The organism is Mesorhizobium sp. B4-1-3, assembly GCF_006439355.1.
Classification (GTDB): domain Bacteria; phylum Pseudomonadota; class Alphaproteobacteria; order Rhizobiales; family Rhizobiaceae; genus Mesorhizobium.
On record NZ_VFTG01000031.1, the window covers coordinates 1 to 55,413 of the forward strand.

Genomic DNA, 55,413 nt, shown 5'->3' on the forward strand with positions numbered 1-55,413 from the left:
TCCACCTCCATGATCTCCAGCGGCTTTCCGGCACCAACAGCTACGGCGGCACGCGTTTTCATGAGGCACTCCTCCCAGGGCAGTCGAAAAACTTCACATTCCAGCGGAACTTTAAGTCCGCCGGACAACAAAAATACCGTTTCCAAGCCGCAGTGAGGTCGCAATAATCGAACGGTCTCCCTCATAAGTCTATTCTACCAAGGTCCCCCCACCCTCCGCCTCCCTCAATGTGGCCGCCCGATAGGCGTGTTGCTTGGCCTTGAGGATCATCGGGAACTTTCCGCGCAGTCCATGGCGGCCGTGATCCGCTTGATCGCCGGCTACATCGCACCGGCAAATAGGACTAAAGCAGAAGCGACATGCCGGCTTACGAGGTTTGATAAATCCAACACCTCCGCTAAGTTCTCCGCGGGCACCTTGGCTTGGTCCGACACGACTGGACGCGGCGCGAGAGTGGGTAATGTTGTCGATGGCGAGCGCGGTGCCGAGCACTCTCAGGTCTTTTTTGTGCTTTCTTTTCCTGACCGCCAGTTTGTCCGGCGCGGCGGCCCAGGAAGCACCGAGCAAGCAACCGGCTGCAACGGCCAAGCCGGAACAGAGGATCACCGAAATCAAGATAGGGTATTTGCGGGCATATGCGCCGCAACTGACCCTTTCCTTGCTCGACCAGCCGCCGAGGGACGAGGGTGTTGCCGGCGCCAAGGTGGCGATCGGCGACAACAACACGACGGGAGCGTTCCTCGGCCAGAAGTTCAGCCTCGACATCACCGAAATAAAGCCCGACTCCGATGCGGTCCAGGCATTCGACGACTTGATCGCAAAAGGCGACCGCTATGTGGTCGCCGACCTCTCGGCCAAGCAGTTGCTGTCCATTGCCGACATCGCCCGCGACAAGGGCGTGCTGATCTTCAACATCGGCGCCACCGACGACAGGCTGCGCGAGGAGGACTGCCGCATAAACGTCTTCCATATCGCGCCGACGCGCAGCATGCTGGCCGACGCGCTGGCGCAGTATCTCATGGTGAAGAAGTGGCCGAATTGGGTGCTGCTCTATGGTTCGCATGAACAGGACCATCTCTACGCCGACGCGTTGCGCCGCGCGGCTGCCCGTTTCGGCGGCCAGATCGTGGCGGAGAAGGAGTTCAAGGACACCGGCACCGCCAGGCGCACCGACACGGGCGCCACGCAGACCCAGCAGCAGATTTCCGTGTTCACGCAGGACCTGCCGGAGCACGACGTGGTGCTGGTCGCCGACGAGAGCGAGGTATTCGGAACCTATGTGCCCTACCGCACCTGGACGCCGCGGCCGGTCGCGGGCACGGCCGGACTTGTCGCCTCGTCATGGCACCCCTCGAGTGAACAGTGGGGCGGCATCCAGATGCAGAGCCGCTTCCTGAGGACGACAGGCCGGCGAATGTTGTCCAAGGACATGTCGGCCTGGACGGCCGTGCGGGCCGTCGGCGAAGCCACCACGCGGACCAATGGCGACGATCCGAAAAAGATCAGCGACTACATCCGTTCGGACGATTTCTCGGTCGCCGCCTTCAAGGGCCAGAAGCTGACCTTCCGCAAATGGAACCTTCAGCTGCGCCAGCCGATCCTGCTCAGCGACGCCAAATCGGTCGTCTCGACCTCGCCGCAGGAGGGCTATCTCCACCAGGTTTCCGAGCTCGACACGCTCGGCGTCGATCAACCGGAGACCAAATGCGCCCTTAAGTAGCAAGCAATCGGGAGGAGTTTCGGTGCAAGGACGAGCTTGTGCACTCGCCTTTCTCGCGGCCGGTCTGATGACCGGTCCGGCATCGGCCTATACGGCCTATGTCTCCAACGAGAAGGACAACACCATGACCGTCGTCGACACGGCGACGATGAAAGTGATCAAGACCGTCGATGTCGGGCAAAGGCCGCGCGGCATCACGATTTCGCCCGACGGCAAGTTCGTCTATCTGTGCGCCAGCGACGACGACACGGTGCAGATCATCGATACGTCGAGCCTTGACGTCGTTGGCGCTCTGCCCTCGGGACCAGATCCTGAATTGTTCGTGCTCTCGCCTGACGGCAAGACGCTTTATATCGCCAACGAGGACGACAATCTGGTCACCGTCGTCGATGTCGCGAGCAAGGCGGTGCTTTCGGAGATCCCGGTCGGCGTCGAGCCGGAAGGGATGGGCGTCAGCCCCGACGGCAAGACCATGGTCAACACATCCGAAACCACCAGCATGGCGCATTTCATCGACACTCAAAGCCATGAGGTGACCGATAACGTGCTGGTCGATACACGCCCGCGCTTCGCCGAATTCAAGCCCGACGGCTCTCAGGTCTGGGTCAGCGCGGAGGTCGGCGGCACGGTAAGCGTCATCGACAACGCCAAGCGCCAGGTCGTGAAGAAGATCCAGTTCGCGATCAATGGATTGCGGGCTGAAACCATCCAACCTGTGGGCATCGCCATAACCGCCGACGGCAAGAAGGCCTATGTCGCGCTCGGTCCGGCGAACCATGTCGCGGTGATCAACACCGAAACCTACGAAGTGGAGAAATACATCCTCGTCGGCCAGCGCGTCTGGCACCTGGCCTTCACCCCGGACCAGAAGACGCTGATCACCACGAACGGCAACTCGAACGACATCACCTTCATCGATACGGCGACCGATGAACCGGTCCAGTCGCTCACCGTCGGCCAACAGCCGTGGGGCGTGGCCATATCGCCCAACTAGCGATGTCCAAGCAGATCGGGAGGTTCATTCCATGACGATCAACCGAACGATTGCCTTCGCCGTTCTGGCCGGACTGACGGTTGCTCCGCTCACAGTCAGTGCCGACGACGATGCACCGAAGGTGACGCGATCCAGCAAGACCCTCCCCGAGTTGGTCCTGGGCTCGGACAAATCCAGCTACGACCTCAACCGGACGGATTTCGAGCTGGTCGCCGGCCAGGGCTATCGCTGGAAGATCACGTCTCACGGCGGCTTCGAATACAAATTCATGACCGATCTCTGGCGAAACGTCTGGATCGACCAGATCGTGATAAACGATCTCGAAGTGCACATGGCCGGCGCGCCGGCCTGGCTCGAATTCGACGACGCGGGAACCATATTGGTTCAGTTCCACACCGTGCGCCCCGGCGAGTACAGCTGGTCCGTCCCCGATCTTGCCGACAAGGGTCTCAAGGGAAAGATCACGATCAAATGAGACCTGGCAAATGGGACCTGGCAAACGAGAGCGGGCGAATGAGAACGGCGCGCATATGAGGACAGGGTGATCGGCGTGCAGCATGTAAGGACAGGCGGACCTGGAAACGAGGTGGCGGCGCTCGACGTCGCCGGCGTCAGCTATTCCTACGGTCCCAAACGGGCGCTGAGCAACGTGTCCTTCTCGATCGCGCCGGCGACTTTCACCGTCCTGCTCGGCCTCAACGGCGCCGGCAAGACAACCTTGTTTTCGCTGATCAGCCATCTTTACGACACGCGCCACGGATCGATCCGCATCTTCGGCCACGACATCCGCCGCGCTTCCGGCGAAGCGCTCAGATGTGTCGGCATCGTGTTCCAGGCACGCACCCTCGACCTTGACCTCAGCGTGCACCAGAACCTCTCCTACCACGCATCGCTGCATGGTATCGGCGGACGCGAGGCCCGGCAGCGCATCGCCGCTCTGCTCGAAACGGTCGACATGCAGGGCCGCGAGCATGACAAGGCCCGCTCCCTCTCCGGTGGCCAGATGCGACGGATCGAAATCGCCAGGGCGCTGCTCCACCGCCCCGCCCTGCTGCTGCTCGACGAGGCGACCGTCGGCCTCGACATCCAGTCGCGCGCCGGCATCCTCGCCACCATCCGCAGGCTCGTCGAAACCGAAGGCATCGGCGTTTTGTGGGCCACGCACCTGATTGACGAGGTCGACGACGGCGACCATGCCGTCATGCTGCGACAGGGCAACCTCGTCGCTAGCGGCACGGTCTCCGATCTCATCCAGGCCAGCGGCGCCAATTCGATCCGCGACGCCTTCTCTAAGCTCAACCGCGCGGAGCCAGCCGGCATTGCGGGGATTTCGCCATGAGCACGTCCGCGATGCCGCAGAAGGTCGGCTCCATCGCACCGGTGCGGTCCGGCGCGTTCGGCCTCCGTCACTATCTCATCTGCCTCAAGGGCGTCGTCCTGCGCGAGTGCCTGCGTTTCCTGCATCAACGCGAGCGCTTCGTCTCTTCGCTGGTCAGGCCGCTCGTCTGGCTGTTCATCTTCGCCGCCGGCTTTCGCCAGGTGCTCGGCGTCTCGATCATCCCGCCCTACAAAACCTACGTGCTCTACGAGGTCTACATCACGCCCGGCCTGTGCGGCATGATCCTTTTGTTCTCTGGCATGCAGTCTTCGCTGTCGATGGTCTACGACCGCGAGATGGGCAATATGCGCATCCTGCTCGTCAGCCCGTTTCCGCGCTGGTTCCTGTTGGTGTCGAAGATGCTCGCCGGCGTCGCCGTATCGATCGCGCAGGTCTACGCGTTTCTGATCGTGGCGTGGTTCTGGGGCGTCAAGGCGCCGCCCCTCGGCTACCTGTTCGTGCTGCCGGCGCTGTTCTTGTCGGGCATGATGCTTTGCGCGCTCGGCATGCTTTTGTCCTCGATGATCAAGCAGCTCGAAAACTTCGCCGGCATCATGAACTTCGTCATATTCCCCGGCTATTTCGCCTCACCCGCCTTATATCCGTTGTGGCGCATCCAGGAAGCCAGCCCTCTCCTCTACAAGATCTGTCTCGTCAATCCATTCACCTATGCCGTCGAGCTGATCCGTTTCGCGTTTTACGGGCAGGTCGATTGGGTGTCGCTGGGCGTCGTCGCCGGATGCACGCTGCTGTTTCTGGCCGGAGCCATCATCGCCTACGACCCCTCGCGCGGCCTGATGACCCGCAAGCAGGACACGGGAGGAAATGCCTGATGGGGAGAACAGCCTTTGTTCGCAGCCTGTTTGTGGTCGCCCTGCTCGCGCGAGCCACAAACGCCGGCGCGGCGACCGCCGATCCGGACTGGCCCTGTGTCCAGCGCAAGGTGCCGCAATTGTCGCTCGGCCAGGTCTGGAATGGGCCGGACCTTCCGCCCTCCGCCAAGAACTGGTCAGACGACGCATCGGTCTCCGCCCTTGTCGAAGACGTCGCGGCACGACGGCTGCCGCTCGCCGACGCTCAGAAGAAGATCAGGGATTTTGCGGCGTCCCTGCCGGTCGAGCAGCTTGCGCCGAAAATGGCGATGGTCGTGCAAGGCATGTTCGACCACATGGACGCCGAGCGCTCTCACGTGATTGCCGGCATTTCCCGTTATGCCCACAGGCAGCTCGAAATGGCCGCCGACTTGCGCAAGCAAGCGTCCGATGTCGATGCGTTGCGCGCAAAGCCCGACGTGGATCCGGACGAGGTCGAGCGCCGGACCGAGCAGTTGAATTTCGCGACGCGGATCTTCACCGAGCGCGCGCAATCGCTGACTTACGTCTGCGACGTGCCGACCATCATCGAGCAGCGGCTTTATCAACTGGCCAAGACCGTCTCGGAGACGCTTGCCGCGAAGAAATAACGCACGTCGCCCGAAACCGCCGATCTCGAAAAACGCGTCAACTGCTGCGGCCGGGCAGCACGCGCCAGCGCTGCACGAAGTAGCCGGGATGCGTCTCCAGCCAATGCGCGACCAGCGGCTGCGCCTGCATGAAGGCCACTCCGGGATTCATGGCTAAGCCGTCCGCCATTTCCTCGCGTTGCTCGCATGTCTGCGGCACGGCTGACATGCAGACCATCATCACGATTGTATAAAGCATTGCCCCTTCCCCTTCGAAATCCCGAACCCCACGCCGGGACGCATGGCGATTTGCCTGCAGGGTTTGGCTGCTCTTCCGTCTTACCGCGAGTGTGAAGCGACTGCCCCTGCCCTTCCCGCGTCGCAGCATAGCATGCGAGCTTGGGAGCCACCATCGGCGGCGACCCGGTTGTCCACCCCCTTCCGGACCTTTTCGCACGATCTCGACGGCGGATATGTAAGGTGCTTCACCCGCGCCGCGTTCCGGGTGCCCTCGCCTGTTGCGTCCGTGCCGCTTCATCCGCTTCGGCGTGTGGATATAGTTTGCCGAACAAGGGAAGATATGTTGCGCCCTTGCGCATGAGGAAATCGTTGAAGGTCGCCATGGCCGGCGATATCACGTGATCGCTGCGCATCACCGAAAACCATTGCCGGCGGATCGGCATGCCGGCCACGTCGAGGATGACGAGTCGGCCGGCTTCCGTTTCCGCTGCGATCGTGTGGGCGGAGATGAAGGCGATGCCGAGACCCGCCATCACGGCTTGCTTGATCGTCTCGTTCGAACCCATCTCGACGCCGAGGTCGTCGATCCGGCCGGGCACGTCGCTCAGGAATATCTCGAGGGAGATGCGCGTGCCCGAGCCCGGTTCGCGGATAAGGAAATGCTCCTCGGCGATCCTCTCCTTGGAGATGTCGCGTGCCGAAACCAGCGGGTGCTCCGGCGGCGCGATGATGACCAGCGGGTGGTCGCCGAAGACGGAAGCGCGGACCGAAACTTCCTTGGGCGGACGGCCCATCAACGCGATGTCGATGTCATGGTTCTTCAGCCTGTCGATCGTTTCGGCGCGATTGCCGATGGCAAGCCGCATATCGATATCGGGATGCTCCTTCATGAAGCCGGCCATGAGCCGCGGCGCGAAATATTTTGCGGTGGAAACGACGCCGAGCCTCAGGCTGCCGATGCGCACGCCCTTGATGGCGTCCATCTCGTCTTCGAGCAACCGCAGCCGCTCCTCGATCGCCTGCGCCGCCTCGACGAAGGCCAGCCCTGCGGCGGTCGGACGCATGCCGTCCGACGTCCGGTCGAACAAGGCCAGTTGGAACTCCTCCTCCACCTGTCGCAACTGGATCGTGACCGCCGGAGGAGAAAGGCCTAACACCTTGGCTGCGCTCACGATTTTCCCGTGGCTGACGATAGCCTGCACGGTCTTGAATTGCTTGAGCGTGAGATTCCTCATAGTGCATACTAAATTATTTTTAGTGATCAGGTAAAGTTATTGAATTTTACTTAGCCTGCATCGTTTGATTTCATCGCCCAATCCGGCCTCGAGGGATACGGCCGGACCGGGAGGTTACGATGCCAGCGGCAACGCTCGACGCCTTTCTGAACTCCTATCTCGGCGACCAGCCGGACGAACGCCGATCCGCGGTCGTTGCCACCGTCCGCCAGTTCACGCAGGCCGCCACCAAGGTCCGCAACGCCATCAACCAAGGGGCGCTCGGCGCCGCTTTTGCCGGAGCCCGCGGCGCCAATGCCGACGGCGATGTCCAGAAGGATCTTGACGTCTTCGCCGACGACATCTTCCTCGACGCCATGCGTCGCGCCCCGGTCGCGCTCTATGCCTCCGAGGAACTGGAGCAGCCGGTCCTGCTCGACAGGCACGCCCCGCTCGCCGTCGCCATCGACCCGCTGGACGGCTCTTCCAACATCGACACCAACGTGTCGGTCGGAACGATTTTCTCGCTCCTCCCTGCAACTGGCGCGCCGGATGTCGATCCGGCCGCCTCCTTTCTGCAGGCGGGCGTGAGCATGCTCGGCGCCGGCTTCTTCATCTACGGGCCGCAGCTGGCTCTCGTCCTGTCGATCGGCAGCGGCACGCATGTCTTCGTGCATTCGACCAGGCTGGGCACCTTCGTCCAGGCCTACGAAAGCCGGATCATCCCGGAGCGGACCCAGGAGTTCGCCATCAACGCCGCCAACTACCGCCACTGGGACGAGGCCGTGCGTCTCTATGTCGACGACTGCCTGGAAGGCACCGAAGGCCCAAGGGAGAAGGATTTCAACATGCGCTGGATCGCCTCGCTTGTCGCCGAATGCTACCGCATCTTGATGCGCGGCGGCGTGTTTCTGTATCCCGGCGACCGACGCCGGGGTTACAGCCAGGGCCGGCTTCGGCTGGTCTATGAGGCCAATCCGATTGCCTATCTGATCGAACAGGCGGCCGGCACCGCGACCGACGCGATCACCCGCATCCTGGAAATCGAACCGGAGAGCCTGCACCAGCGCGTACCCGTGGTTTTCGGATCCGCACGGGAAGTCGCGCGGATCGCCCGCTACCACACAGAGCCCAGCGCCATCGGCGAGCGTGCGCCGCTGTTCAGCCGCCGCGGACTCTTCAGGGCCTGAGCCAGAACCATGTCGGCGAAGCACCCCATCATCACCATCACCGGATCGTCGGGCGCGGGCACGACCTCGGTCAAGCGCATCTTCGAACAGATCTTCCGGCGCGAGAACATCGAAGCCGCTTTCATCGAAGGCGACGCCTTTCATCGCTACGATCGCGCCGCGATGAAGGCGGAGGTTGCCGCGCAGGAAAAGGCAGGCAACCCGAACTTCACCCATTTCCATGCCGAGGCGAACGAGCTCGGGATCCTCGAGGGCGTTTTCGAGGAATATGGCCGCCGGGGGAGCGGAAGGACCCGCACTTACGTCCATGACGAGGACGAGGAGAAGCTATACGGCACGCCGCCCGGTAACTTCACCGAATGGCGCGAATTCGCGCCGAGCGACCTGCTCTTCTACGAAGGCCTGCATGGCTGCGTCGTCACCGACAAGATCAACCTGGCGAGGCACGCGGACCTGAAGATCGGTGTTGTGCCGGTCATAAATCTCGAATGGATCCAGAAGATCCATCGCGACCGAGCCACGCGCGGTTATTCGACCGAGGCGGTGATGGACGTGATCCTGCGCCGCATGCCGGACTATGTCCGCTACATCGTCCCGCAATTCTCGCAGACCGCGATCAATTTCCAGCGCGTGCCGATCGTCGACACGTCGAACCCGTTCATTGCGCGTTGGATCCCCACCCCCGACGAATCGATGCTGGTCATCCGCTTCGCCAATCCCCGCGGCATCGATTTCCCTTACCTGCTTTCGATGATCCACGACTCCTTCATGTCGCGGCCGAATTCCATTGTGGTGCCGGGCAACAAGCTCGACCTTGCCATGCAGCTGATCCTGACGCCGCTCATCCTGCAATTGATCGAACGCAAGAAACGTGTGTCGTGAGGAGGATGCCATGACCAGCCTGGCAGCATTGAAGTCCGTCGCCGCCGCCGTGTCCGAACGCGACATGGCGAACGCCATCCGCGCGCTGGCCATGGACAGCGTGCAGAAGGCCAATTCCGGACATCCGGGCATGCCGATGGGCATGGCCGATGTCGCGACGGTATTGTTCGGCCGCTTCATCAACATCGACCCGACGGCGCCGAACTGGCCTGATCGCGACCGCTTCGTGCTTTCGGCCGGGCACGGCTCGATGCTGCAATATGCGCTGCATTACCTCCTCGGCTATCAGGACATGCCGATTGAGGAGTTACAGCGGTTCCGACAATTGGGCAGCCGTACCGCCGGACATCCGGAGCATGGCCATGCGCTTGGCATCGAGACGACGACCGGTCCGCTCGGACAGGGCATCTCGAGCGCTGTCGGCATGGCGCTGGCGGAGCGCATGCTTGCGGCCCGTTACGGCGCCGATCTCGTCGACCACCACACCTTTGTGATCGCCGGCGACGGCTGCCTGCAGGAAGGCATCAGCCATGAGGCGATCGACCTCGCGGGTCACCTGAAGCTCTCACGCCTGATCGTGCTCTGGGACGACAACGCGATCTCCATCGACGGACCGACCTCGCTGTCGACATCGATGGATCAGCCGGCCCGCTTCACAGCCGCCGGATGGCATGTGCAGTCGGTGGACGGTCACGACATGGAAGCCGTCGCCGCGGCGATCGAAGCCGCGCGGCGGTCGGATCGGCCGTCGCTTATCGCCTGTCGCACGGTGATCGGCAAGGGCGCACCCAATCTCGGCGGTTCGGAAAAGGTGCATGGCGCGCCGCTGGGCGAAACGGAGATCGCCGCGACCCGCGAAAACATCGGCTGGGCCCATCCGCCGTTCGAGGTGCCGGACGAGATCCTTTCGGCCTGGCGCGAAATCGCTGAACGCGGCCAGGCGGCGCGACGTGCCTGGGAGCAGCGGCTTGCCGCCTCGCCCCGGCGCGAGGATTTCGAGCGCGCGCTTTCCGGCAAGCTGCCCGATGCGGTTTTCGAAGCACTGGACGCCTTCCGCAAGGAGCATGTCGAGAAGGCGACCAAGGTCGCAACGCGCAAGGCCTCCGAAATGGCGCTCGCCGCGATCAACGGCGCGACCGGGCTGACGGTCGGCGGCTCCGCCGATCTCACGCATTCGAACCTGACGATCACCAAGGGCATGGATCGCATAGCGCCGGGGGATTTCGCGGGCCGCTATATTCACTACGGCATCCGCGAGCACGGCATGGCCGCGGCCATGAACGGCATCGCCCTGCATGGCGGTTTCGTGCCTTACGGCGGCACCTTTTTGTGCTTCGCCGACTATGCGCGCGGCGCTATGCGGCTCTCGGCGCTGATGAACCAGCGCGTCATCTATGTGATGACACATGATTCCATCGGCCTCGGCGAGGACGGCCCGACCCACCAGCCGGTCGAACACCTGGCGATGCTGCGGGCGACACCGAAACTCAATGTCTTCCGCCCGGCCGACCTCATCGAAACGGCGGAATGCTGGGAGCTGGCGCTGAGGAGCGAGAACCGCCCGAGCGTGTTGGTTCTCTCGCGCCAGAACCTGCCGATGCTGCGCCAGGCACACGGCCGCGAGAACCGGTCCAGCCGGGGCGCCTACGTCTTGCGCGAGCCATCCGGGCACCGTGCCGTGACGCTGATCGCCACCGGCTCGGAGGTCGAGATCGCCGTCACCGCCGCCGAGCGGCTGGAAACCGAGCACGGCGTCGCCGCCGCGGTCGTCTCGATGCCGTGCTGGGAACTGTTCGAGGAACAGGACGGAGACTACCGCAAGTCTGTTCTCGGCTCGCCGCCGCGCGTCGCGGTCGAAGCCGCTGCCCGGCTCGGCTGGGATCGCTGGATCGGTGACACGGGCGCCTTTGTCGGCATGACCGGCTTCGGCGCAAGCGCCCCTGCTCCCGACCTCTACAGGCATTTCGGCATCACGCCCGAAGCCGTCGCCGCGGTGGCGCTGAAGCTCATCATCTAGGAGGACCGACAATGGCCCGCATCACCCTTCGTCAGCTTCTCGACCACGCCGCCGAGCACGGTTACGGCGTGCCGGCATTCAACATCAACAACATGGAACAGGGCCTCGCCATCATGGAAGCGGCGAGCGCTTGCGACGCGCCGGTGATCATCCAGGCCTCGCGCGGCGCCCGCTCCTATGCCAACGACATCATGCTGGCCAGGATGATGGAGGCGTTGACCGAGATCCATCCGACCATTCCGCTGTGCATCCATCAGGACCACGGCAACAATGAAGCCACCTGCCTTTCGGCGATCCGCCACGGCTTCACCTCGGTGATGATGGACGGGTCGTTGATGGCGGACGCCAAGACTCCGGCGAGCTACGACTACAACGTTGCCGTCACCGAACGCGTCGCGCGCATGGCGCATTGGGTCGGCGCCTCCGTCGAGGGCGAGCTCGGCGTGCTCGGCTCGCTGGAAACCGGCCACGGCGAGGCCGAGGACGGCCATGGCGCCGAAGGCTCCCTCTCCCATGATCAGCTGTTGACCGATCCCGATCAGGCGGTCGACTTCGTGGCCGCCACCAAGGTCGATGCGCTGGCGATCGCCTGCGGCACCTCCCACGGCGCCTACAAGTTCACCCGCAAGCCGGACGGCGACATCCTGGCCATGCAGCTGATCGAGGCGATCCACGAGAAGCTGCCGAACACGCATCTGGTCATGCACGGTTCGTCCTCCGTGCCGCAGGAACTGCAAGACATCATCAACAGAAATGGCGGCGAGATGCCGCAAACTTTCGGCGTTCCGGTCGAGGAGATCGAGCGCGGCATCCGCCACGGCGTGCGCAAGGTCAACATCGACACCGATTGCCGGATGGCCATGGCGGGGCAATTCCGCCGCGTCGCGACGCAGGACCCGCGCGAATTCGATCCGCGCAAGTTCCTCAAGCCCGCAATGGACGCCTTGCGCGACCTTTGCCGCGATCGTTTCGAGCGTTTCGGCACCGCGGGCAATGCCTCGAAAATCAAGGTCATCGCCATGGACGAGATGGCCAAACGCTACGCCGCGGGAAAACTCGACCCGCAAATCGCAACCGCCAAAGCCGCCTGAGCGGCGGTCCGCCAACAAGGGAAAGGACCAGCGTCATGCCCAGCAAATCCGAGACCGTAACCGGCAAGGACCGTTACAGATCCGGTGTCATGGAATACAAGAAGATGGGCTATTGGGAGCCCGACTACGAGCCCAAGGACACCGACATCATCTCGGTGTTCAGGATCACGCCGCAGGACGGTGTCGATCCGATCGAGGCCGCCGCCGCGGTCGCCGGCGAATCCTCGACCGCGACCTGGACCGTTGTCTGGACCGACCGGCTGACGGCGAGCGAAAAATACCGCGCCAAGGCCTATCGGGTCGACCCGGTGCCGAACGCGCCCGGACAGTATTTCGCCTACATTGCCTATGACCTCGACCTGTTCGAGCCAGGCTCGATCGCCAACCTTTCGGCCTCGATCATCGGCAACGTCTTCGGCTTCAAGCCGTTGAAGGCGTTGCGGCTGGAGGACATGCGTTTTCCCGTCGCCTATGTGAAGACCTTCCAGGGTCCGGCGACCGGCATCGTCGTCGAGCGCGAGCGCCTCGACAAGTTCGGCCGCCCGCTGCTCGGCGCCACCGTCAAGCCCAAGCTCGGCCTTTCCGGCCGCAACTACGGCCGTGTCGTCTACGAGGCGCTGAAGGGCGGGCTCGATTTCACCAAGGACGACGAGAACATCAACTCGCAGCCCTTCATGCATTGGCGCGAGCGCTTCCTCTACTGCATGGAGGCGGTCAACAAAGCACAGGCCGAGACGGGCGAGATCAAGGGCACCTATCTCAACGTCACCGCAGGCACCATGGAGGACATATACGAACGGGCGGACTTCGCCAGGGAACTCGGCTCCAACATCATCATGATCGACCTCGTCATCGGCTACACGGCGATCCAGTCGATGGCGAAGTGGGCGCGCAGGAACGACATGATCCTGCACCTGCATCGCGCTGGACACTCGACCTACACGCGGCAGAAGAGCCATGGCGTCTCCTTCCGCGTCATCGCCAAATGGATGCGGCTGGCCGGCGTCGATCACATCCATGCCGGCACCGTGGTCGGCAAGCTGGAAGGCGATCCGGCAACGACCAAGGGTTACTACGACATCTGCCGCGAGGACCATAACCCGATGCGGCTGGAGAACGGCATCTTCTTCGACCAGTATTGGGCCTCGCTCAACAAGCTGATGCCGGTGGCGTCCGGCGGCATCCATGCCGGCCAGATGCATCAGCTCATCGACCTGCTCGGCGAAGACGTCGTGCTGCAGTTCGGCGGCGGCACTATCGGCCATCCGATGGGGATCGCGGCTGGCGCCACCGCAAATCGCGTTGCCCTCGAATGCATGATCCTCGCCCGCAACGAGGGCCGCGACTACGTGCGTGAAGGACCGCAGATCCTGGAGAACGCAGCCAGGAACTGTCTGCCGCTGAAGCAGGCGCTCGAGACCTGGAAGGATGTGACCTTCAACTATGCCTCGACCGACACGCCGGACTTCGTCCCGGTGGCAACGGCGGCCGAATAAGGAGAATGATCATGCGCATCACGCAAGGGGCCTTTTCCTTCCTGCCCGACCTGACCGACGATCAGATCCGCGCCCAGGTGCAGTATTGCATCGACAACAAATGGGCTGTCAGCCTCGAGGTCACCGACGACCCGCACCCGCGCAACACCTATTGGGACATGTGGGGCCATCCGATGTTCGACAACCCCGACGCGGCGGCGCTGATGATGGAGCTCAACGCATGCCGCAAGCTCTATGGCGACCGCTATATCCGCGTCGTCGCGTTCGATGCCTCGCATGGCTGGGAATCGGTGAAGCTCTCCTTCATCGTCAACCGCCCGGCCGAGGAACCCGGTTACCGGCTCGAGCGGCAAGAGGCCGCGGGCCGCATGATCCGCTATACGACCAGGCCCTACGCCGCCGACAAGCCGGCTGGGGCAAGGTACGGATGATCATTCGGGACAGGAGGAAAATGCCATGCCGGCGCCAGCCTTAGCCGAAACGGAAACGCCGCAAGCCGCCGCCCCGGCGGCGATCGATCTGCGCGAGGAATTCGAAACGTCCGGCGTGAAGGACGTCCTGGCCGAGCTCGACCGCGATCTGATCGGGCTCGCCCCGGTCAAACGACGCATCCGTGAGACGGCAGCACTCCTGCTGGTCGAGCGGGCGCGCCGCCGCATGGGCCTCGCGCACGAGACGCCGACGCTGCATATGAGCTTCACCGGCAATCCGGGCACCGGCAAGACGACCGTCGCGCTGCGCATGGCCGACCTGCTGCATCGCCTGGGCTATATCCGCAAGGGCCATCTGGTCTCTGTGACGCGTGACGACCTGGTCGGCCAATATATCGGCCACACCGCGCCCAAGACCAAGGAGATCCTGAAGAAGGCGATGGGCGGCGTGCTGTTCATCGATGAGGCCTATTATCTCTATCGGCCCGAGAACGAGCGCGATTACGGCCAGGAGGCGATCGAAATCCTGCTGCAGGTGATGGAGAACCAGCGCGACGACCTCGTGGTGATCCTTGCCGGCTATGCGCAGCGCATGGACCGCTTCTTCGAAAGCAACCCGGGATTCCGCTCGCGCATCGCCCACCACATCGACTTTCCCGATTATTCCGACGACGAGCTTCTCAGGATCGCGGAACAAATGCTCGACCAGCAAAATTACCTGTTCGACACGAAGGCGACCCCCGCAATGGCCGACTACATCACACGCCGCCGTGCGCAGCCGCATTTCGCCAATGCCCGCTCGATCCGCAACGCGCTCGACCGGGCACGGCTGCGGCAGGCCAACCGCCTGTTCGAGAGCGCCAAGGGACCGCTTGACGCCAAGGCGCTGTCGACGATCTCCGCCGAGGACATCACCGCCAGCCGGGTCTTCGCGCTGAAGCCTGGGAAAGGAGCAAGCAAATGACCGCAAAGGCCATCATCGCCCCTTCCGTCCTGTCGTCGGATTTCTCGCGGCTCGGCGACGAGGTCGAAGCGGTCGCGCGGGCGGGCGCCGACTGGATCCATCTCGACGTAATGGACGGGCATTTCGTGCCCAACATCACCTTCGGCCCGCCGGTGATCAAGGCGATCCGCGACCGAACCGACAAGATCTTCGACTGTCATCTGATGATAGCGCCGGCCGATCCCTATCTCGCCGCCTTCGCTGACGCCGGTTGCGACTTCATCACGGTGCATGCCGAGGCCGGGCCGCATCTCGACCGTTCGCTGCAGGCGATCAGGAGCCTCGGCAAGAAGGCCGGCGTGTCGCTCAATCCATCGACGCCGGAAAGCGTCATCGAATATGTTCTCGACCGGCTCGACCTGGTGCTTTTGATGACGGTCAATCCGGGCTTCGGCGGCCAGGCCTTCATTGCGGCGGTCATCGACAAGGTCAGGCGCGTCAAGGCGCTGGTCGGCCGGCGTCCGATCGACATCGAAATCGACGGCGGCGTTACGCCCGAGACAGCTCCTCTGGTTACCGCGGCCGGCGCAAATGTGCTCGTCGCTGGATCGGCCGTCTTCAAAGGCGGCACCGAGGCCGCCTATCGCGCCAATATAGGCGCGATCAGGCAGGCGGCCGAGGGAGCGACCCGGCAAGCTGGGTGAACTGCTCGATCGGAGGACGACATGGCGGCGACCCCACCCGTCTGCGATTTCGGCTGGCAAGCCGTCGATGCCGTCTTGCCCGGCACCGACGGCAAATCGCATTCGATCTTCGGCCAGGCCGGCGCCAACGGGTTGGTCGTCGCCTTCATCTGCAATCACTGCCCTTATGTGAAGGCGGTGATTTCGCGCATCGTGCGTGATGCTAACGATCTGAAGGCCGAGGGGATCGGCTTCGTCGCGATCAATGCCAACGATACCGACGCCTATCCGGACGATTCCTTCGACAACATGAAGCTCTTCGCCAGGGCGAACGCCTTCACCTTCCCGTATCTCCGCGACGAATCGCAAGCAGTAGCGCGCGCCTACGGCGCCGTGTGCACCCCGGATTTCTTCGGCCTCAACAGCGAGCTGACGCTGCAATATCGGGGTCGGCTGGATGCGTCGCGACGGAAGGCCGGAGCACCCGGGATGAGACGCGATCTGTTCGAAGCGATGAAGCAAGTTGCCCGGACCGGCGACGGACCGCTCGACCAGACCGCCTCGATCGGCTGCTCGATCAAATGGAAGGAGGCCGCATGAACGTCGGCGCAGGCAAGCGGTTTCGGTCGCCGAGGGCGATCCTGTTCGATCTTGACGGCACGCTGATCGATTCGGCGCCCGACATCGCGGCGGCCGTGAACGAGCTGCTCGCCGGCCGCGATCTGCCGCCGCTCAGCGTGGGCCAGGTCAAGGCGATGATCGGCGGCGGTGTCATGAAATTGGTCGAGCGGGCTTTCGCCGCTTCCGGGTCGCCGCTTGCCGGCAGCGCCCTCGAGGAGGCCAACCGCGACATGGCGCCGATCTACCGCAGACATCTGACCGGCCTGACGCGGCTGATGCCTGGCGTCAGGGAGACGCTCACGCACTTCCACCTGAACGGAACAGCCATGGGTGTCGTCACCAACAAGCCGCAACTGGCGACCCGCGAAATCCTGCTGCATTTCCACTTGACGGAATATCTCGGCGCGATCGTCGGCGGAGACGCGGTGACGAAGCTGAAACCGGCGCCTGACGCCCTGCTTCTGGCGCTCGATCAGCTTCACGTCGAACCGCACGAAGCGCTGATGGTTGGAGACAGCATCAGCGATGTCGGCGCCGCGCGCGCGACCGGCATGCCGGTCGCTCTGCTGCGAGGCGGCTACACCCAGGTCCCGGTCGAAGAGTTAGGTGCGGATCTTGTCTGCGACAGCCTGCTCGATCTGCCTGCCGCCCTGCAGAGGCTGCAAGCCGCTGCGTGACAAGTGGTATCGATTACCCGGACAGTCGCCGGCCGATCGAAAAGACGAACGACCGGCGAAGCCGTGACTTCGAGAACTGCCCCTGCTTGAGAACTACCCCCTACTTTGAGAATTGCTTGAGATAGGCGATGACGTTGGCCACGTCCTTGTCGTCCTTGAGGCCGACAAACGCCATCTTCGTGCCCTTTACCATGGCCTTTGGATCGTGGAGATAGGTCGTCAGCGTCGGTTCGTCCCATTTGACGCCGGACTTTCCAGCCGCGACCATGGCCTGGGAATAGCTGAAACCAGGATGCGTGCCGGCCGTGCGGCCGATGACGCCATTCAACGACGGGCCGACCTTGTTCTGGTCCTTGTCCGCGATATGGCAGACCTTGCATTTGGTGAAGACCTTCTCACCGGCCGCCGCATCCTGCGCATAGGATTGGTCCGTGATGAAAGTAACCAGGAAAATGGCGGCGAAAAATGCGATAACGCGCATGGCAATTCCTCATTAATCGTCAAAATGCCCGGCGCCCGCAAAAAGCTAACCGCGGGATGCAGGAAGTCAATCGTACGAAGGTCCAGTCTCCGGCATTCGACAGAGCCCATCCTGTACTTTCGCCTCTGTTGACGGCCCTGGGGCGAGCGCGTAGCCTCGGATCGTTTTGGATTCCAAGGGCACCTCGGGACATCGGTCAGGCTGGCTTCATCCAGGCTGAGATTAGCCCGGGCAATGGGGTCGGCGGCATTTTTGCCGGGCGGGCGTCGTCGCGCGCGAGAGGTGCTGAATGAACATGGTCGACCTCATCTTGACGGTTTGCCTGAGTGCCCATCCCGGCGATTGCCGGGACGAGCATCTCTATTTTGAAAGCCGCGGCTCCCTGTTCCAATGCATGATGCTGGCGCCCAGCGAAATCGCGAAATGGTCGCAGGAACACCCGGCCTTGAAGGTCAGGCGCTGGAAATGTGCTTTCCCGACGAAGGACCGGGCGATCTGACCGGCGCCCTTGGCTGTTGTGGCTCCGGGAGGACGCATGATGATCTCACGGCGGGAAACGCTCCGTTTGGCGGCCCTTGGAACGGCGGCAATTCTTGCCCCGCACGCCGTCGCCGCTTCCACCGCATCCACGGTTCGCATCGGTGTGCTGAAGTTCGGCACGGTAAGCTGGGAGCTTGATACGCTGAAGCAACACGGGTTCGACGCCGCCAACGGGATCGATCTGGACGTCATCTATTTCGCCGGCGAGGATGCGACCAACGTGGCGATGCTCGCAGGCGCGATCGACATGATCGTGACCGACTGGCTGTGGGTTTCGCGCCAGCGCTCCGACGGCGGCGACGTGACATTGGCCCCCTATTCGACTTCCGTCGGGGCGATCATGGTGAAGGACGCATCGCCGATCCGCACGATCGCCGACCTCAAGGGAAAGAAGATCGGCGTTGCCGGCGGGGCGCTCGACAAGAGCTGGCTGCTGATACAGGCACTGGCCAGGCGCGATTATGGCCTCGACCTGCCGTCGACGAGCGATGTCGTCTTTGGCGCGCCGCCGCTGATTTCGCAAAAAGCCACGCAGGGCGAGCTCGATGCGGCGCTCAACTTCTGGCATTTCTGCGCCCGGCTCGAGGCCGACGGCTTTCGCCGGCTGATCGGCGCCAACGACGCGCAGATAGCGCTCGGCGCCTCGGGCCCGGTATCCGCGCTCGGCTATGTATTCCACGACAAATGGGCGAACGAGAACCCGCAGGCCGCCCGCGGCTTCCTCGAGGCTTCCGCGCAGGCCAAGGATCTGCTGGCAAGGTCCGACGAAGAGTGGCTGCGCCTCGCGCCGGTCATCCGCGCAGACGGCAAGGAGTTGGCAAAGCTGCGCGACCGCTACCGCGAGGGGATCCCCAGGCGACCGGTCGCCGAGGAAGCGGCCGATGCCGGCAAGCTCTATCGGGTGCTGGCCGCAATCGGCGGCGAAAAGTTGGTCGGCAGCGCGCCGGAGATGGCGTCTGGCACATTCTGGCGGGAGCCGCCGCAATGACGATAGACGATGGCGGCGAGCACACGCTTGGCGAAGCGGCCGGCATTTCCAAAGGTTCCGTCTCCGCGGCGATGCTCATGCCCGCGCTGACGGTGACGATCTCCCTGCTTGGGCTCGGACTGCTGTGGAGCCTGGCCGCGAATACCTGGCCGAGCCGGGCCTTTCCGGGACCGGGACAGGTCTGGCAGGTGTTGCTGAGAGAGGCGGCGAGCGGCGACCTTTTCTACCACCTCGGCGCGACCCTCGGCCGGGTCGCGGCCGCGTACCTCGTGGCGATGATCGTCGGATCGGTGATCGGCATCCTCCTCGGCAGCTACCGCCGCGCGGACCGGTTCTTCAACCCCTGGGTCATCTTGTTCCTCAATGTTCCCGCCCTGGTGATCATCGTTCTGGCCTACATCTGGTTCGGCCTCAACGAGGCGGCGGCGATCGGCGCGGTTGCCGTGAACAAGATCCCGAATGTCGTGGTGACCATGCGCGAGGGCGCCAGGGCGCTGGACCCGCGTTACGCCGAAATGGCGGCCGTCTACCGCTTCGGTCCGCTCGACCGCCTTCGCCACATCCTGCTGCCGCAACTGCAGCCTTATCTGGCGGCGGCCTCGCGCTCCGGCATAGCTCTCATCTGGAAGATCGTCCTGGTGGTCGAGCTGCTCGGCCGCTCCAATGGCGTGGGCTTCCAGATCCATCTCTATTTCCAGCTTTTCGACGTAGCCGCCATTCTTGCCTACACGCTGGCATTCGTGGCGGTGATGCTCGTGATCGAACTTGTTCTGGTGCAGCCCGTTGAACGACATGCAACCCGTTGGCGCCGCCGCCCCGCTTAGGGTCGACATCGCCGAGAAGACCTTCAGGTCGGCGCAGGGTGTCTCGGTCACGGCGCTCAAGAACCTTTCCTTCGAGGTCCGGCAAGGCGAATTCGTCTGCCTGCTCGGGCCATCCGGCTGTGGCAAGACCACGACGCTGCGCATTCTGCTTGGGCTCGACAGGCAGTTCTCCGGTTCTTTCCAGTTGCCTGGAGGCCGCATAGCCGCCGTGTTCCAGGAACCTACCCTGCTGCCCTGGCGGACGGTGGAGCAGAACGTCAGGCTGGCGCTGCCGAAAGATCTGCGCATGCAGAATCTCGACGCGCTGTTCGACACGCTCGGTCTCACCGGCATGCGCTCCCTCTATCCGGCCGAGCTCTCGCTGGGCCTTGCAAGAAGGGTAGCCCTTGCACGGGCCTTCGCGATCGAACCTGCGGTGCTGTTCCTCGACGAGCCCTTCGTCTCGCTCGACGGACGGACCGCCGGGCAGCTCCGGCGCCTGCTTCTTGACGTCTGGTCGGCCCGGCCCACGACCGCCCTGATGGTGACGCACAACCTGACAGAGGCCCTAGCGCTTTCGGATCGCATCATCGTGCTTGCGCCGCGCCCCTCGCACGTGCTCGGCGTTTTCGACATAGGACTGCCCAGGCAACACCGCAGCCCGGAGGCGGCGAACGACCTTTTGCGATCCTTCCATCGGAAATTTCCGGGCGTGACCTGACCGCCCGGACGTGATGCATTAGAAGCAGCGCACGTCGGCTTCAGCCTGCGCCTGCTTCAGCTCCGTCCGCGCGGCTTTCGCCGGCGCGCTTTCGCGGAACAGACCTGCATTCTCGCCCGTTGTCAGCGACATGCTCTTGAAGGTCTCGGCCCTCTCATAATGGTCGTAAGGCAGGATCGAGGCGATGACATCGATCGAGCATGAACAACTCTCCAGCGCCTGGCGTGTCTGGCCGTTCGTCCGCATGCAGCCGAGCACATAGTCGACGATCGTCGTGGTTGGATAATCTCCTGCGGCGCCGGCCGGGTTTGCATGGACCACTGCCGACGAGAAGAGGAGCGTCAGGATCGAAAATCCAGCATATCTGATCATGAGAAATTCCTCCTATTGCCCAGGCGTGCCGCAGTGAGGCGGCATCATCGTGCCCAGTTGGCGACATGTCGCAAGCTCGGTCAAGTTCTCACTGCCTCGGTATAGGACCAAAGGAGGAATGACGCGCTCGCCGACAGCGGCGCTCCAGGGCAGCTTCACGACCCACCCCGGCGCCCGCCTTCATGAGTACATTTTTGACATCAGTTAAATATAGGAAAACATAAATGCCAAAATTAATAACGTTAAATAATACCCACAAATATACCCGCAAAGTAGTCGCCGCGCACAATACGCAGTTATCATCTGAAGTACATATGGCCGCTAAATTTAAATTATGAATATACGCAAGATTTCGAAGAGGCTTTATCGCTCATTTTTGCATTGCAACGCAACAGATAAATGCTGCGTCGCACAATACCAATGGGGCTTTTTCCTTGCCTGACATTTTGCAATGACATAGCCTTACCCTGTTTCCGGCTTCAAGGACTTCGCCGTAACAAGGGAGCGGCGGGTGTCTTTCGTAGGCCAACCGGGCGGGTGCAGGCTAGGCTGAGTTTGGTGGAGGACAGAAACGGTCCTCTGCTATTTGCAGCTTAGGTCGTGACAGCTGCCGGAAATACTTCCCAGGATGAATCGCTTGGACAAGCTCTTGCGAGCTTGAATACCGATTTCTTGTTGTCAACTCGGGAGGAATTTGATGCGCGCACTTACGCAAGCTACCTACATCGCAACTACCACTGCGCTACTACCGTTGGGCGCGCTCTATACGGCGTCGGCCAACGAAGAACTCGCGAAAATGGCCAAAAACCCGAAGGACTGGGTGATGCAGACGGGTGATTACGCCAACACCCGTTACTCCACACTGAAGCAGATCACCAAGGACAATGTGAAGAACCTGCAGGTCAAGTGGACCTTCTCGACCGGCGTGCTGCGCGGTCATGAAGGCGGCCCGCTGATCATCGGCGACGTGATGTATGTTCACGCGCCGTTCCCGAACACCGTCTATGCTCTCGATCTTAACAAGGACGGAAAGATCCTCTGGAAGTACGAGCCCAAGCAGGACACCAACGTCATTCCGATCATGTGCTGCGACACGGTAAATCGCGGCGTTGCCTATGCGCCTGCCGATGGCGACCGCCCGGCGCTGGTCATCCTCAACCAGGCCGACACCACCGTCGTGGCGCTCGATGCCAAGACCGGCAAGGTCGTATGGTCGGTCAAGAACGGCGAAAATACCGACGGCGGAAAGGGCGAATCCGGCACGTCGGCGCCCGTAGTCGTCAAGGACAAGGTCCTCGTCGGCGTCTCCGGCGCAGAGTTCGGCGTCCGAGGCTGGCTGGCCGCCTACGATCTGAAGGACGGCAAGCTCGCCTGGAAGGCCTATTCGGAAGGTCCGGACGCGGACACACTGCTCGATCCCGAGAAGACCATGCAGCTCGGCAAGCCGGTGGGGAAGGACTCCGGCACGAACACCTGGGAGGGCGAGCAGTGGAAGACGGGCGGCGGCACGACATGGGGATGGTATTCCTATGATCCCAAGCTGAACCTCGTCTATTACGGCACCGGCAACCCCTCGACCTGGAACCCCGTCCAACGTCCCGGCGACAATCGCTGGTCGATGACCATCTTCGCCCGCGACGCCGACACCGGCGTGGCCAAATGGGTCTATCAGATGACCCCGCATGACGAATGGGACTATGACGGCATCAACGAGATGATCCTCGTCGACGGCATGGAGGTCAAAGGCAAGAAGCACGACGTGCTGGTGCATTTCGACCGTAACGGCTTCGCTTACACCATGGATCGCGCCACCGGCGAGCTTCTCGTCGCCAAGAAGTACGATCCGGCGGTGAACTGGGCGACCGAAGTCAATATGGACCCCAACAGCAAGGAATACGGCCGCCCGCAGGTCGTGGCCAAATATTCGACGCAGCAGAACGGCGAAGACACCAACTCGACGGGAATCTGCCCGGCAGCGCTTGGAACCAAGGACCAGCAGCCGGCCGCCTACTCGCCGAAGACCGGGCTGTTCTACGTGCCGACCAACCACGTCTGCATGGACTATGAGCCGTACAAGGTAAGCTACACCGCCGGCCAGCCTTATGTGGGTGCCACGGTGTCGATGTATCCGGCGCCTGGCGGCGACGGCAACATGGGCAACTTCATTGCCTGGGATGCCGCCAAGGGTGAGATCGTCTGGTCGAAGCCCGAGCAGTTCTCGGTGTGGTCGGGCGCACTGGCGACCGCCGGCGACGTCATCTTCTACGGGACGCTCGAAGGCTACATCAAGGCGGTCGATGAGCACGGCAAGGAACTCTACAAGTTCAAGACTCCGTCCGGCATCATCGGCAACGTCACACCCTTCGAGCATGACGGCAAGCAGTATATCGCCGTTCTGTCCGGTGTCGGCGGATGGGCAGGTATCGGCCTCGCCGGCGGACTGCTGTCGCCCGACAACGCCGCTGCCTGGCATGGCGCCGTCGATCAGGGCCGCGCGCAAGGCGATCAAGCCGCGGTCGTCGGCACCGCCGGTCTCGGAGCGGTCGGTGGCTACGCGGCGCTTGCCGACTACACGACGCTGGGCGGCCAGCTCACCGTCTTCGGTCTTCCGGATTGATCTCCCGGAAAACCTTAAGACCGAAGGCTGAAAGATCGAGAGCTCGGATCATCCCCAGGCAACGGCCGGGCTCTCGATCTGAAGCACACCCAACACCGTCAACGCCCCGCTCGCGACGGCAACCCTTCGTCCTTTGGCAAAACAAGGAAGCGTCTGAATGTCCATCCGCATCGCAGTTTCCGTTCTCGCTCTGACCCTTCTGCCTTTGGCCGGCTCGATTTCGGCGCAGGCCGAAGACAGCGCCGACAAAGCCAAGGCGGTCAAGGACGAGGGCGGCAAATATTTGGATGCGGATGGAAATCCAACCTACAAGATCGAGAACGGAACCGTGGATTGGTACACGTTCAGCGGCTATCGCCGCTATCACTCGGACTGCCATGTCTGCCACGGACAGGACGGGATGGGTTCGACCTATGCCCCGGCTCTGGCGAACAGCCTTAAAACGATCGACTACCCTACCTTCCTCTCGATCGTCGCCCAGGGCCGCAAGAACACCGCCAACGGCAAGGAGAATGTCATGCCTGCCTTTGGCGACAACAAGAACGTCTACTGCTATCTGGATGACCTCTACGTCTACCTGCGCGCCCGCGCCGACGGCGCCGCGCCGCGCGGCAGGCCGCCCAAGCACGAGGACAAACCCCAGGCGGCCAAGGATGCCGAAAAATCCTGCATGGGGGGATGACGTGACCGGCCGGGTTGCATCGAAGCCACGTTTCGTTCTGCCCCTGCTCGGCGCGCTCGCCCTGTTGCCGTCGGCTGCCTGGGCGCAAGGCGCCGGCCTTGGCGCCGCGGGCGAACTGGTGGACCCCAACATTCTGCGCGTCTGCGCCGATCCTTCGAACATGCCCTTCACCGACCAGAGCGGCCAGGGATTCGAAAACAAGCTGGCCGAGCTGGTCGCCAGGAAGACAGGGCGGAAGTCGGTTGCCTACACCTGGTTTCCGACCGTGATCGGCTTCGTGCGCAACACGCTTGCCGCCAACCGATGCGACGTTATCATGGGCTATGCCCAGGGCGATGAACTGGTGCAGAACACCAACGCCTACTATCGCTCCTCCTATGTGCTTGTGCATCCCAAGGGCGACGGCCTCGAAGGTGTCGAGACGATCGAGGATCCGAAACTCGCCGGCAAGCGGATCGGCGTCGTCGAACGCACGCCGCCGACCGCCAACATGGCCGCCAACAAGCTCTTGCGGACGGCAAAGATCTACCCGCTGGCCGTCGATACCCGCGTCACCCCGTCGATGGGAGAGGTCATGATCAAGGACATGCTCGCCGGCAAGATCGACGCGGCGATCCTGTGGGGACCGATGGCTGGTTACTATGCCAAGCAGCTCGACGCGAATGTCGCGATCGTCCCGCTGGTCAAGGAAAAGACGGGTTCGCGCATGTCCTACCGCATCACCATGGGAGTGCGCCCATCCGACCAGGAATGGAAACGTACCCTCAACAAGGTGATCCGCGAAAACCAGGCGGAGATCAACAAGCTCCTGCTCGACTACAACGTGCCGCTGATCGACGAACATGACAACCCGATCACGGCGACGCCGGGGTGAGCGCGATGGGAGCGGAAGCGGCAGAGGCGATGGAGCGAAGGAACCGATCTTCGATACGGACAGTTTCTTTTAGTTGTTTGAGAACCCGGTGTTTCATTTGTCCATTTGTGAAGTGATGGACGAGCCATTGCACCCGCCCGCAATGGCCCAACGACATGACCGGCCCCTTCGGGCTGGCAGAAGAGGAGAATGCGATGAAGAAGAGCTGGAACAAACCGACCATGTGCCAGGTTGCTGCGGGCTTCGAAATTTCGCGGTATCTGCCTGCTGAAATTCCTCCCAGGAAGTAGGCCGCAAGGGTGCATGTCCCTGGCAGCAGGGGCATGCACCCCGCCGCATGTGAGGGCATTGCAGCGGCAAACACGGATACGAAGCTGTCTGCCGCCGCCAAGCCGGTCGGATGGACCGCGGAGCGGGCATTTGCCATGCGCGTGAAGATCATCGGATCGGCGGCGGGAGGCGGCTTTCCGCAATGGAACTGCAATTACCGCCTGAGCCGCGCGGCACGCGCTGGCGTGCCCGGCGTGCGTCCGCGAACCCAATCATCCATTGCCGTATCGGCGGACGGGACAGGTTGGGTTCTCTTCAATGCGTCGCCGGACATCCGCCAGCAGATTGCGCAAGCGCCCGAACTGCAGCCCGCGTCCGACGCACCGCTGCGCTCGACGCCGATCCGCGCGGTGGTGCTGACCAATGCCGACGTGGATCATGTCGCCGGTCTGCTCAGCCTGCGTGAAAGACAGCCATTCGCGATCTATGCGAGCGCTCAGGTGCTGGCGACGCTGGAGGCCAATTCGATCTTCAATGTTCTCGACCCGGCGATCGTGCCTCGGCGCCTGCTGGCGCCGACGCAGGAAATGGCGGTCCGCGACGCGGACGGCGACCCGACCGGCGTGGTCGTCGGCAGCTTTCCGGTGCCGGGCAAGGTCGCGCTCTATCTCGAGCAACCAGGCGATCCCGCCGCCGATTTCGGCTCCGACACGGGCGACACGATCGGCGTCCGTATCAGCGGGCCCGATGGTCGCGGCGCCGTTTTCTACGTTCCGGGCTGCGCGCGCATCGATGCCGTGCTGCGCGCGCGCCTAGCCGATGCCGCCTGCCTTCTGTTCGATGGCACCGTCTACACGGACGACGAGATGATCACGGCTGGCGTCGGCCAGAAAACCGGCGCGCGCATGGGGCACATCGCAATGTCGGGAGAAGCAGGTTCGATCGCCGGCCTCGCCGATGTGAAGATCGGTCGCCGTATCTTCATCCATATCAACAACACCAATCCTGTTCTGGACGAGAATTCCGCCGAGCACGCGACCGTCAAGGCGGCTGGCTGGGAAGTCGCCAGCGATGGCATGGAGATGGAATTTTGAGCGATTTCCATGACGCGGCCCGAGGCGGCCTGTCGAAGAGCGAGCTCGAGGCCGTGCTGCGGCGGGTCGGCGAGGAGCGCTATCACAACCGCCATCCTTTCCATCACAGGATGACTGGGGGTGCCTTGTCGAAGACCGAAATGCAGGCCTGGGCGCTGAACCGCTATTGCTACCAGGCCGTCATTCCGCGCAAGGACGCCATGATCCTCGCACGTGCCGAAGACCCGGCGTTCCGCGCCGCCTGGCGCAAGCGCATCGAGGACCACGACGGCGAGGACGGCTGGAGCGGCGGCATCGCCCGCTGGCTGCATCTGGCGACCTCGCTCGGGCTCGATGCCGAAGCCGTCAAGAGCGAAAGGCTGGCGCTGCCGGCGACCCGCTTCGCCGTCGGCGCCTATCTTTCCTTCTGCACGAACCGGACGCTGCTTGAGGCGGTCGCATCATCGCTGACCGAGATGTTCTCGCCGACCATCATCGGCGAGCGGGTGCCGGCGATGCTGGCCAGATACGACTACATCACCGAGGACACGCTGGCCTATTTCAGCCGGCGGCCCGAACAGGCATCGCGCGACGCCGACTTCGCCCTCACCTATGTGCTCGCCCACGCCGACACGGCCGAACGCCAGCAGCAGGCGATCGATGCGCTGGTGTTCAAATGCGATATACTCTGGGCCATGCTCGATGCGCTCCAGCATGCCTACGGCGCCCCCGGAAACATACCGCCCGGGGCCTTCCGCCCGGAGGCGGCCTTATGATGGCGGCGCTGCGCGAAAGAGCCATCGTGTCGTCGCGGTCGGTGCCATCGCTGCCCAGGCATGTGCGCATCCAGTATGACCCCGTGCGGCAGGCCTTCGCCGTGCTCTCGCCGGAGAAGGTATTCTGGCCGAACGAGATCAGCCTCGACATACTGCGCCGCTGCAACGGCCAGTCCAGCGTCGAGCGCATCATTGCCGATCTTGCGGCCGACTATGAGGCGTATCCGCGGGACGTGGCGGCCGACGTCGTCGCCTTCCTGCAGGAATGGTCGGACAAGCTCTTGGTGAAGCTATGAGCGAGCCCCTCCTGCCCCCGATCGGCATGCTGGCGGAACTGACGCATCGCTGCCCGCTGCAGTGCCCCTATTGCTCCAACCCGGTCGAACTGCTGAAGGCCGACCGCGAGCTCGACACGCAGACCTGGCTCGATCTTTTCTCGCAGGCCGCCGATCTCGGCGTCCTGCAGGTGCATCTTTCCGGCGGCGAACCGACGCTGCGCCGGGACTTCGAGCAATTGATCGCCGGGCTTTCGGCGCGCGGCGTCTACACCAACCTCATCACCGCCGGCGTCGGCATTGCCGAGGGCCGCATCGAGGCCTTTGCCGAAGCCGGACTCGACCACCTGCAACTGAGCTTCCAGGGCGCCCGACCAGCGACCACCGACCGTATCGGCAACCACCGGGGCAGCCACGAGAAAAAGCTGGAGACAGCGCACCGCGCCCGCGCGGCCGGACTGCCCCTCACCATCAATGCGCCGGTCCATCGGCACAACATCGAGGAGGTGCCGGAATTCATCGATCTCGCCCTCTCCTTGGATGCCGAGCGGCTCGAGATTGCGAACGTCCAGTATGCCGGTTGGGCGCTCGCCAACCGCGACAGGCTGATGCCCGACCTGGCAGCGGTCAACCGCCAGGCGGACATCGTCGCGGCGGCGCGCGAAAGGCTCGCCGGCATCATGACCATCGATTTCGTCACCCCGGATTATTTCGCCATCTATCCCAAGCCGTGCATGGGCGGCTGGGCCCGCGACGCCTTCATGGTGGCTCCCGACGGCACCGTATTGCCGTGCCATGCCGCCCAGACGATTCCCTCGCTGCGTTTTGAGCGCTTCGGAGACCGCAGGCTCGCCGAAATCTGGACCGATTCACCGGCCTTCAACGCCTTCCGCGGCACCGACTGGATGCACGAGCCGTGCCGAAGCTGCGAGCGCCGCGAGATCGATTGGGGCGGCTGCAGGTGTCAGGCGATGGCGATTGCCGGCGATGCCACCGCAACGGATCCGGCCTGCGTCAAGTCGCCGATCCACAATCGAATGGCGATGCTGACCGACGCCGCCCAGGCGAAGGCAGCGCCGGAGGGGAAAGAAAGCTTCATTTTCCGGCGGATCGGCGCCGCAACCCGACCTGACACGCGCGCCGAACCTGCCCACTGATAACGGCCCGAAGGATACCTTGGCCCTTGGTGGTATCGCCTTGTATCTCTTGCCGATTAGGCGCAATTCCAGGAAAAGTGTCAGCGGTTTTCCGCCCGGAATTGGGTCAAAACAAAGAGATAGAGCGGTTCGCCGTTTCCGCGAAACGGTGAAACGCACTAGGCGCCGCTGAAGCCCGGAATCCCGGCCAGATCGATCTCGGTGATGTGCCAGCGGCCAAGGTTTGCGGTGTAGAGCTTGTCGCCCTTGAAGGCGATGTTGGTGGGATGCGCCAGCGTCGTCGCAGCCGGATCCTCGATCAGCACTTCGAGACCGCAGTCCTTTCGCCAGCGATAGATGCGGCTCGGCTCGTAGCATGAGATGAGCAGTGAGCCGTCGGAAGCGAAGGCGAGCCCGTCCGGGACATTGCGCACGTCTTCGACGACGACCTGCCGGCGTCCCGCCGTACCATCGGTGAGGATCGGCACATAGCTGATGCAGGGCGCATCGCTCTCAACCACATAGAGCCCGTTGGCGTCCGGCGCCATGGCCATGCCGTTGGCGAAGGACATCGCTTCCCGGCACCATAGGCCGCCCTCACCCGTCCGCAGATCATAGCGGAAGATGCCCGAACGTTTGTCCTCGCCCACACTGTCAGACACGTAGAGCCAGCCTCGCGCCTCGTCGATGACCGGATAGTTCGGCACGCGGATGCCGGACGAAGCGAAGCGCTCCATATGGCCCGTCGCGGCATCCCAGCGGAAGATCACGGCATGCTTGAGATCGCAGGCGAAGCAATTGCCGGCGCCGTCGAAGGCAATGCCGAGAAGGAAGCCGTCGGTGCAGCCCATGCGCTCGACCGAACCGCCATCGGCGGCAAGCCTCAGGAGGTCGCCGGTCTCGGTGCCGCACCAGATCGATCCGTCGCGATGGACAGCCACGCCCTCCGGATGCGCGACGCGCGGATTGCTGAAGATGCCGTCGAAGAAGACCCGGGCGGCGGACATGTCGAGCAACGGCTTTGCCATGGAACGCTCCTCAGCTTGTGGCAGGTGGCCTCTGCGCGGCGATGCAGCGCTCGACCATGGCGCGGTCGGCCGCGAGGATTTCGGCGATGAGCGTGCCGCGCTCCTTGGCGCTGACGAATTCGAGACGTCGCAGGCCAAGCGGGTCGATGCGGTTCCGCAATACCGATAGCATTTCCCCGGAAGGCCTCGGCACCTCCCGGCAGTCGACGTCGAACGTCACCGCAAAGCCGGTGGCGTCACGGATCTGCTGCCGGGGGACGCCGGGCATGGTTTCGATGACGATCAACTCCCGTGATGCCTCGTCGAGCCGGAGGACGCAGAGGTCGGTGAAGACCAGCGCCTTGCCTGTCCGATAGCCCATCGGCTCGCGTTCATCCGGCGTAAGCAGACCGCGTGCGGAACTTGCAATCTCGACCGCATCCACCAGCGACTGCACCGAGTGACGCGGGACATAGAGCAGGTAGTCGCGATGCATGTTGGCGACATCGGCCATGCCGCCCTGCCCCGGCAGCCGGATCAACCCGCCGCTCGGCTTGCGCAAGGCGATGGTGTTGACGCGGCCGTGCCGGTCGACCTGTGCGGCGCCGACAATCTCATGCGTCACCGCGCCCGCCTGGTAGTAGGTCGAATAGGTGTCGTCGCCGCCGGCATGCGCGACCGCCGTCTCGCAATCGAGGCTTTCGATCAGAGACAGCACCATCGGGCTTGGCGCGATGTCGAGATGGCCGCAGCTCATCGTCGCGATGATCATGTCCGGCGCGTGCGTCGCCTTGGCCAGCCGATAGGCGACGTTGGCGAGCGGCGAGACCGCGCCGGCGCTGGCGAAGCTCTCATTGTCGAGCTCGAGGGCGATCCGCGCGGCGATGATTTCGTCGACGGATGCTTCCTCCTCGCGCTGCACCAGTGCAGGCATCGCGAGGACAGTCTCGGCACTGACTTCGGCCGCCTTCTTAAGCCGTTCCGGCAGGCCGCCCGAAGGTAGGCTTAGCTTGCCCGACAACGCCGCGTCCTTCGTCGCGAACGCCTCCGACAATGCCTGATAATCCGTGACGTAGAATGGCAGGCACGAGGCTGGATAGGCGCCGCCCGGCGCCAGCGCTATCGCCGAAACCTGGTTGCGGGTAAGCACGCTCTGGCGGCCGTCCCGCCGCAACGCGCCGATCGGCACGATCTCCTCGACCGTGACCAGCACTTTCCGCGTCGCGCCCGCCATGGCGAAGTCCAGCGCCCGCGGCCCGATGATCTCGACATTGCCGCTTTCGTCGGCGCGCTGGGCGTGGACGATGAAGGTGTCGAGCCTGAGCGGCGGGACGAACCCCGTATCGGTCCCGGCAAGCGGATCAGGCCTGGCGGCCGCGCCCGGCACGCGCGCCAGCATGTCGGAGCCCTGAGGCAACTGGAACGGCATCGACGGCAGGTTCTGCTGCGCTGCCCGCAGCGCCTGGATCATGGCCAGTGCCGTCCAATCACGGACGGGGATCGTACCGTTCTCCGCCGCCGCGCGAAACTTCGGCGGCAGCCCGAAGATATCCAGGCTGGAAAAGCAGAAGTCGATTTCCGCCACCGCGCCCGCATCGAGCAGCAGTTCGAGCGGCAGGCCGCCGGCCCACGAGACATAGCGCAAATCTTTCACGCCGGACCCGGCGATCGCGCGCAGCAACGCGATCGGTAGCCGGGCGAAGTGGTGGCCGCCGACGCCGAAAGCGTCGCCGTCGCGGACCATCGCCGCCAGCCCCTCGATATCGGTGAAGCGGGGCCGGTTCGGCTTGACCAGGGAAACTGACCTGCGATCTGTCACAGCGCCGATGCCTCGATGCGATAGCGGGTCACGAACGGTTTCTCGGGCGAGAATTCCAGCGCCGTCGCGATGCCGGATTGCGCGATCGGATTGTCGGCCAACGCGGTCGCTGGGCCGAGCCCGAAAGGCGAGCAGATCGGCTCGATGCCGATCGCGACATGACGCCCGTTCCAGGGCGCCGCCTTGCGCCCGCGATTGGAATACCAAAGCAGGAGGCTCGGGAAATGCTCCTTTTGCCAGGAAAGCTGCACCCGGTAGCCGTCCTCATGGTCGACGAGCGCTGCGATGCCGTCGGAGCCCTCGATCTGCAGCAGCTCCTCCGTCGCAGCCGTCAGAGGCAAGCGGGAGGCGTCGATCGTGTCACCGGCGCGCGCCGGCACCGATATCAGCTCGAAGAAGGTCTTGTTCCTGGCAAACAGCGAAGCGTCTGGTTCGACATCGTGCGGATAGGTGCGGCCTTCGTCGAAGTCGCCGAGCTCCAGCGTGGCCGCGCCCGTCTCGAACGGCAGCCGGAACACTGGGTGCAGGCCGATCGGCAGGCAGCAGGCGCGACGAACGATGATGCTGAACTCAATGTCGATGGCCGGCGCCGACGGATCGGGCCTTATCGTCCGTTCGACACGCTCGACCGGGCTTGCCTCGGGATAGGCAAGCGCCAGCGACAGCGATCCGCTCTCACTGGCGCGCCAGGTCCAGTCATGGTTGGAGCTGTGGCCGTGGACTTCCTCGTCCGGAGCCGGCGGCCCCATGACGCGCGCCCAGCTCTCGGGCCATCCTTCGGCAGGCACCGAATAGCCGAAGGGCACGCAGGGCCATTCGCCGCGCAGCTTGCGCAGAATGCCCGGTAGCGCTTCCGACTCCGGCTTGTTCGTCCAGGGCGCGACATGCATCGGCGAGACCTGCCGGCCGTCGGGAAGCAGAAACGTGACCGGCGCGAGCATCGCGCCGAGCCGCTGCACGGTCAGCGCGCCATGCGCCCAGCCGAGGCCACGATAGTCGTCGTCCCTCATGAGCCGGCCTTCTTCACCGCGCTCCTCTCGGCGAACTCCTTGACGCGCCGTTGGCCGGTCTCGCTGCGGTAGAGGCCGCCCAATATGTTGCGCTCCATCGCAAGGCCCTCACCCAGATCGCCCGATACGGCATGCGCCGTCAGGGCTTTCAGGCCTTTGATCGCGGCGGCGGGCTCGGCGGCGATCATCCCGGCCAGTTCCAGCGCGCGCGGCATCAGCTTTTCGACATCGACGATCTCATTGACCAGGCCCGCGCCGACGAATTCGGAGGCCGGCACGATGGCGCCGGTCATCAGCAGAAGATTGGCGCGGTTGCGGCCGAGCTTGGCGACGCTGCGCTGCGTGCCGCCGCCGCCGGGGTTCAGCCCGAGCTTGATCTCGGGCAGGCCGAGCTTGGCGAACTGGTTGGCGATCACGATGTCGCAGCACAGCACCAGTTCCATGCCGCCGCCCAGCGCGAAGCCGTTGACCGCCGCGATCACCGGCTTTCGGTTCTCCTCGATCGCCGCGTACATACGCGTGCCGGCGGCCTGGAACGTGTCGAACTCGGCCGCGGTCTGCGCGGCATATTCCTTGATGTCGGCGCCGGCCATGAAGCCGCGCCCCTCGCCGGTCACCACGATCGCACCGACATTTTCGTCGCCCGACAGGGCCTCGAACGCCTCCGTGATCTCGCCTTGCATCTGCCGGTTCATGGCGTTGAGCTGATCGGCGCGCCGGAAGGTGACCACCGCGACGCGGCCTTGGATCTCGACGGTGAGTGTCTCGTAGGCGCCCATCGTCAAGCCGCGTCCACGGTCATGTCGCCGGACGCCTCGAGCGCCGCGATCTCGTCCTTGGAGAGGCCGAACTCGGCCAGGATCTCGCGGCCATGCTGGCCGACCAGCGGCGCTGGCCGCTCGATGGTCGCGGGCGTCTCGCTCATCTTGACGGCGGGCGCCACCACCCGCACCTTGCCGCCGCGCGGATGCTCGTAGCTGGTGATCATGCCCATATGCGTGACCTGCGGATCCTCCGCCGCGCGGCGGATGTCCTTCACCTCCGCGCACCAGATGTCGGCTTTGAGAAGCCGCGCCAGCAGATCCTGCGTGGCGAATTTCCTGGTCTCGGCATTGACCTTCTCGAACACCTCGTCGCGCTTGTCGAACAAGGTTTTCAAATCGTCATAGGCGGCGAGCTGCGGCGCTTCCAGCACCTCGTAAAGCGTCTTGAACGGGCTCATGGCGATCGACACGTAGCCGCCGTCCTTCGTCTCGTAGATTCCGAACGGCGCCTGCATGCCGGGATGGCCGATGCCGGAATTCGGCCGCACGAAATCCTCGCCGAGATTGAGCACGGCGACATATTCCTGGTTGAGATGCGCCAGCAGCCCGGCCAGCAGATTGACCTCGATCTTCTGACCCTTGCCGGTCTTCTCGCGATAATAGAGCGCCGACAGGATGCCGTAGACCATGTTCATGGCGCCGATCTGGTCGGCGAGGCCGGCGCCGGCGGGAACCGGTGCCTGGTCGCCGCGGCCCGTATTGGCGATCAGCCCGGCCAGCCCTTGGATGAGCATGTCCTGCCCCGGACGCTCGACGTAAGGCCCCTCCTCGCCATAGCCCGAACCGGAGCAGTAGATGATGCGCGGATTGACGGCCTTGAAATCCTCGTAGCCGTAGCCGAGCTTGGCCAGCACGCCGGGACGGAAATTCTGCACCACCACGTCGGCAGTTCGGGCCATCTCCATGATGATGGCATGCACCTTGCGGCTCTTCAGGTTGAGCGCGATCGAGCGCTTGTTGCGGTTCCAGGCGAGGAAGTTCGGGCTCTCGGAGCCGCCCACCCATTTGGCGAAGAAGGTCATGCCGCGGAACATGTCGCCGGCGCCCGCGCGCTCGATCTTGATGACGTCGGCGCCCATGTCGCCCAGCAGCTGCGTGGCGAACGGCCCCTGCAGCAGATGGCTGAAGTCGAGGATGCGGACGCCTTCGAGGGCCTTGTTCATTTCATGACTCGTTTCGTTTCAAAGCAGTTCGGGAACGTAGCGGGGCGTCGCCGTCAGCCCGCCGTCGACGCGCAGGTCGGTGCCGGTGGTGAAGCCGGCCGCATCGGAAGCCAGATAGACGGCGGCCTCGGCCACCTCGGAAGGCTCGCCGATGCGGCCAAGCGGATGCATCTTGACCCACGCCTTGGCGAGGCTGCCGCCGATTTCCTTGATCAGCCTGTCGTTCATCGGTGTGTTGATGGTGCCCGGCGAGATCGAGTTGACGCGGATGTTCAGCGGGCCGAACTCGACCGCCATCTGGCGCGTCATCGCCATCACCGCGCCCTTGGCGCCGGCATAGGCGGTCCAGCCGTCGAGGCCGATATGGCCCTGCGCCGAGGCCATGTTGATGATCGAGCCGGACTTCTGCGCGATCATGTGCGGCAATGCATATTTGCAGCCGCGGAACACGCTGGTCAGGTTGACCGCGATCAGCCGGTGCCATTGCTCGTCGGTCATCTCGTGCACCGGCATGCCGCCTATCGCGATCGCGGCGTTGTTGACCAGGATATCGAGATGTCCGGTCTTCTTCACCGCGCTGTCGATCAGGCCGACGATGTCGGCTTCCTGGGAGACGTCGCAATGGACGTAGTCGGCGCGGCGGCCAGCCGCGCGAAGTGCTGCCGCGAACGTCTCGCCTGCGCCGTCGGCGATGTCGCCGAGGAACACATGCGCCCCTTCCCGGGCCATGGCCTCGGCGATCGCGTGGCCGATGCCGTCGGCCGCACCGGTGATGACGGCGGTTTTTCCTTCAAGACGAGCCATATCAGCCTCCATTCGCGCGCCGGTGCTTCGCTTCGTCGAAGGCGACCGCGGCAATGATGATCATGCCGGTGATGACGAGCTGCCATTCGGTGGGCAGGCCGAGACCGCGCAGGCCGTTGGACAGAAACTGCAGGATGAGCACGCCCAGCGCCATGCCTGTCAGGCTGCCGATGCCGCCGGCAAGGCTCACGCCGCCGAGCACCGTCGCGGCGACGACCTGGAATTCGAAATTGAGCCCCGCCGTATGCTGCGCCGAGCCGACACGCGCCGCCAGGATGATGCCCGCGACGGTCGCCAGCAGCGCGCTGATGATGAAGCAGATGAACTTGACGCGCCGCACGTCGTAGCCGGCGAGCCGCGCCACTTCCTGGTTGCCGCCGACGGCATAGATCTGCCGTCCGAACGGCCAGTGCTGCATCATGTAGCCGAAGGCGACGAGGAGCACGATGGCGATCACCGCCGAATACGGGATGATATTGAACAGGCGCCCGTCGGAGAGCGCGATGAAGGAGTCGAGGCTGGCATCGTCGGAGATCGCGCGCTGGCCGGTGTAGAGATAGACGCCGCCGCGCATGATGAACATGGTTCCGAGCGTCACGATCAGCGAGTTGATGCCGGCATAGGCGACGAGATAGCCGTTCACCATCCCAATGATCAGGCCGAACAGCAGTGCGCCGCCGACGCCAAGCGCCAGCGAATTGGTGTCGTTCATGATGATGATCAGCGGCAGCGCGATGGTCGCCAGCAGCGAGCCGATCGAAATGTCGACCTCGCCGGAAATGAAGACGAGGGCGCAGCCGATGCCGGCGGTGAGCGCCAGCGAGGCCTGGCCCAGCACATTGGTCATGTTGCGCACGGAGAAGAAATTCTCGACCGTTGCGGAAAAGAACGCCAGCACCAGGACGAGGCAGACGAGCAGCGCCAGTTCCTGGCGGGCAAAGAGCCGCGCCAGCAAGGATGGCTGGTCTTTCGCGGAAGCCGTGCTTGCCAGGCTCATCGCTTGCCTCCTCCGAGGGAATGGCGCTTATCGCAAGGAATGCCGAGGCGATACGCCATGGTTCTATCCGATCGCCGCATTGAGGATCTTCTCCTGCGTGGCTTCCTCGCGCGGCATCAGCGCGGTCAGGCGGCCTTCGCACATCACCGCGATCCGATCGGCGAGGCCGAGCAGTTCCGGCATCTCCGACGTCATCATGACCACCGCCAGGCCCTCGCCGGCGAGCCGGTCGATCAGCGCGAAGATTTCCGACTTGGCGCCAACATCGATGCCGCGTGTCGGCTCGTCGACGACGATGACCTTCAGGCCGCGCATCAGCCAGCGCGAGATCAGCACCTTCTGCTGGTTGCCGCCGGAGAGGTTCTTGATCTGCTGGAACAGGCTGGGCGTCTTGATGCGGAAGCGGTCGACATAGTCCTGCACCGCCTGGTGTTCCTTCGCCTTGTCGACGAAGCCCAATCGGGCGAACGCGCCGAGCGAGGCGAGGCTGGCGTTCTGGTAGACCGGCAACTCGCCCATCAGGCCTTCGCTCTTGCGGTCCTCGGTGAGCAGGCCGATGCCGAGCCGCACCCCGGTGCGCGTGTCGTGCGGCGCCAGCCGCTGACCGTCGACCGTGACGGTGCCAGAGGCGATCGGGTCGTAGCCGACGATCGCCTTGGCGAGCTCGGTGCGGCCGGCGCCCATCAAACCGAAAAAGCCGAGCACCTCGCCGGCGCGTGCCTCGAAGGACACGTCGATGAGCTTCTTCGCCGTGCTGAGGTTTTCAACCGACAGCGCCACCTTGCTGCCCGCCGCGCCGCGCTGGCGCGGAAAGAGGTTGTCGATCCGGCGGCCGATCATGTCCTGGATCAGCGTGTCGTTGGTGTGCTCGCCGATCGGCCTGGTCGAGATATGGCGTCCATCGCGCAGCACCGTCACCGTGTCGGCGATCTCGAACACCTCGTCGAGCTTGTGGCTGACATAGACCACGGCGATGCCGAGCGCCGCCAGGCGGCGGATGACGGTGAACAGCAGCGAGACCTCGTTCGGCGTCAGCGAGGACGTCGGTTCGTCCATCACCACCACGCGCGCCTCGTGGGCGAGCGCGCGGGCGATCTCGACCATCTGCTGCTGGCTGACCGGCAGCGATCCCGTCCGCGCCGCCGGATCGACGTTGAAGCCGATGCGGTTGAACAGCGCCGCCGAGTCGGCGCGGATCTTCTTCCAGTCGATCGAGCCGGTCCTGCCGGTCGGATAGCCTTCGAGGAAGATGTTTTCCGCGACGGTGAATTCGGAGATCAGCGCGATCTCCTGGAACACGACCTTGATGCCTTCCTTCAGGCTGTCGCGCGGCGACTTGATGTCGACCTCGCGCCCGCGCATGCGGATGGTGCCGGCATCCTTGCCGTAGACGCCGGCCATGATCTTGATCAGCGTCGACTTGCCGGCGCCGTTCTCGCCCATCAGCGCGTGGATCTTGCCGGGCTCCAGGGTGAAGTCGACATTGTCCAGCGCCACCACGCCCGGGAAGCGCTTGCCGATGCCGCGCATCTCCAGCGCCGACACATCGGTGTCGATGGGCGCGCCTTCGCCGGGATGAAGGAAATCAACGGACATTGGCTTTGTTCCGGATGATGTCGAGATAAGTCGCCAGGATGATGACGATACCCGGCACCACCATCTGCAGGTCCTGGTTCCAGCCGAGGATGATGATGCCGTTGTCGATCACCTTGAGAACCAGCACGCCGAGCAGCGTGCCGAACAGTGAGCCGCGGCCGCCGAGCAGGCTGGTGCCGCCAAGAATGACGGCGGCGATCACCGTCAGCTCGAAGCCGCGCCCAGCGGTCGGCTGGCCGGCATTCATCAATGACGACAGGATCATGCCGGCGACGCCGACGGCGAGGCCGGTGACGACGAAGGCAAGCAGCTTCAGCCGTTCCGAACGCAGGCCGGACAGGCGCACCGCCCTTTCATTGGCGCCGACCGCGTAGAGATAGCGGCCGAGCGTGGTGAAGCGCAGCGTCACATAGGCGACGACGAAGATAAGCGCGGCGATGATGACGGGGACGGGTACCGCGCCGACATAGCCGGCGCCGAGATCGGTGAAGCTTGCCAGTTGGTTGTGGTTCTGCACTGCTTCGCGCGTGAACAGATAGACTCCGCCCTGCAGCATCATCATGGTGCCGATGGTGGCGATCAGCGAGTTCACCCTTAGCTTGGTGACGACAAGCCCGTTGAACAGACCGACTCCCCCGGCGAAGGCAAGCGCTGCCAGCATGCCGAGCGCGAGGCTGTGCGTGGAATTGAGCACCGCCATGCCGATGCAGCCGACAAAGGCGAGCGAGGCGCCGACCGACAGGTCGACTTCCGCCGTGATGATGAGCATGGTCATGCCCGAGGCGACGATCAGCACCAGCGCGCATTGGCGCAGGATGGCGATGATGTTGGCCTCCGAATAGAACTGCGGCGCCGCGATCGAGATGGCGATGCAAAGCACCGCCAGGATGCCGCCCAGCACCAGCTGGCTGCTGCCGAGAAGCTGGCCGCCGATAAGACGCTTCTGCGCGGAAGCGTGTGTAAGCTCGCTCATGTCAGTCCGTTCCCGTCGCTAGAGCATGATGCCGAAAGTGTGAAGCGGTTTTCGGACGACATCATGCTCTATCTCTCGGATTTAGAGACGGATTCAGATTTCAGGTCGAACAGACCTGAAATCATCCGGCTCTAAGGTCAGGCGCCGGCGCCGTGTCCTTGCCGGCCATCGGCCCCTGGCAGGTGGCCCTTCCCGCGACGCGGGAAGGGCTGTGTCGATCGACCTATTTCTTCAGGTCGGCCGAGGTCTTCATGCACTTCGCCGGCGGCTGCAGCGCATTGACGGCGTCCCATTTGATGGTGCGGGTCTTGCTGTCATAATCATAGTATTTCTTCCAATCGTCGCCAGTCATCGGCGCGGTCGGGCTGACGATGTGCTCCGGCACCTGCTCGTTGTTGAACAGCTTGACCGCCGCGTCGATGGTGGTGAAGCCTTCCTTCTCCGGGAACATGGCGGCCTCGATGCGGTAGGACGGCTCATTCTGCATGGCGTTGATGAAGGCGAGCCCTTCGCCGCCGGTGCCGACCGTCAGCAGGCCGTCCTGCGACTTGCCGGCGGCCTTCCAGGCCTGCAGACCGCCGAGCGACGAAGAATCGTTGATGCCGTAGATGATGTTGACGTCGGAATTCTTGGCGAGCGCTGCCGAGGAGACTTCCAGAGCGCGGTCCGGATTGCCGCCGCCGTCGAGGTCATGCACCATCACAGCATCGGGGATGACGGTCTTAAGCCCGTCCATGAAGCCGTGCGAGCGCAGCACCGTCGCCGACAGCAGCGGCAGGCCGACATTCATCACCTTGGCGACGCCGCCGAGTTTTTCCTTGGCATATTTGCCGGCCTCGACGCCGGAGAAGTAGCCGGTGTCGTAGTCGCAGATGGCGACCATCGTGGTCATGCCCTTGACGGGGTTGCCCTCGAGCACCACCGGGATGTTGGCGGCCTTGGCCTGGCGCAGCAGCGGCACCACGCCTTCCTCGTTGACCGGGGTGATGATCAGCACGTCGACGCCCTTGGCGATGAGGTCCTCGGCGGCGGCGACCTGCTTGGCTATGTCGAGGTTGGCGTCCTGCACTTCGACCTCGATCCCGAGTTCCTTGCCATGCGCCTTCATGCCCTTGATCACATTCTGGTACCACTCATGCGTGGCGTAGTTGGTGACGTACCCGATATGCTTGGGCATGTTCTCGGCATGCGTCGCCGCCGCACCCATCGCCAGCATGGCCGCGGATGCGAGCAGGATTGATTTGGACCAGTGCATTTTTCTCTCCCAGGTTTTTCGTTTGTCTCAGTCGCTGAACGGGTAGTCCCGCCGTTCCGGGTCGGCACGTGAAGAGCTGTTGGCTTCGCCCCAGCCAAGCGCAGCCGATATCTTCTCGGCGGCGGCGCGGGTTCGCTCGAAGACGGTTTGACGGTCGAAGCGCGCGGCCTTCTGCGGCAAGAGCGGCACCGTGAGCGCGGCGATGACCGCGCCGGTGTGATCGCGCACCGGCATGGAGATGTTGGTGCAGGCCTCGACGGCCAGCGACGCGCGCATCTCGTGGCCGAGCCTGGCCACCTCGTTCAGCCGCGCCTCGATTTCTTCCCGAGTTCCCTGGCCCTCGCCGGCGGCGACGATCCGCTCGACGATACGGTCGCGCTCGGCCCGGTTCGAATGGGCGAGCAGCACCGCGCCGGAGCTGGTTTCGAGGATCGGGAAATGCGATCCGAGCGCAACCGAATAGCGCATCGGCAGCGGTGAATCGATCTGCAGCACCACCAGCGCGTTCTGCCCCTCGCGCACCACCAGATGGCAGCTCTGGTCGGCATTGGCGGTCAATTCGCGCATCACCGGCAGCGCGCATTCGACCAGCCTGTTGACCGGCGGATGCATATGCGCGAGCTCGAACAGCTTCAGCGACAGACGGAAGCGGTCCGATTGCGTACGGAAGATGTAGCCGCGCTTCTCCAGCAGAAGCAGGATGCGGTAGATTTCGTGGATGGACCTGCCAAGGCCGGTGGCGATCTCCGTCTGGGTCAGCGCTTCGGCGCTTGCAGCCATGAACTCCAGCACATCGAGCGCCTTCTCCACCGCCGGCACCCGATACCCGTTGCGGCCGCTTTCGCTTTCCTCGAGGGTTTCGGCAATACCGGCGGCCATCACGCGACGCTCCGTTCCGGTTGCCTGGTTTCGCGATAGAGGCGGTTGACATAATCGGCGAGTTCAGCGGCCGAGATGTCGCCGGCAATCGCAGCGGCCGCGCGCGGCGCGCATTCGCGGAAGAAGGCGATAAAGCCCGGATGGGTCGGACGCAGATAGGACGAGCTGATCGTGCGCAGAGTCGAGGCGAAGAAGTCGCCGCAGAGACGATTGACCTCGGCGTCCTTCCAGGCCGCCAGCGATCCCGGCTGTCCGCCCGACTTCACATAGTCGCTGCGCTGGTAGTCGGGCGAGCACAGGAACAGCGCGTAGTCGATCGCCGCCTCCTTGTGCTTCGACTGGGCGCTGACACCGATACCGGCGCCGCCGAGCAGCGCGCCGGCCGATCGCGCGGTCGGCACGTCGGCAAAGCGCAGATACGGCCTGTCGGCCTTCGCGGCGTAGTTCACATAGCCGAAGGCGAACGGCACATAGACGACGTCGTCGTGGGTGACCATGTGGTCGTAGCAGCGGATCGGATTCCATTTGGATGAGTTCGGATGCGACAGCGCCGCCAGTTCGCGCAGCTGCGCGATGGCCTTTTCGACCATTTCCGTGGCGATGAACTGGTCGCCATGTTCCTGCGGATGTCCGAGCGTCAGAAGCAGGCACATCGCATCCGTCGGCACGAAAGGCAGACCGAGCCACTTGCCGTCCTTGCGCGCGCGGCGGCCGAGCTCGACAACGTCTTCATGCGTACGCGGCACCGGTCCGTAGCGATCGAGAAGGTCCGGGCGATACGAAGCGACATGGCAGGCGGCGTCGATCGGCAATGCCCATTGGCGTCCGTTCTTTTCGTAGGACCGCCAGGACGGACCGACGGAATCCTGCTCGAAGAAACGGACTTGCTCCGCCGACAGATAGGCGTCGAACGGCACCATCAGCCCGTCCTGCGCGATGTCGCCGATGAAGGGATGATCGAACACCACCAGGTCGTATTCGCCGAGCACCGGGCCGAGTGCGCCCTCGCCGAATTCATAGAGGCTGCGGCGGGCCCATTCGATCTCCAGGCCGGGATTGACGGCGCAATACGGCGCGACGCTGGCGTCCAGCGGACCCCAGCAACGTCGATGATCCCACGCAAGACCGCGCAGTCCTGTCATATCCGGCAATTCCTCCCTGGAACCAGGCCACGTGCCCGGTCCGCAAACCACTAGCAGGTATTTTTACCTGAGCAAATAGTTTTTACATACGCAAATCGCTTCAAGCCAGCCCGAACCGTTCGACGGCCCGCATGATGCCGCGCAATTCGGCGAGGCCCTTGAGCCGGCCGATCAGCGAATAGCCGGGATTGATCCTGGTCTTGCCGATGTCGTCGGCGAGGAGATGCCCATGGTCCGGCCGCATCGGAATGCGCCAGTCGGCGCGGCCTTCCTTGCGGCGGCGCGCCTCCTCCTGCATCAGCGCGAGGATGACATGCGCCATGTCCGTGCCGCCCTCGAGATGCTCGGTCTCGTGGAAAGAGCCGCCATCCTCGATGGTGACGTTGCGCAGATGCACGAAATGGATGCGGCTGGCGAACTCCTTGACCATGGCGACGATGTCGTTGTCGGCGCGCGTGCCGTAGGAGCCGGTGCAGAACGTCAGCCCGTTGGCCGGGCTATCGACGGCATCGAGGATGAAGCGCGCATCCTCGGCGGTCGAGACGATGCGCGGCAGGCCGTAGAGCGAGAAAGGCGGATCGTCGGGATGGATGCACATGCGCACCCCTTCCTCCTCGGCCACCGGAATGATCTCGCGCAGGAACCAGGCCAGGTTCTCGCGCAATTCCTTCGGCCCGATCGCATCATAGTCGGCCAAGGCCTCGCGGAAGCTGTCGCGGTTGTAGGCGCGCTCGGTGGCTGGCAGTCCTACGATGAGATTGCGCTCGATCCTGTCGATCTTCTCGTCGCTAAGCTCCTTCAGCCGCGCTTCCGCTTCGGCGATACGGGGGGACGTGTAGCTGGCTTCGGCATTCCGGCGCTTCAGCACGAACAGGTCGTAAGCGGCGAAATCGATCGCATCGAAGCGCAGCGCATAACCCGTCGTCGGCAGGCGGTAAGCCAGATCCGTCCGCGTCCAGTCGACCACCGGCATGAAGTTGTAGCAGATCGTCGCGATGCCGGCCTTCGCCAGCGCGCGGATCGTGTCCTTGTAGAAGCCGACATAACGGAGCCGCTCCGGCGATCCGATCTTGATCGAGTTGTGGACAGGAATGCTCTCGACCACCGACCAGGTCAGTCCCGCCGCCTCGATGATGCGCTTGCGCTCCAGGATCTTCTCCAGCGGCCAGACGCGCCCGTCATAGATGTCGTGCAAGGCCGAGACCACGCCGGTCGCACCCGCCTGTTTGACGTGATCGAGGGTCACCGGATCGTCCGGACCGTACCAGCGCCAAGTTTGTTCCATTTGCCGCTTTCCTCCGTGAGAGGTCGGCAACTTATTGTTGGACCACAACGAGAGTCAAATTAAAATTTAGCGCTCATGAGCGGCAGCCTTCTTGAGTCAGGTCTGGAAATTCGCCGAAATCAAACTCGGAACCGGTTGTTTTCCCCAAATCCTGCGATATGTTGGTCCAACAATTAGGAGGATCAATGCCGGAAAATCCCCAAACCGTGCGCGATAACGTCGCTGCCCGCCGCGCCGGCGGCAGTTCCGCAGTCGACGCTGCGGCTGGCCAGATCCTCGACCTCATCCGCGCGCGGCAGTTGAATGTCGGCGACGTGCTGCCGACGGAGCGTGAGCTCAGTGAGATCACCGGCGCCAGCCGCAACACCGTGCGCGAGGCGCTGCGCACCATCCGCACCTACGGCCTGATCGAGCCCAAGCCGCGTGTCGGCGCGGTGCTCGCCAACGGGCAGAGCATCGCCATCCAGAATTTCTTTGCCGCGCATATGGATGTCTCGCGCTCGTCCTTCGCCGACATCCAGGGTTTCAGGCGCATCATCGAGGTCGGCATCGGCGACCACATCGTGCTCAACGCCACAAGCGAGCAGATCGAGGCGCTCGACGCGATCAACGCCAGGATCGTCGACAGCCGCTCGATCGACGAAGCCGCCGAGAACGACTTCAATTTCCACATGGCGCTGATTGGCCTGGCGGACAACCGCATGCTGATGGACATGTATTCCTTCCTGTCCCCGGTGATCTTGCGGATCATGACCATCGGCAAGGAAATGCGCCCAGTGTTGGCCGACACCCGTGCCGCACACGGCGAGATCATCGCCGCGCTCCGCGCCCGCGACAGGCTGGCTTACGCCTATCTGATGAGCCGCCATCTCGATTTCGCCCTGCGCTTCCTGCCGGAAGAACCGGCTTCCGAGACGTGACCAAGGAGTTTCAGCTATGAAGGATTTTGAAGGCAAGGTCGCTCTGGTGACCGGAACGACCGGCATCGGCCTCGCGACCGCCAGGCGCCTTGCCGCCGGCGGCGCCGCGATCGTCGCCTGCGGCATCGACCGCGCGGCCAATGCCGCGATGCGGGCGGAGTTGGAAAACTCCGGGGCCGGCGCGCTGGTCGTGGACGCCGACGTCTCCGTGCCGGACCAGGTCCGCGATGCCGTCGCAGCCGGCGTCGAGCGTTTCGGCGGGCTTGACGTGATCGTCAATTCGGCGGCCGTCCATCCCTATGGGACCGCGACGACGACCGACTGGGAGACCTGGAACAAGGCGATGACTGTCAATGTCGGCTCGATCTATCTGACCGCGCATTTCGGCATCCCGGAAATGGTCAAGCGCGGCGGCGGCGCGATCGTCAACGTCGCCTCGGTGCAGGGTTTCGCCTGCCAGCAGAACGTCGCCGCCTATGCCACCACCAAGGGCGCCATCCACACGCTGACGCGCTCGCTGGCGCTCGACTATGCGGCGGCCGGCATCCGGGTCAATTCGGTCAGCCCGGGCTCGATCCGCACGCCGATCCTGGAAAAGGCCGCGCGCGGCGACAACGGCAGCGACGCCGATGTCGAGGAGGCTTACAAGCGCTTCGGCGCGGCCCATCCGCTCGGCCGCATCGGCGAACCCGAGGAAGTGGCCGAGCTCATCGCCTTTCTGTGCTCGTCGAAGGCCGGCTTCTGCACCGGCGCCGACTACAAGATCGATGGCGGCCTGACCGCCGGCATCGGCGTGAAGTGACCATGAAGATCGGTCTTGGCCTTTACCGGGAATCGTTGACATCAAACAATTTCCGCTTTGCCCGCCAGGCAGGCGCCACGCACATCGTCGCCCACCTCACCAACTACTTTCGCGGGCGCGATCCTTCGCTGTCGGCCGGCAGCGAGACGGAAGGCTGGGGCGATTGCTCCACCGACGAGCTGTGGAACTATGAGGACTTCGCCGGCCTGGTGAACACCGTGCGCGACAACGGCCTGGATATCGCCGCGATCGAGAATTTCTCGCCCCGCTTCTGGTCCGATATCTTGCTCGACGGTCCCGATCGGGCGAAGCAGATCGAGGGATTGAAGCGGCTGATCCGCGATGCCGGGCGCGCCGGCATCCCCTGCATCGGCTACAACTTCTCCATCGCCGGTGTCTGGGGCTGGTCGCGCGGGCCTTTCGCGCGCGGCGACGCGATGTCGGTGGGGCTCGACCTTGCGGCCATCGATCCCGATTTGCCCCTGCCCGACGGCGTGGTCTGGAACATGCGCTACCGCGCCGGCCGGCCGGGCGCCGCGCCGGTGACGGTGAGCAGCGATGAGCTCTGGCAACGGCTCGCTGCCTTCCTGCGGGACGTCGTTCCGGTGGCTGAGGAAGCCGGCGTGATACTGGCCGCTCACCCCGATGATCCACCGGCCGAAGCGCTGCGCGGCGCTGCGCGGCTGGTCAACCGTCCGGAGAAATACGACCGGCTGATGGACATCGTGGATTCGCCGTCCAACGGGCTGGAGCTCTGCCTCGGCTCGCTGCAGGAGATGCCGGGCGCCGACGAGATTTATGGGCATGTCCGGCGCTTCGCCCGACGCAAGCGCATCGGCTACATCCATTTCCGCAACGTGCGCGGCAAGGTGCCGAACTACCACGAAACCTTCGTCGACGACGGCGACATCGACATGGCCGAAATCGTCCGTATCCTGCGCGACGAAAACTATGACGGCGTCATCATCCCCGACCACACGCCGGAAATGTCCTGCGACGCGCCCTGGCATGCGGGGAAGGCCTTCGCGCTCGGCTATATGCGCGCGCTGGTGCAGAACGCCGCGACGCTGGGCCCTTCGCGCACCGTTCAATCCACCAGCATCCGGATGCAAGCTTGATGACCAGATCGACACGCCCCTATGCTGACGATGCCGGAATGTACCGCCTGTTCGAAGAAGAACTCTTCGTCGCCGTGGTCGGCGACGTGATGGATACGCTAGGGCTGCAGCATCAGTTCCTGCCGCCGGTGTTCAAACCCGTCGACGAGAAGACGCGATTGCTCGGCAGGGCCATGCCCGTGCTCGAGACCGATATTTTTCCCTCCGGGGAGGTGACGCACAATCCGCTCATGAGCAAGCCGTTCGGGCTGATGTTCGAGGCGCTGGACAATCTCAAGCCCGGCGAAATCTACGTCGCCAGCGGCGCCTCGCCCCGCTACGCGCTGTGGGGCGAGCTCATGTCGACACGTGCCAAGATCCTCGGCGCGCATGGCGCGCTGGTCGACGGTTTCGCCCGCGACACCGACGGCATCAAGGCGCTGGGATTTCCCTGCTTCTGCACCGGCTACTACGCGCAAGACCAGGGCGTGCGCGGCAAGGTCATCGACTATCGCTGCGCGCTTGAGATTGGCGGCGTGCGCATAGAGCAGGGAACGCTCCTCTTCGGCGACAAGGAAGGCGTACTCGTCATCCCGCGCCAGGCGGAAGAAGAGGTGGTGCGCCTCGCCCTCGAAAAAGTCCGTGGAGAAAAGCTCGTCGCCAAGGCGATCCGCGAGGGGATGAGCGCGGTGGATGCCTACAAGACCTTCGGCATCATGTGAAGGTCGTGGCCGGCAGCGGTCACCGGACGGTCAGTCGGACCCTTCAGCCTTGCGGATGAACCTGCGGCAACGCCGCATCGAGCGAACATTCGAACGCACCGACCACAGCGTCGGCCTGCGCCTCGGTGATGATCAGCGGCGGACAGAAGGCGATCGCGTCGCCCATGTTGCGCGAGATGATGCCGTTCTGCTGCAGGAAGCCGTTGACCAGCGCGCCGAGCGCCGCCGGCTTGCCCCACGGCGCTTTGCTTGCCTTGTCGGCGACGAGCTCGACCGCGGCGATCAGACCGACGCCGCGCACCTCGCCCACCAGCGGATGCGAGGCGAGCTTGCGCAGCCTTGCCTGCAGATGCGTGCCGACCTTGCGCGCATTGCCGACGAGATCGCGCTCCTCGATCAGCTTGATGTTCTCCAGCGCGACCGCCGCGGCCACCGGATGGCCGCCGCCGGTAAAGCCGTGGCCAAAAGTGCCGATGCGGTCGCTCTCGTCGGCGATCGGCTCGAACACCTTGTCGTTGATGAGCAGCGCCGAGATCGGCAGGTAGGAGGAGGAAATCTGCTTGGACAGCACCAGGATGTCCGGCTTGATGCCGAAGGTCTGCGAGCCGAACATCTCGCCAGTCCTGCCGAAGCCGCAAATCACTTCGTCGGCCACCAGCAGGATGCCGTATTTCGATAGCACCGCCTGGATCTTTTCCCAATAGCCGGCGGGCGGCGCGACGACGCCGCCGGCGCCCATGATTGGCTCGCCGATGAAGGCCGCGATCGTTTCAGGTCCTTCGGCGAGAATGAGCTTTTCCAGCTCGTCGGCGAGCCGCGCGGAAAACTGCTCCTCGCTCTCGCCGGGCTCCGCGTCGCGCCAGTGATGCGGCGTCGACGTATGCAGGATGTTGGCGATCGGCAGGTCGAAGGAGAGATGGTTGTTGGGCAGTCCGGTTAGGCTGGCCGAGGCGATGGTGACCCCATGATAGCCGCGCTTGCGGCTGATGATCTTCTTGCGCGCCGGTTGTCCAAGCGCGTTCGAACGATACCAGATCATCTTGATCGCGGTATCGTTGGCCTCGGAACCGGAATTGGTGAAATAGGCCTTGCTCATTGGCACCGGCGCCATCTGCACCAGCTTCTCGGCTAAGTCTATCAGCGGCGAATGCGCCTTGGAGCCGAAGTCGTGATAGAAGGGCAGCTTCGACATCTGCCTCGTCGCAGCGTCCACCAGCCGCTTTTCCGAGAAGCCGACGGCGACGCTCCACAAGCCCGCCATCGCCTCGATGTAGCGGTTGCCGGCGATGTCCTCGACATAGATGCCATCGCCCTTTTCGATCACCAGCGGCCCCGTCTGCTGATGCTTACGGGCATTGGTGTAGCCATGCAGGTGATAGCGAATGTCGCGGGCTTCGGCGGAATTCGGTCTGGCGTCCATCATGGCTCCTGTCTGCAGGCGTCCAAAGCGGAAATAAGACCCTCCTCTCTGGTAGAGACGAAGATTTCCGCCTTGCGTTGTTGCGGTTGATGCATCATCGCGCTGGCTGATCGCAAGAGCCGCGATGCCGGGATCGATAGCGCCAACGGGCCTCGGCCTTTCTCAGCAATAATGTAGAACACTCAGCAGGATCAGAACATGGAACAGATCGATTGCATCATCGCGGGCGCCGGCGTGATCGGTCTGGCGATCGCGCGCAAACTGGCGGCGCTTGGGCTCGAAACTCTGATCGTCGAAGCGGCGGACGCCATCGGCACCGAAACGAGTTCGCGCAACTCCGAAGTCATCCACGCCGGCATCTATTACCCGCAAGGGTCGCTGAAAGCCAGGCTCTGCGTAGCGGGACGCGACATGCTCTACCGCTACTGCGCCGAGCGTTCGATTCCGCACCGCCGCTCGGGCAAGCTGATCGTCACGACCGACGTGACGCAGGAACCGGTGCTGGCCACTATTCGGGCCAACGCCGCGGCCTGCAATGTCGAGGACCTGCACTTTCTCGCCGCCGAGGAGGCGCAAGCGCTGGAGCCGGCGCTGCATTGCACCGCCGCACTGCTCTCGCCCTCGACCGGCATTGTCGACAGCCACGGGCTGATGCTGGCCTTACTCGGCGATGCCGAGGAAAGCGGCGCGGTGCTCTCGCTCAACACGCGCATCGTTTCGGGCCGCATCGATGGCGGCCGCATCGTGCTTCATACAGTGGATACGGCGAGCGGCGGAGGTTTCGAGGTCGCCACGTCGCGCTTCATCAACGCGGCCGGCCTCGGCGCCGTTGCGTTGGCGGGTTCGCTCGAAGGCTTCGAGCGGCGGTTCTTGCCGACGCTGAGATATGCCAAGGGCAACTACTTCTCGGTTGTGGGCCGGGCGCCCTTCTCGCGGCTGATCTACCCCGTGCCTGAACCGGGCGGCCTTGGCATCCACCTGACACTTGATCTCGGCGGCAACGCTCGGTTCGGGCCCGACGTCGAGTGGACGGACACGCTCGACTACCGCGTTAACCCGGCGCGCGGCGAGCGCTTCTATGCCGCGATCCGCAAATACTGGCCCGATCTGGCCGACGGCAGCCTGCAGCCTGCCTATAGCGGTATCCGGCCGAAACTCTCCGGCCCGGGCGAAGCCAACAGCGACTTCGTCATCCAGGATGCGACGGTCCATGGAAGCGCCGGTCTGGTCAATCTGTTCGGCATCGAAAGTCCCGGCCTGACCTCGAGCTTGGCGATTGCCGACCAGGTGGCGTGCCTCCTCGCCTGAGACGGCGCCGGTGCTCGGCAATAAGGCCGGGCGATCGCTGCGCGTCATGAGGGGCGCGGTCGGCGCAGCCGTCGACCTCTTCACCCAGCTAAATGTGCCAACTGCTTCAAGCGCAGGATATGAACCGCATTAACCGGATGTGCTTTAGACTAGCCCGTCAGAATGGCTTTTGTGGCGTATCCTCGAAGTCACGCCCGGTGAACGCTACGCCCGCACGACGCGGTCGTTTGAGGATTCGCTGCAGCGCTTCCGGGCAGCCAAACAATTGCCAGAACGAACGAAACAATAACTCCGGTAGCGGGTTCTGTCTTCGGTGGGCGTGTGGCATTTCTCATCTGGAGGCGATGATGAGCCCTAATGGCCTCGACGTTTTCGACAAGACGATACAGACCACCAATATCTGGCTGAAGGAGATCATGGATGATCTCGGGCCCGATCGGCAGTTGGCTTGGCATACCCTTGGCGTCGTCCTGCGGACCTTGCGCGACAGGCTGCCACCGGACCTGGGGGCCAATCTCGCCGCCGAGTTGCCGCTCCTGATCCGCGGAGCCTATTACGATCAGTACAACCCATCCGATCAACCAAGCCGCGACCGATCCATCGACGAGTTTCTGGATCCGGTTGCGGACGGATTGAAGGCCACGTGGCCGGTCGATCCCGGCGATGCGGCGCGCGCGGTATTCAAGACGCTCGCCCATCATGTCGATCTCGGCCAATCAGCCAAGGTGCGCGACGCCCTGCCCAGCGACATTCAGACGCTTTGGCCGGGCAGCGTCGGTACATAGGCGGATTGCTCCCCGCCGGCGTGGGTCTTCGAGGCACATCCCGGCCGTGGGCCGTCGAGGCACATCCCGGCATTGTGCGGCTTTTGACGATGTCGAAAAGCTCAAGGGCTTCGGAGGACCTTGGGATCGGCCGCCGCCTTTAGACCGACGGCACCCATCTTCAGACTGGGCTTTGTGATGATCCGATGATGCAGGCCGGCGAATAGGACGGAGGACGTTGACATGCTCGATCTTTCCCGCGAGGCCGTCGGATGGTCGACGTTCATCTCGGCCGTCGCGGCATCCGTGACAGGGAAATCCTGGCGGCGATCGAGCCGTTCCGGCTCACATTCCTCGGTCCGGAACATAGAGGCAGAAGGAGTGCTGGGACCTGGCGTCGCCGCCGGGCTTGCATTCATGGAAATATTCGTCGCGGGATCGCTTGATGCGGTGGTCGGTGTAAGGGATCAGTTCTCCGGTCGAAAGCTGGTAGCCGTATTTCGTCTCCTTCACATCCGAGGGCGGCGCCTGATAGCAATCCATGCCGGCGCAGCAGGATGGGTCGTACTGCCAGCCCGCCGGTGCTTGGTGCGCCGATGCCGGGGTGCAAAGGAAACTTGCCAGGACACTTGCAGGCAAAACCAGCCATGCCTTCGATCGGCGCCGATCGGACGAGCGGCACGCCGCTGCGCCCGTCCGTTTCCGGGAGGATCCGCTCGAGGCTGTTCCGTTCATCGCCGGTCCGCCGTGTTTGCCGCAGCCCAGGTAATTCCGGGTCTCAAAATCCTCCGCCGGGATACGGAGATCCCCGGGATATCCCCGGCGGAGGGCGCTACCGAACTTGGAAGTCAAAGTTATGTTCCATGCGCCCGGCTCCGCTCATTCCTTCACATGGGCGCCGCGCCTGCGCGCCTTGACTTCCCCGGAATGCTCGACGACCACCGGGTCGGCGAGGAAAGACATCCAGATCAGGGACCAGAGGGACGGCCAGCGATGGGCAGCATCCACCTGCCAAGGCGAACATGGGCTTCGCCCTGCCAGATAAAATAGTCAGAGAAAATAGCCGTGCGCGTTCGTCGCAGGCGTGCTCAGGCGAGCAACTGCTCGATCCTTATCGGCAGGTCGCGGATGCGCTTGCCCGTCGCGTGATAGACGGCACTGGCGACGGCGGCAGCCGTACCGACATTGCCCAGTTCGCCCAAGCCTTTCACACCAGCCGGGTTGACCGCATGGTCCACCTCCGGAACCAGGATCACCTGCAAGTCCTTGATGTCGGCATTGACCGGCACGAGGTAGTCCTGCAGGTCACGGTTCACATAGCGGGCGTAGCGCCTGTCGACCTCGGTCGCCTCATGCAGCGCCTGGCCGATGCCCCAGATCATGCCGCCCATCAGCTGGCTGCGCGCCGTGCGCGTGTTCATGATGCGGCCGGCCGCGAACGCACCGACGATGCGCGGCACGCGGATTTCCCTGGTGTAGCGATTGATGCGCACTTCGACGAACTCGGCGCCGAAGGCGTATTTCACCGAGTCCTCATCTTGCTCCCCACCATGGAATTCCGGCGTCCCGGCATAGAGCTTCTTCAACGCCTCCGGCGTCGCGCCCTTGGGCGCGAACTCGGCATATTCCTCGATCGCGCCGACCTGCATGATTTTCATAACGTCCTCGACCTTGGCCGACGCGCCGCTCTTCGCCACGATCTTTCCGTCGGCAAGGTCGAACTCCTCATTATGGGAGCCGGCCAGCGGACTACCCTCGGCAGTCGCGGCGGCAAACAGCTTGGATCGGATGGCATCGCAGGCCTTGAGCACCGCCGAGCACACGCTGGCCGTGGAGATCGAGCCGCCCGAGACGGGCGCCGGCGGCAGGCCGCTGTCACCCATTTCGACACTGATCTTGTCGATAGCGACGCCGAGCCGTTCCGACGCCATCTGGCCGGCCACGGTGCGAATGCCCGTGCCGATCTCATGCGAACCGCATTGCACCCGTACTTCGCCGTCGGAGGTCAGACGCACGCGCGCCGCGCATGGCGCCACGGCGCTGGGATAGATCGCCGTGGCGCAGCCCATGCCGACCAGCCAGTCGCCGTCTCGCATCGCGCCGACCTTCGGATCGCGCTTGGCCCATCCGAAGGCCGCCGCCGCCTGGTCGTAGCACTGGATCAGCGAGCGGCTGGAGAACGGTTTCTTGCCGATCGGCTCCGTCTTCGGTTCGTTGATCCGGCGGAACTCGACCGGATCCATGCCAAGCGCCACCGCCATCTCGTCCATGGCGTTTTCGAGCGCATAGACATAAGGCGTCTCGGGTGGCGAACGCATGTAGCCCGGCGTGTTGCGGTCCGCCTGAACCAGCGAGACATGGGTCAGCACCGAGCCGTAGCCGTACATGCGGCCCGTGGCCGAGGTGCCGCCGACGACGTAGAGATCGGGCCGCGAGGTCACCTCCCAACCTTCATGCGCGAAAGCGGTGATGCGGCCGTCTTTGCCGGCGCCAATCCTGATGCGATGCCGCGTTTCGGCCCGGTAGGTCTGGGTGCCGAAAGCCTGCATGCGGCTTGTCACGCAGCGTACTGGACGCCCGAGCCGCTTGGCGGCGACGGCGACGATCGCGGTGCGCGGCGTCATCGGTCCTTTCGAGCCGAAGGCGCCGCCGATGAAGGGGCTTACGATGCGAACATTCGCCGGATCCATCTTCAACTGTCTGGCAAGCTCGACTTTCCAGCCGGTGACGTTCTGCGAGGGCTCATGCACGACGAGCTGGTCGCCCTGCCAGTACGCGGTCGTCGAGAACAGCTCGATCGGATTGTGGTGCTGGGTCGGTGTGGAATATCGTTGGTCGATCTTGACCGCCGCCGCGGCGAAGGCAGCGTCGAAATCGCCTGCCTTCACGTCCTCTTTGAACATCGGGCTTTTGCCGGCCGCTGCAACGGTCTTCGTGCCCGGACTGTCGAAGCTCGCGGTAGGCTTCTCCTCCTCATATTCGGCGCGGATCAGTTGCGCCGCCTCTTCGGCCGCCTCGAAAGTCTCGGCCACGGCGAGCGCGATGATCTGGCCGTCATGGAAGATCGTCCGGTCATGCAGCGGTCCGATAGACGTCGCGCCGGAATTGCCGAATTTCGGTTTGTCGACCTTGTCCATGTCGCCATAGGTGACGATGTCGAGCAGGCCCGGCACCGCTCGGGCATCGTCGAGACGAAGCTTCGTCACCCTGCCCTTGGCGATGCGGCTGGTGGCCAGCGCGCCATAGGCGAGGTTGGCGGTCGGCAGGTCGGCGGGGTAATGCGCCTGCCCGGTGACTTTCAGCCGCGCATCCACGCGCGGCAGCGGTTCGCCCTGGTTTTCCTTGGGTCTTGGAGCGGCAGCGTCCATGGTCACACCTTCATGTCGCGGGTTTCGAGCAGCGCGCGCACCAGTGTTCGCTTGCCGAGCTCGATCTTGAATGCGTTGTGCTGGCGCGGATGGGCCCCGGCGAAGGCGGCGTCCGCCGCCGCTCCCGCCGATGCCTCGTCGAGCTTCTTCCCTTGCAGGGCTTCTTCGGCTGCGCCGGCGCGCCAAGGCACGGTCGCTACGCCGCCAAGCGCGATGCGTGCCTCGCGCACGGTCTCGCCGTCGAGGTCGAGCGCGACGGCCGCCGAAGCCAGTGCAAAGGCATAGGATTCTCGGTCGCGGATCTTCAGGTAGAGCGAGCGCCGGGCCCACGGGATAGCGGGCACCTCGATGGCGGTGATGATCTCTTCGGCGGCGAGATCGGTCTCGACATGCGGCGTATCGCGGGGCTGTCGATGCAGCTTGGCGAACGGTATCTTGCGCGCGCCATGCCCGCCCTCGGCGTGAACGACGGCATCGAGCGCGATCAGCGCCTGGGCGAAGTCGCCATGATAGGTGGCGATGCAGGCGTCGCTGACGCCAAGCACCGCATGCTGCCGGTTGAAGCCGTCCATCGCGGCGCAGCCGGATCCGGGCACACGCTTGTTGCACTGCCAGGATGTCTCGCGAAAGTATTCGCAGCGTGTGCGCTGCAGGACATTGCCGGCGAGACTCGCCATGTTGCGGATCTGCCCGCTCGCCGCCAGCCGCAAGCTGTCGGCAATGACCGGATAGCGGCGGTTGACCTCCGCGTGGTCGGCGGCCTCGCCCATACGCACCAGGGCACCGAAGCGGATGCCGCCGTCGGTTACTTGAATTTGCCTTAGCGCAGCCTCCTTGAGTTGGTTCAGATCAAGCAGGTGATTGGGTTCGGCGACGCCGAGCTTCATGTAGTCGGCAAGATTGGTGCCCCCCGCGATGAACTGCGCATTTGCTCGCGTGGGTTGGTCATCATCGGTCGCAAACCGGGACGCGATCGCGACCGCCGTGGAGATATCGGTTGGCTGTTCGTAGACGAAGGGACGCATGTCACGCTCCCTTCGTCTCGCCGCGCGCCTGCAGGATGGCGGCGACGATGTTGGGATAGGCGGCGCAGCGGCAGATATTGCCGCTCATATATTCGCGGATGTCATTCTCGGATTCGGCGTGACCTTCATTGACGCAGCCGATCCCCGACATGATCTGGCCCGGCGTGCAGTAGCCGCATTGGAAGGCATCGTGATCGATGAAGGCCTGCTGCATGGGATGCAGCTTGCCATCCGTCGAGGCGAGGCCTTCGATCGTCGTCACATCCTTGCCGTCGTTCATCACGGCGAAGCTCAGACAAGAGAGCACGCGCTTGCCGTCGACCAGCACCGTGCACGCGCCGCACTGGCCGTGATCGCAGCCCTTCTTGGTGCCGGTGAGCCCGATATGGTCGCGCAAAGCGTCGAGCAGGCTGGTTCTGGCATCAAGCGAAAGCTCATAGGCCTGCTTGTTGATCCTCAGCGACGTTATGACCGGCTGCCTCAATTTCGGCTGGGCTGCGGCTGGTGCCGTGGCCTCGGCCCGTGAAGCCAGCAACGGCGCAGCCGCGGCCGCCGAGACCGTGCCTGCCATGAACTTTCTTCGGCTGAGACCGTTGGTGGACAGGGC

57 protein-coding genes are annotated in these 55,413 nt (G+C 63.8%); 33 read left to right on the forward strand and 24 right to left on the reverse strand.

Features of this window, described 5'->3' with window-relative positions; genetic code table 11:
- On the reverse strand, nucleotides 1-185 hold a 185-nt coding region (locus tag FJW06_RS30410; protein ID WP_140755979.1), incomplete at its 3' end, for a hypothetical protein.
- 284 nt (nucleotides 186-469) lie between these two features.
- Here FJW06_RS30410 and FJW06_RS26170 point away from each other — a divergent pair.
- The 6 genes from FJW06_RS26170 to FJW06_RS26195 all read left to right on the forward strand — a co-directional run bounded on the left by FJW06_RS26170 (nucleotide 470) and on the right by FJW06_RS26195 (nucleotide 5,554).
- Nucleotides 470-1,720 (forward strand): ABC transporter substrate-binding protein, encoded by a 1,251-nt coding sequence (locus FJW06_RS26170; protein ID WP_140756082.1) that lies wholly within the window; start codon nucleotides 470-472, stop codon nucleotides 1,718-1,720.
- 67 nt (nucleotides 1,721-1,787) lie between these two features.
- Nucleotides 1,788-2,714 (forward strand): YVTN family beta-propeller repeat protein, encoded by a 927-nt coding sequence (locus tag FJW06_RS26175; RefSeq protein ID WP_181178581.1) that lies wholly within the window; start codon nucleotides 1,788-1,790, stop codon nucleotides 2,712-2,714.
- Between the two features lie 31 nt (nucleotides 2,715-2,745).
- The gene (locus FJW06_RS26180; protein WP_140755983.1) at nucleotides 2,746-3,189 is read left to right on the forward strand and encodes a hypothetical protein; all 444 of its coding nucleotides are present in this window, start codon (nucleotides 2,746-2,748) and stop codon (nucleotides 3,187-3,189) included.
- 111 nt (nucleotides 3,190-3,300) lie between these two features.
- Nucleotides 3,301-4,053 carry an ATP-binding cassette domain-containing protein gene (locus FJW06_RS26185; protein WP_246674849.1) on the forward strand — a complete coding sequence of 251 codons (753 nt, stop codon included), beginning with the start codon at nucleotides 3,301-3,303 and terminating at the stop codon, nucleotides 4,051-4,053.
- Between the two features lie 11 nt (nucleotides 4,054-4,064).
- Nucleotides 4,065-4,925 carry an ABC transporter permease gene (locus FJW06_RS26190; protein ID WP_181178589.1) on the forward strand — a complete coding sequence of 287 codons (861 nt, stop codon included), beginning with the start codon at nucleotides 4,065-4,067 and terminating at the stop codon, nucleotides 4,923-4,925.
- The gene (locus tag FJW06_RS26195; protein ID WP_140755989.1) at nucleotides 4,925-5,554 is read left to right on the forward strand and encodes a hypothetical protein; all 630 of its coding nucleotides are present in this window, start codon (nucleotides 4,925-4,927) and stop codon (nucleotides 5,552-5,554) included. Before FJW06_RS26190 ends, FJW06_RS26195 begins: the two co-directional genes overlap by 1 nt.
- A gap of 37 nt (nucleotides 5,555-5,591) precedes the next feature.
- On the opposite strand, the gene FJW06_RS26200 is transcribed toward FJW06_RS26195, so the two are convergent.
- On the reverse strand, nucleotides 5,592-5,792 hold the full coding sequence (locus FJW06_RS26200; RefSeq protein WP_140755991.1) for a hypothetical protein: 201 nt from the start codon (nucleotides 5,790-5,792) through the stop codon (nucleotides 5,592-5,594).
- 226 nt (nucleotides 5,793-6,018) lie between these two features.
- Nucleotides 6,019-7,008, reverse strand: a complete 990-nt coding sequence (locus tag FJW06_RS26205) for a LysR family transcriptional regulator (protein WP_140755993.1) — start codon at nucleotides 7,006-7,008, stop codon at nucleotides 6,019-6,021.
- Between the two features lie 119 nt (nucleotides 7,009-7,127).
- Here FJW06_RS26205 and FJW06_RS26210 point away from each other — a divergent pair, with 119 nt between their 5' ends.
- Genes FJW06_RS26210 through gph form a run of 10 tightly spaced genes read left to right on the forward strand, consistent with a single transcriptional unit; the run spans nucleotide 7,128 to nucleotide 17,018 of the window.
- A complete protein-coding gene (locus tag FJW06_RS26210; RefSeq protein WP_140755995.1) occupies nucleotides 7,128-8,177 on the forward strand; it encodes a class 1 fructose-bisphosphatase in 1,050 nt (349 codons plus the stop codon).
- Nucleotides 8,178-8,186: 9 nt separating this feature from the next.
- Nucleotides 8,187-9,059 (forward strand): phosphoribulokinase, encoded by an 873-nt coding sequence (locus FJW06_RS26215; protein ID WP_140755997.1) that lies wholly within the window; start codon nucleotides 8,187-8,189, stop codon nucleotides 9,057-9,059.
- 10 nt (nucleotides 9,060-9,069) lie between these two features.
- A complete protein-coding gene (tkt, locus tag FJW06_RS26220) occupies nucleotides 9,070-11,076 on the forward strand; it encodes a transketolase (protein WP_140756000.1) in 2,007 nt (668 codons plus the stop codon).
- Nucleotides 11,077-11,087: 11 nt separating this feature from the next.
- Nucleotides 11,088-12,167 carry a class II fructose-bisphosphate aldolase gene (gene fba, locus FJW06_RS26225; RefSeq protein WP_140756002.1) on the forward strand — a complete coding sequence of 360 codons (1,080 nt, stop codon included), beginning with the start codon at nucleotides 11,088-11,090 and terminating at the stop codon, nucleotides 12,165-12,167.
- Between the two features lie 35 nt (nucleotides 12,168-12,202).
- Nucleotides 12,203-13,663 carry a form I ribulose bisphosphate carboxylase large subunit gene (locus FJW06_RS26230; protein WP_140756004.1) on the forward strand — a complete coding sequence of 487 codons (1,461 nt, stop codon included), beginning with the start codon at nucleotides 12,203-12,205 and terminating at the stop codon, nucleotides 13,661-13,663.
- 11 nt (nucleotides 13,664-13,674) lie between these two features.
- Complete coding sequence (locus FJW06_RS26235) at nucleotides 13,675-14,094, forward strand: ribulose bisphosphate carboxylase small subunit (RefSeq protein WP_140756006.1); 420 nt, start codon at nucleotides 13,675-13,677, stop codon at nucleotides 14,092-14,094.
- Between the two features lie 25 nt (nucleotides 14,095-14,119).
- On the forward strand, nucleotides 14,120-15,058 hold the full coding sequence (gene cbbX, locus FJW06_RS26240) for a CbbX protein (protein WP_140756008.1): 939 nt from the start codon (nucleotides 14,120-14,122) through the stop codon (nucleotides 15,056-15,058).
- Entirely contained in the window at nucleotides 15,055-15,741 is a 687-nt protein-coding gene (rpe, locus tag FJW06_RS26245; RefSeq protein ID WP_140756010.1) for a ribulose-phosphate 3-epimerase, read from the forward strand. The genes cbbX and rpe overlap by 4 nt, the downstream gene beginning before the upstream one ends.
- A gap of 21 nt (nucleotides 15,742-15,762) precedes the next feature.
- Entirely contained in the window at nucleotides 15,763-16,320 is a 558-nt protein-coding gene (locus FJW06_RS26250; protein ID WP_140756012.1) for a thioredoxin family protein, read from the forward strand.
- On the forward strand, nucleotides 16,317-17,018 hold the full coding sequence (gene gph / locus FJW06_RS26255) for a phosphoglycolate phosphatase (RefSeq protein WP_140756014.1): 702 nt from the start codon (nucleotides 16,317-16,319) through the stop codon (nucleotides 17,016-17,018). Before FJW06_RS26250 ends, gph begins: the two co-directional genes overlap by 4 nt.
- A gap of 100 nt (nucleotides 17,019-17,118) precedes the next feature.
- Here gph and FJW06_RS26260 read toward each other — a convergent pair whose 3' ends face one another.
- Nucleotides 17,119-17,499 carry a cytochrome c family protein gene (locus tag FJW06_RS26260; RefSeq protein WP_140756016.1) on the reverse strand — a complete coding sequence of 127 codons (381 nt, stop codon included), beginning with the start codon at nucleotides 17,497-17,499 and terminating at the stop codon, nucleotides 17,119-17,121.
- A gap of 289 nt (nucleotides 17,500-17,788) precedes the next feature.
- Between FJW06_RS26260 and FJW06_RS26265 the strand changes: the two genes are divergently transcribed.
- The 4 genes from FJW06_RS26265 (at nucleotide 17,789) to FJW06_RS26280 (ending at nucleotide 20,551) form a co-directional block, all read left to right on the forward strand.
- On the forward strand, nucleotides 17,789-17,998 hold the full coding sequence (locus FJW06_RS26265; protein ID WP_140756018.1) for a hypothetical protein: 210 nt from the start codon (nucleotides 17,789-17,791) through the stop codon (nucleotides 17,996-17,998).
- Between the two features lie 36 nt (nucleotides 17,999-18,034).
- On the forward strand, nucleotides 18,035-19,027 hold the full coding sequence (locus tag FJW06_RS26270; RefSeq protein ID WP_140756020.1) for an ABC transporter substrate-binding protein: 993 nt from the start codon (nucleotides 18,035-18,037) through the stop codon (nucleotides 19,025-19,027).
- 71 nt (nucleotides 19,028-19,098) lie between these two features.
- Complete coding sequence (locus FJW06_RS26275; protein ID WP_246674855.1) at nucleotides 19,099-19,851, forward strand: ABC transporter permease; 753 nt, start codon at nucleotides 19,099-19,101, stop codon at nucleotides 19,849-19,851.
- Nucleotides 19,820-20,551, forward strand: a complete 732-nt coding sequence (locus tag FJW06_RS26280; protein WP_140756086.1) for an ATP-binding cassette domain-containing protein — start codon at nucleotides 19,820-19,822, stop codon at nucleotides 20,549-20,551. Before FJW06_RS26275 ends, FJW06_RS26280 begins: the two co-directional genes overlap by 32 nt.
- Before the next feature lie 18 nt (nucleotides 20,552-20,569).
- On the opposite strand, the gene FJW06_RS26285 is transcribed toward FJW06_RS26280, so the two are convergent.
- Nucleotides 20,570-20,923, reverse strand: coding sequence for a hypothetical protein (locus tag FJW06_RS26285; RefSeq protein WP_140756022.1), 354 nt, complete (start codon nucleotides 20,921-20,923; stop codon nucleotides 20,570-20,572).
- Nucleotides 20,924-21,620: 697 nt separating this feature from the next.
- Here FJW06_RS26285 and FJW06_RS26290 point away from each other — a divergent pair.
- The 3 genes from FJW06_RS26290 to FJW06_RS26300 all read left to right on the forward strand — a co-directional run bounded on the left by FJW06_RS26290 (nucleotide 21,621) and on the right by FJW06_RS26300 (nucleotide 25,096).
- Nucleotides 21,621-23,540 carry a methanol/ethanol family PQQ-dependent dehydrogenase gene (locus tag FJW06_RS26290; protein ID WP_140756024.1) on the forward strand — a complete coding sequence of 640 codons (1,920 nt, stop codon included), beginning with the start codon at nucleotides 21,621-21,623 and terminating at the stop codon, nucleotides 23,538-23,540.
- Between the two features lie 157 nt (nucleotides 23,541-23,697).
- Nucleotides 23,698-24,222 carry a c-type cytochrome, methanol metabolism-related gene (locus FJW06_RS26295; RefSeq protein WP_140756026.1) on the forward strand — a complete coding sequence of 175 codons (525 nt, stop codon included), beginning with the start codon at nucleotides 23,698-23,700 and terminating at the stop codon, nucleotides 24,220-24,222.
- Complete coding sequence (locus FJW06_RS26300; RefSeq protein ID WP_140756028.1) at nucleotides 24,194-25,096, forward strand: substrate-binding domain-containing protein; 903 nt, start codon at nucleotides 24,194-24,196, stop codon at nucleotides 25,094-25,096. The genes FJW06_RS26295 and FJW06_RS26300 overlap by 29 nt, the downstream gene beginning before the upstream one ends.
- On the opposite strand, the gene FJW06_RS30285 is transcribed toward FJW06_RS26300, so the two are convergent.
- On the reverse strand, nucleotides 25,077-25,538 hold the full coding sequence (locus FJW06_RS30285; RefSeq protein WP_181178583.1) for a hypothetical protein: 462 nt from the start codon (nucleotides 25,536-25,538) through the stop codon (nucleotides 25,077-25,079). The two genes, FJW06_RS26300 and FJW06_RS30285, sit on opposite strands and share 20 nt — an antisense overlap.
- Between FJW06_RS30285 and pqqB the strand changes: the two genes are divergently transcribed.
- Genes pqqB through pqqE form a run of 4 tightly spaced genes read left to right on the forward strand, consistent with a single transcriptional unit; the run spans nucleotide 25,522 to nucleotide 28,647 of the window.
- Nucleotides 25,522-26,460, forward strand: coding sequence for a pyrroloquinoline quinone biosynthesis protein PqqB (gene pqqB / locus FJW06_RS26310; protein ID WP_140756029.1), 939 nt, complete (start codon nucleotides 25,522-25,524; stop codon nucleotides 26,458-26,460). The genes FJW06_RS30285 and pqqB overlap by 17 nt on opposite strands.
- Nucleotides 26,457-27,215 carry a pyrroloquinoline-quinone synthase PqqC gene (gene pqqC / locus FJW06_RS26315; RefSeq protein WP_140756030.1) on the forward strand — a complete coding sequence of 253 codons (759 nt, stop codon included), beginning with the start codon at nucleotides 26,457-26,459 and terminating at the stop codon, nucleotides 27,213-27,215. The genes pqqB and pqqC overlap by 4 nt, the downstream gene beginning before the upstream one ends.
- Nucleotides 27,212-27,511 (forward strand): pyrroloquinoline quinone biosynthesis peptide chaperone PqqD, encoded by a 300-nt coding sequence (gene pqqD / locus FJW06_RS26320; protein ID WP_246674850.1) that lies wholly within the window; start codon nucleotides 27,212-27,214, stop codon nucleotides 27,509-27,511. The genes pqqC and pqqD overlap by 4 nt, the downstream gene beginning before the upstream one ends.
- The gene (gene pqqE / locus FJW06_RS26325; protein ID WP_140756032.1) at nucleotides 27,508-28,647 is read left to right on the forward strand and encodes a pyrroloquinoline quinone biosynthesis protein PqqE; all 1,140 of its coding nucleotides are present in this window, start codon (nucleotides 27,508-27,510) and stop codon (nucleotides 28,645-28,647) included. The genes pqqD and pqqE overlap by 4 nt, the downstream gene beginning before the upstream one ends.
- A gap of 158 nt (nucleotides 28,648-28,805) precedes the next feature.
- Here the strand turns inward: pqqE and FJW06_RS26330 are convergent, their stop codons facing one another.
- The 13 genes from FJW06_RS26330 to uxuA all read right to left on the reverse strand — a co-directional run bounded on the left by FJW06_RS26330 (nucleotide 28,806) and on the right by uxuA (nucleotide 43,380).
- The gene (locus FJW06_RS26330; protein ID WP_140756033.1) at nucleotides 28,806-29,654 is read right to left on the reverse strand and encodes an SMP-30/gluconolactonase/LRE family protein; all 849 of its coding nucleotides are present in this window, start codon (nucleotides 29,652-29,654) and stop codon (nucleotides 28,806-28,808) included.
- Nucleotides 29,655-29,664: 10 nt separating this feature from the next.
- Entirely contained in the window at nucleotides 29,665-31,452 is a 1,788-nt protein-coding gene (locus FJW06_RS26335; protein WP_140756034.1) for a CoA-transferase, read from the reverse strand.
- Nucleotides 31,449-32,462: a hypothetical protein gene (locus FJW06_RS26340; RefSeq protein WP_140756036.1), complete on the reverse strand. Its 1,014-nt coding sequence runs from the start codon at nucleotides 32,460-32,462 to the stop codon at nucleotides 31,449-31,451. Before FJW06_RS26340 ends, FJW06_RS26335 begins: the two co-directional genes overlap by 4 nt.
- Nucleotides 32,459-33,241 carry an enoyl-CoA hydratase/isomerase family protein gene (locus FJW06_RS26345; protein ID WP_140756092.1) on the reverse strand — a complete coding sequence of 261 codons (783 nt, stop codon included), beginning with the start codon at nucleotides 33,239-33,241 and terminating at the stop codon, nucleotides 32,459-32,461. Before FJW06_RS26345 ends, FJW06_RS26340 begins: the two co-directional genes overlap by 4 nt.
- Before the next feature lie 2 nt (nucleotides 33,242-33,243).
- On the reverse strand, nucleotides 33,244-34,449 hold the full coding sequence (locus tag FJW06_RS26350; protein WP_140756038.1) for a CaiB/BaiF CoA-transferase family protein: 1,206 nt from the start codon (nucleotides 34,447-34,449) through the stop codon (nucleotides 33,244-33,246).
- Between the two features lie 18 nt (nucleotides 34,450-34,467).
- Nucleotides 34,468-35,253: an SDR family oxidoreductase gene (locus FJW06_RS26355; protein WP_140756040.1), complete on the reverse strand. Its 786-nt coding sequence runs from the start codon at nucleotides 35,251-35,253 to the stop codon at nucleotides 34,468-34,470.
- 1 nt (nucleotide 35,254) lies between these two features.
- Nucleotides 35,255-36,250 (reverse strand): ABC transporter permease, encoded by a 996-nt coding sequence (locus FJW06_RS26360; protein ID WP_140756042.1) that lies wholly within the window; start codon nucleotides 36,248-36,250, stop codon nucleotides 35,255-35,257.
- A gap of 63 nt (nucleotides 36,251-36,313) precedes the next feature.
- Entirely contained in the window at nucleotides 36,314-37,846 is a 1,533-nt protein-coding gene (locus FJW06_RS26365) for a sugar ABC transporter ATP-binding protein (protein ID WP_140756044.1), read from the reverse strand.
- A complete protein-coding gene (locus FJW06_RS26370) occupies nucleotides 37,836-38,819 on the reverse strand; it encodes an ABC transporter permease (RefSeq protein WP_140756046.1) in 984 nt (327 codons plus the stop codon). The genes FJW06_RS26365 and FJW06_RS26370 overlap by 11 nt, the downstream gene beginning before the upstream one ends.
- 223 nt (nucleotides 38,820-39,042) lie before the next feature.
- Nucleotides 39,043-40,074 (reverse strand): sugar ABC transporter substrate-binding protein, encoded by a 1,032-nt coding sequence (locus FJW06_RS26375; protein ID WP_140756048.1) that lies wholly within the window; start codon nucleotides 40,072-40,074, stop codon nucleotides 39,043-39,045.
- 27 nt (nucleotides 40,075-40,101) lie between these two features.
- Nucleotides 40,102-40,953, reverse strand: a complete 852-nt coding sequence (locus FJW06_RS26380; protein WP_140756050.1) for an IclR family transcriptional regulator — start codon at nucleotides 40,951-40,953, stop codon at nucleotides 40,102-40,104.
- Entirely contained in the window at nucleotides 40,953-42,095 is a 1,143-nt protein-coding gene (locus FJW06_RS26385) for an extracellular solute-binding protein (protein WP_140756052.1), read from the reverse strand. Before FJW06_RS26385 ends, FJW06_RS26380 begins: the two co-directional genes overlap by 1 nt.
- Before the next feature lie 100 nt (nucleotides 42,096-42,195).
- Nucleotides 42,196-43,380: a mannonate dehydratase gene (uxuA, locus tag FJW06_RS26390; RefSeq protein WP_140756054.1), complete on the reverse strand. Its 1,185-nt coding sequence runs from the start codon at nucleotides 43,378-43,380 to the stop codon at nucleotides 42,196-42,198.
- Between the two features lie 185 nt (nucleotides 43,381-43,565).
- Here uxuA and FJW06_RS26395 point away from each other — a divergent pair, with 185 nt between their 5' ends.
- Genes FJW06_RS26395 through FJW06_RS26410 form a run of 4 tightly spaced genes read left to right on the forward strand, consistent with a single transcriptional unit; the run spans nucleotide 43,566 to nucleotide 46,921 of the window.
- Entirely contained in the window at nucleotides 43,566-44,300 is a 735-nt protein-coding gene (locus FJW06_RS26395) for an FCD domain-containing protein (protein ID WP_181178585.1), read from the forward strand.
- Between the two features lie 16 nt (nucleotides 44,301-44,316).
- On the forward strand, nucleotides 44,317-45,102 hold the full coding sequence (locus tag FJW06_RS26400; RefSeq protein WP_140756056.1) for a glucose 1-dehydrogenase: 786 nt from the start codon (nucleotides 44,317-44,319) through the stop codon (nucleotides 45,100-45,102).
- 2 nt (nucleotides 45,103-45,104) lie between these two features.
- Nucleotides 45,105-46,220 carry a mannonate dehydratase gene (locus tag FJW06_RS26405; RefSeq protein WP_140756058.1) on the forward strand — a complete coding sequence of 372 codons (1,116 nt, stop codon included), beginning with the start codon at nucleotides 45,105-45,107 and terminating at the stop codon, nucleotides 46,218-46,220.
- Nucleotides 46,220-46,921 carry an RraA family protein gene (locus FJW06_RS26410; protein WP_246674851.1) on the forward strand — a complete coding sequence of 234 codons (702 nt, stop codon included), beginning with the start codon at nucleotides 46,220-46,222 and terminating at the stop codon, nucleotides 46,919-46,921. Before FJW06_RS26405 ends, FJW06_RS26410 begins: the two co-directional genes overlap by 1 nt.
- A gap of 43 nt (nucleotides 46,922-46,964) precedes the next feature.
- Here the strand turns inward: FJW06_RS26410 and FJW06_RS26415 are convergent, their stop codons facing one another.
- A complete protein-coding gene (locus FJW06_RS26415) occupies nucleotides 46,965-48,341 on the reverse strand; it encodes an aspartate aminotransferase family protein (protein WP_140756098.1) in 1,377 nt (458 codons plus the stop codon).
- A gap of 198 nt (nucleotides 48,342-48,539) precedes the next feature.
- Here FJW06_RS26415 and FJW06_RS26420 point away from each other — a divergent pair, with 198 nt between their 5' ends.
- The gene (locus FJW06_RS26420; protein ID WP_140756060.1) at nucleotides 48,540-49,649 is read left to right on the forward strand and encodes an NAD(P)/FAD-dependent oxidoreductase; all 1,110 of its coding nucleotides are present in this window, start codon (nucleotides 48,540-48,542) and stop codon (nucleotides 49,647-49,649) included.
- A 347-nt stretch (nucleotides 49,650-49,996) separates the two neighbouring features.
- A complete protein-coding gene (locus FJW06_RS26425) occupies nucleotides 49,997-50,434 on the forward strand; it encodes a DUF2267 domain-containing protein (protein ID WP_140756100.1) in 438 nt (145 codons plus the stop codon).
- Nucleotides 50,435-50,758: 324 nt separating this feature from the next.
- Here the strand turns inward: FJW06_RS26425 and FJW06_RS26430 are convergent, their stop codons facing one another.
- The 4 genes from FJW06_RS26430 to FJW06_RS26445 all read right to left on the reverse strand — a co-directional run bounded on the left by FJW06_RS26430 (nucleotide 50,759) and on the right by FJW06_RS26445 (nucleotide 55,377).
- The gene (locus FJW06_RS26430) at nucleotides 50,759-50,956 is read right to left on the reverse strand and encodes a hypothetical protein (RefSeq protein ID WP_140756062.1); all 198 of its coding nucleotides are present in this window, start codon (nucleotides 50,954-50,956) and stop codon (nucleotides 50,759-50,761) included.
- Nucleotides 50,957-51,501: 545 nt separating this feature from the next.
- Nucleotides 51,502-53,781, reverse strand: a complete 2,280-nt coding sequence (locus FJW06_RS26435; RefSeq protein ID WP_140756064.1) for a xanthine dehydrogenase family protein molybdopterin-binding subunit — start codon at nucleotides 53,779-53,781, stop codon at nucleotides 51,502-51,504.
- Between the two features lie 2 nt (nucleotides 53,782-53,783).
- Nucleotides 53,784-54,806 carry a xanthine dehydrogenase family protein subunit M gene (locus tag FJW06_RS26440; RefSeq protein WP_140756066.1) on the reverse strand — a complete coding sequence of 341 codons (1,023 nt, stop codon included), beginning with the start codon at nucleotides 54,804-54,806 and terminating at the stop codon, nucleotides 53,784-53,786.
- 1 nt (nucleotide 54,807) lies between these two features.
- Nucleotides 54,808-55,377 carry a (2Fe-2S)-binding protein gene (locus FJW06_RS26445; RefSeq protein WP_181178593.1) on the reverse strand — a complete coding sequence of 190 codons (570 nt, stop codon included), beginning with the start codon at nucleotides 55,375-55,377 and terminating at the stop codon, nucleotides 54,808-54,810.
- Nucleotides 55,378-55,413: the final 36 nt, after the last annotated feature.

Coding starts and splice junctions, on each gene's coding strand:
- FJW06_RS26170 (WP_140756082.1), top strand. CDS start 470: ATGGCGAGCGCGGTGCCGAGCACTCTCAGGTCTTTTTTGTGCTTTCTT.
- FJW06_RS26175 (WP_181178581.1), top strand. CDS start 1,788: ATGACCGGTCCGGCATCGGCCTATACGGCCTATGTCTCCAACGAGAAG.
- FJW06_RS26180 (WP_140755983.1), top strand. CDS start 2,746: ATGACGATCAACCGAACGATTGCCTTCGCCGTTCTGGCCGGACTGACG.
- FJW06_RS26190 (WP_181178589.1), top strand. CDS start 4,065: ATGCCGCAGAAGGTCGGCTCCATCGCACCGGTGCGGTCCGGCGCGTTC.
- FJW06_RS26195 (WP_140755989.1), top strand. CDS start 4,925: ATGGGGAGAACAGCCTTTGTTCGCAGCCTGTTTGTGGTCGCCCTGCTC.
- FJW06_RS26200 (WP_140755991.1), bottom strand. CDS start 5,792: ATGCTTTATACAATCGTGATGATGGTCTGCATGTCAGCCGTGCCGCAG.
- FJW06_RS26205 (WP_140755993.1), bottom strand. CDS start 7,008: ATGAGGAATCTCACGCTCAAGCAATTCAAGACCGTGCAGGCTATCGTC.
- FJW06_RS26210 (WP_140755995.1), top strand. CDS start 7,128: ATGCCAGCGGCAACGCTCGACGCCTTTCTGAACTCCTATCTCGGCGAC.
- FJW06_RS26215 (WP_140755997.1), top strand. CDS start 8,187: ATGTCGGCGAAGCACCCCATCATCACCATCACCGGATCGTCGGGCGCG.
- tkt (WP_140756000.1), top strand. CDS start 9,070: ATGACCAGCCTGGCAGCATTGAAGTCCGTCGCCGCCGCCGTGTCCGAA.
- fba (WP_140756002.1), top strand. CDS start 11,088: ATGGCCCGCATCACCCTTCGTCAGCTTCTCGACCACGCCGCCGAGCAC.
- FJW06_RS26230 (WP_140756004.1), top strand. CDS start 12,203: ATGCCCAGCAAATCCGAGACCGTAACCGGCAAGGACCGTTACAGATCC.
- FJW06_RS26235 (WP_140756006.1), top strand. CDS start 13,675: ATGCGCATCACGCAAGGGGCCTTTTCCTTCCTGCCCGACCTGACCGAC.
- cbbX (WP_140756008.1), top strand. CDS start 14,120: ATGCCGGCGCCAGCCTTAGCCGAAACGGAAACGCCGCAAGCCGCCGCC.
- rpe (WP_140756010.1), top strand. CDS start 15,055: ATGACCGCAAAGGCCATCATCGCCCCTTCCGTCCTGTCGTCGGATTTC.
- FJW06_RS26250 (WP_140756012.1), top strand. CDS start 15,763: ATGGCGGCGACCCCACCCGTCTGCGATTTCGGCTGGCAAGCCGTCGAT.
- gph (WP_140756014.1), top strand. CDS start 16,317: ATGAACGTCGGCGCAGGCAAGCGGTTTCGGTCGCCGAGGGCGATCCTG.
- FJW06_RS26260 (WP_140756016.1), bottom strand. CDS start 17,499: ATGCGCGTTATCGCATTTTTCGCCGCCATTTTCCTGGTTACTTTCATC.
- FJW06_RS26265 (WP_140756018.1), top strand. CDS start 17,789: ATGAACATGGTCGACCTCATCTTGACGGTTTGCCTGAGTGCCCATCCC.
- FJW06_RS26270 (WP_140756020.1), top strand. CDS start 18,035: ATGATGATCTCACGGCGGGAAACGCTCCGTTTGGCGGCCCTTGGAACG.
- FJW06_RS26275 (WP_246674855.1), top strand. CDS start 19,099: ATGCTCATGCCCGCGCTGACGGTGACGATCTCCCTGCTTGGGCTCGGA.
- FJW06_RS26280 (WP_140756086.1), top strand. CDS start 19,820: ATGCAACCCGTTGGCGCCGCCGCCCCGCTTAGGGTCGACATCGCCGAG.
- FJW06_RS26285 (WP_140756022.1), bottom strand. CDS start 20,923: ATGATCAGATATGCTGGATTTTCGATCCTGACGCTCCTCTTCTCGTCG.
- FJW06_RS26290 (WP_140756024.1), top strand. CDS start 21,621: ATGCGCGCACTTACGCAAGCTACCTACATCGCAACTACCACTGCGCTA.
- FJW06_RS26295 (WP_140756026.1), top strand. CDS start 23,698: ATGTCCATCCGCATCGCAGTTTCCGTTCTCGCTCTGACCCTTCTGCCT.
- FJW06_RS26300 (WP_140756028.1), top strand. CDS start 24,194: ATGCCGAAAAATCCTGCATGGGGGGATGACGTGACCGGCCGGGTTGCA.
- pqqB (WP_140756029.1), top strand. CDS start 25,522: ATGCGCGTGAAGATCATCGGATCGGCGGCGGGAGGCGGCTTTCCGCAA.
- FJW06_RS30285 (WP_181178583.1), bottom strand. CDS start 25,538: ATGATCTTCACGCGCATGGCAAATGCCCGCTCCGCGGTCCATCCGACC.
- pqqD (WP_246674850.1), top strand. CDS start 27,212: ATGATGGCGGCGCTGCGCGAAAGAGCCATCGTGTCGTCGCGGTCGGTG.
- pqqE (WP_140756032.1), top strand. CDS start 27,508: ATGAGCGAGCCCCTCCTGCCCCCGATCGGCATGCTGGCGGAACTGACG.
- FJW06_RS26330 (WP_140756033.1), bottom strand. CDS start 29,654: ATGGCAAAGCCGTTGCTCGACATGTCCGCCGCCCGGGTCTTCTTCGAC.
- FJW06_RS26340 (WP_140756036.1), bottom strand. CDS start 32,462: ATGAGGGACGACGACTATCGTGGCCTCGGCTGGGCGCATGGCGCGCTG.
- FJW06_RS26345 (WP_140756092.1), bottom strand. CDS start 33,241: ATGGGCGCCTACGAGACACTCACCGTCGAGATCCAAGGCCGCGTCGCG.
- FJW06_RS26350 (WP_140756038.1), bottom strand. CDS start 34,449: ATGAACAAGGCCCTCGAAGGCGTCCGCATCCTCGACTTCAGCCATCTG.
- FJW06_RS26355 (WP_140756040.1), bottom strand. CDS start 35,253: ATGGCTCGTCTTGAAGGAAAAACCGCCGTCATCACCGGTGCGGCCGAC.
- FJW06_RS26360 (WP_140756042.1), bottom strand. CDS start 36,250: ATGAGCCTGGCAAGCACGGCTTCCGCGAAAGACCAGCCATCCTTGCTG.
- FJW06_RS26365 (WP_140756044.1), bottom strand. CDS start 37,846: ATGTCCGTTGATTTCCTTCATCCCGGCGAAGGCGCGCCCATCGACACC.
- FJW06_RS26370 (WP_140756046.1), bottom strand. CDS start 38,819: ATGAGCGAGCTTACACACGCTTCCGCGCAGAAGCGTCTTATCGGCGGC.
- FJW06_RS26375 (WP_140756048.1), bottom strand. CDS start 40,074: ATGCACTGGTCCAAATCAATCCTGCTCGCATCCGCGGCCATGCTGGCG.
- FJW06_RS26380 (WP_140756050.1), bottom strand. CDS start 40,953: ATGGCCGCCGGTATTGCCGAAACCCTCGAGGAAAGCGAAAGCGGCCGC.
- FJW06_RS26385 (WP_140756052.1), bottom strand. CDS start 42,095: ATGACAGGACTGCGCGGTCTTGCGTGGGATCATCGACGTTGCTGGGGT.
- uxuA (WP_140756054.1), bottom strand. CDS start 43,380: ATGGAACAAACTTGGCGCTGGTACGGTCCGGACGATCCGGTGACCCTC.
- FJW06_RS26395 (WP_181178585.1), top strand. CDS start 43,566: ATGCCGGAAAATCCCCAAACCGTGCGCGATAACGTCGCTGCCCGCCGC.
- FJW06_RS26400 (WP_140756056.1), top strand. CDS start 44,317: ATGAAGGATTTTGAAGGCAAGGTCGCTCTGGTGACCGGAACGACCGGC.
- FJW06_RS26405 (WP_140756058.1), top strand. CDS start 45,105: ATGAAGATCGGTCTTGGCCTTTACCGGGAATCGTTGACATCAAACAAT.
- FJW06_RS26410 (WP_246674851.1), top strand. CDS start 46,220: ATGACCAGATCGACACGCCCCTATGCTGACGATGCCGGAATGTACCGC.
- FJW06_RS26415 (WP_140756098.1), bottom strand. CDS start 48,341: ATGGACGCCAGACCGAATTCCGCCGAAGCCCGCGACATTCGCTATCAC.
- FJW06_RS26420 (WP_140756060.1), top strand. CDS start 48,540: ATGGAACAGATCGATTGCATCATCGCGGGCGCCGGCGTGATCGGTCTG.
- FJW06_RS26425 (WP_140756100.1), top strand. CDS start 49,997: ATGAGCCCTAATGGCCTCGACGTTTTCGACAAGACGATACAGACCACC.
- FJW06_RS26430 (WP_140756062.1), bottom strand. CDS start 50,956: ATGGATTGCTATCAGGCGCCGCCCTCGGATGTGAAGGAGACGAAATAC.
- FJW06_RS26435 (WP_140756064.1), bottom strand. CDS start 53,781: ATGGACGCTGCCGCTCCAAGACCCAAGGAAAACCAGGGCGAACCGCTG.
- FJW06_RS26440 (WP_140756066.1), bottom strand. CDS start 54,806: ATGCGTCCCTTCGTCTACGAACAGCCAACCGATATCTCCACGGCGGTC.
- FJW06_RS26445 (WP_181178593.1), bottom strand. CDS start 55,377: ATGGCAGGCACGGTCTCGGCGGCCGCGGCTGCGCCGTTGCTGGCTTCA.